The organism is Enterococcus sp. AZ128 (assembly GCF_051714485.1).
Lineage (GTDB): Bacteria > Bacillota > Bacilli > Lactobacillales > Enterococcaceae > Enterococcus_A.
This window is the reverse complement of the sequence record NZ_JBIORZ010000001.1, coordinates 1,511,153-1,568,823: the sequence shown is the minus strand read 5'-3', so window position 1 is coordinate 1,568,823 and position 57,671 is coordinate 1,511,153. Positions and strand designations below refer to the sequence as shown.

Genomic DNA, 57,671 nt, shown 5'->3' with positions numbered 1-57,671 from the left:
TCCCCTGAACAAATTGCGAATGATCGTCAAATAGTTTCATTCAAAACCATTTACAATTGGCTCTATGCCGGTATTCTTAATGTGTCTAAACAGTGTCTGAGACATAAAGGCAGAAGACAAGAAAAACAAGAAGAGGCACGAGGCAAAATGACTGTAGGGCATACCATTGATGAACGCCCAGCTTCTGTGTCAACTCGAGAAGAATTTGGACATTGGGAGTTGGACACAGTTGTTTCTAGCAGAGGGGAAAGTAAAGCCTGCGAAGCAACGTTTATTGAACGGAAAACACGCTTTTATTGGGCGATCTCAATGAGGGATCGTACCGCGAAGTCAATGGCACAAGCGATTAAAGCTTTTGTGCAAGACCTAGGGAGTCACAAGGCATTTTTAAGCTTTACGGTCGACCGTGGGAAAGAGTTTTCTTGCTGGAAAGAAATTGAGAAAGATTTAGACGTACCTATGTATTTTTGTGATCCATACTCCCCATGGCAACGCGGATCTAACGAAAATGGGAATGGTTTATTTAGAGAATTCTTCCCTAAGGGAACTGATTTTTCAAAGGTAACCCCTACGGAGAAACAGGAAGCATTACGCAAGATAAATATGCGTCCTAAAAAAACATTGAACTGGAAAAATTGTTGGGAAGTCTTTCAAGAAGAAATGTTGCAATTAATTTGACAATTCAGCAAATGAAAAAAATATTTGGCATGAGATTACAGAACACAAAGCGGTATATAATATGAATGAGCTTGCTCAAATTGACGTGCCTTATCCAGAAGCTGATGCAAAAAAATTTATTTGTCCATGATGACAAAAAGAGGGCTTATTATCTTATCACAGTTAAGGGGGATAAGAGAGCTGATCTAAAAGAGTTTAGAAAAAATAACAATACACGCCCGTTATCTTTTGCATCAGAAAATGATTTGATGGAAGTAATGCAACTAATTCCTGGAGCAGTGACACCTTTTGGAATTTTAAATGATACCGAATGTAAAGTGCAATTTATTATTGACGAAGCATTTTCGCAAGAGCCAGAGCTAATTGGTGTTCATCCAAATGACAATACAGCAACAGTTTGGTTAAAAACAAACAATCTGATTACTATCATCAAAGAACATGGCAATCAAGTTAAAATTACAAAAGTGTAGTGAAACAGGTAAAATAAACTATGGCTACAAGTCAGTATGATTTAATATCGGATGCTTGTTTCTTTACTCAAGGAATGAAAATAAGAAGAGGTAACTTGTCTACAGTTTAAGTCAGCGTGAATTCGCTAACTTTTTTCTTAAAAATGATCATCGTTATTCACGATCTCATATTTGATTCCATCTGGATCGTTAAAAAAGAGGGCATAATAGTTCGGTCCATGCTGCGGAAATATTTGTGGTTCATCTAAAATTTCAGCACTAAGCTCAAGTACCCTTTGATAGATCCGATCGACTTCATTTCTAGAAGAAGCTCGGAAGGCGATATGATGGACCGCTCCTGGTTTTCTTCGATGAATTGTTTCCTCTTGATACTCTTTGAGGGAGGAACAGATACCAAAGTCATAAGATTTATCGAGATATTCGATGACAGTCATATCCAATTCTTCTAAATAAACCTTGATTTTTTTATTTAAATCAAAGCCTAAGGCCTCCATCAACCCATTGTAAAATGTTTCAACTGTACCAACATCTCTCACCGTAACTTGTAAATGATCCACTTTCATAGGTAGTACCATCATTAAGGCTCCCTTCAAAAAGGCTATAGTTTCCAATAAGTCTTACCATCAACTGTTCGACCTAATATTCCATATTCTATGAGATAGCGTCTAATCGTGACATAATCATCGAACATCATCGAAATGATCTCATTGATTTCTTTTTCCGTATATTGCTTGTCTGAAGTAAAATTCTCCGCGAGTTTTTGAATAAGAATAATTCGCTTTTTTTCTTTTTTTGGAATTTGATTTACTTTTCCATTGTCATCGAGAAAAGTTTTAAAAACTTTCTCTCTTTCCTTTTCTGTGGACACAAAACGTTCATCAGAATCAATGATGGAGTTCGCTATAAAATCTCCCTGTTCTTTTTCTTCAATGGATTCCAGCAAAGCTAACAATATTTTTGCCTGCCGTTTCTTTTCCTTAAATTTGAAGCGATGATTCCTTACGGCAGAAGTCGTAATGTTCAGCTGTTCAGCTATTTCCTGATCATCAATCCCTTTATTAAATAGAGTCAGAAACTTTTTCTGTGTATCGCTTAGACCCGTTTGATTTTTATCAAGAGATAGCAATGCGTCAAAAGGTCCGTGGTGTTCGTGTTTTATATGATAAATCATCGCTCCTTCAGCGCGGGCTAACTGGCTGTTGGTTTCATTGATCGGATAGACAAAGCGATCATCAAAGGTCTGATCACAATACAAGCATTGAAAAAGGAACGCTCCTTCTTTTGAATAGCCTTTTTTTATTTCATTGACGGTTAATTCACTCTTCATAAGATCTCCTCCTAATTAAATGCTAACATATTATATTTTTGTTTGCAAATTAGATTGCGATGTGTGTTTAGGTTTTGTTGGGATAAGTGCTTGACCTTCACGTAACGTCAACGATTATGATAAGAGTAAGGAGGTCATCATAATGAATGAGTTTAACGTAAAGGTAATTGATTCGCTGTCCTATTATGAAGCGCATCTGCTGGATCAAAAAGATGAAAATACCTTTCGCTATGAGATCATGCAACCATTTGAGGAAATGTGGCGATATCTAAGTGTACCGCTTATGCCAAAAACTCCCGGAGGCTATGATGTGTTAATGGCATCAGAGATGATGGGAATCTGGACCCCGCGAAAAAGCAGCGAGCTGATTGAAACTAAGGTAGAACCTTTAAAAGACACGAATATTTTCGGGGAATGTCGTCAAGTTATAGAGGAAAGTGCACAGCTTTTCACTGACATTGGCTATCAAATACCGGTCGAAGAGTTTAATGTAAATATCTTGCTTGGTGATCCGGAAAACAGTGTCTTGATGGCAAGTGAAGGGTATAGCGGATTTGGCGGGATACCTGGGTATATTCTATTAATCGTTGTACCAAATGAGTTCAATCGCACGCGTTTAAAATCTGCTTTGGCCCATGAGTTTAATCATAATATTCGTTTTACGTATGAGCCTTTTAATCATGGAGATGTAAGTGTCGAAGATTATTTAGTGATCGAAGGCTTAGCGGAAGTTTTTGCCGAAACACTTTATGGCATCGAACATCGTGGTCCTTGGGTACAAGAATACGATCAGGAAGAGTTGGACCATACAATCGAGGTAATGAAGGATGGACGCGATGCTCGTGGCTTTGATCAGGTTTCTGCTTATATGTACGGGGATGAGGTCGCCCGTGAGCAAGGGTATCAACCCGTGGGACTCTCAAGAAACGCTGGCTACACGGTTGGCTATCAGCTTGTAAAGGATTATCTAAAAAATGCCGGAAAGACAATAGCTGAAGCGACTTTGACACCAAGTCGAATTCTTGTTCAGGAATCAAGAATTTTTGATTAAAAGCTAGAAGATTTAAATGGTAATCGTTTTTCTAAAAAGAGTATGCTATACTTTTAGTAATTGAATGACACTAGGGGTGCTTTTGAAGCTGAGATTATACCCATTGAACCTGAAACAGTTAGGACTGGCGCAGGGAATGTGTGATGTTTAGAATTTTGCACCCGACCGTTTTTTTGCGGTCGGGTTTTCTTCTGTCTGCGAGTTTTAAGCATCGAGCCTCCTTTTCATTCTTATGAGAATAAAGGAGGTTTTTTATGTTGTGATTCGGTGTTATTGAATGATTAGTATCAAGCAGGAGTATAAAAAATGAAGAACAAAGGAGAAAAAAAGAATGACTTTTACAACAATTGCCCGTCAAGAAGCAGCCTCTTTTTGGGAGGGTAGTTTTGAGCATCCGTTTATCACAACGTTGGCAGCTGGAAATCTAGACTCAGAAATTTTTCGTTATTACTTACTTCAGGATCGTTATTACCTTGAACACTTTTGCAAACTCTATAATCTAATCGCAGAACAAACAAATGATCGAAAGGTTCAAGAGCAATTACAAGAAAATGCGGAAAATCTTAGGCTAGGTGAAATGGCGATTCGCGAGGAGTTCTTTTCAGAATTAAAGATCTCTGATCGTGAGATTCTTAATACGCCGATTGCTCCCACAGCGTATCATTATGTTTCTCATATGTATCGACAGCTGATTGACGGCACGCCAAACACGGCCTTTGCGGGAATGCTGCCCTGTGCTTGGCTTTATCAAGAAATCGGTGTTCGTTTGATTGAGGCGGGCTCTCCCAATCCTTTGTATCAGCGCTGGATCGAAACGTATGCTGGTGAAGCCGCTGTGGAAGGTATTAAGAAGGAATGCGCGCTTTTAGATCGTTTATACCAAGAAAGTCCAAGACAAGAGCAGCAACAAATGATCGAATCCTTCGTGATCAGCAGTAAAATGGAATATGACTTTTGGGAAATGGCTGTTACTTTAGAAAAATGGTGATTTATATGAGATCGTTCGGAAGTGGACGGTCTTTTTTTGACCCTATAAGGAAAGTATAAAATTTTCACATGAATAAATCGCTATACAGTAGATTTATCCATGTCCGGCTTCACGGACTAGCTTTTCTACGCAAGCTACGCATACAGTTACTGCTAAATTCCATTAAACAGAACTAGCATATCGGCAATAAGCAAAAATATTTCGAAATTTGAGAAGCACCGAGGAGGTACCAATCAACATCAGTTCTCTTCGATCCCTGTGTTTCTTGGCAATTTAGAAATATTTTGGTCTTATTGCTGAGACACAGCGACTGCTTGCAGAGCTGATGTGGAACAGTACCTACCTGGTGCTCAAAAGCTGAGCGAGTTCGCGAAGCCTTTCTTAGGAAACAATTGACAACGGGTGTGGTTTATCTGTAAAATGCAAGTTAACACTTGCATTATTAGGAGGTATGTAAAATGATTTCGGGAGCTGAGTTGGTTGTTAAGGCATTAATCGATGAAAAGGTTGAGGTTTGTTTTGCTTATCCAGGAGGACAGGCGATTGATTTGTTTGACGCGCTTTATCAGAGAGAAGAGTTTCGTGTTATTTTACCGAGACATGAACAAGGATTGATTCATGCTGCAGATGGTTATGCGCGATCAACTAGAAAAGTGGGTGTTTGTATGGTCACTAGTGGACCGGGAGCGACAAATTTGGTAACAGGAATCGCTACTGCGGGTTACGATTCCTCGCCCTTAGTTTGTATAACGGGACAGGTTTCGACTCATCTGATTGGAAAGGACGCTTTTCAAGAAGTTGACATGGTGGGAATCTGTCGTTCAATTGCAAAATATGCTGTAACAGTCAGGAAACGAGAGAATTTAGGAAGGATTTTGAAAAAGGCATTTGTTATCGCGCAATCTGGTAAACCAGGAGTAGTGGTGGTTGATATTCCGAAAAATATTCAACAGGAGCTTGGTTCAGGAACCTATCCTACAGAAGTAACAATACGTGGTGGTCAGAAAAAACAAACTGTATCAGTAGAAAAATTGGAGACGGTCGCTGAACTGCTCAAGGAAGCTAAAAAACCTGTCTTACTGCTTGGAGGCGGCGTTCATCGTGGAAAAGCGTATAAAGAAATAGCGGACTTTATTGAAAACTACAATCTGCCAGTTATTAGTACGATCATGGGAAAAGGGGCTTTGCCTAGTAATCATCCAAATTATATTGGTAACGTAGGAATTCACGGTAGTTACGCGGCGAATCAGGCGCTTATAACCAGCGATGTTCTTTTCGCGTTGGGGACGCGCTTAAACGATCGCGTGACCGGAAATGCCAAAACATTTTGTCCTTCTACAAAGCTGATTCACCTAGATATTGATCCGGCAATCATTGATAAGAATGTTGACGCGCAAATTGGATTAGTAGGAGATATCAAAGAGCTATTGCCAAAAATCACTAGCTTTCTTCACTCGACCAGTTATGAAGCGTGGCTGCAAGAAATCAAGAAAAAGGACGAATCTCTGCCTGTTCACATGAAAGAAGCAGGGCTAACTCCAGAAAAGATCATTAACAAGATTAATGAATATTTCTCAAATACGATTGTAGTAACAGATGTTGGACAGAACCAGCTATGGACAACCCAATTTCTTGAAGTCACAAAAGAAAGACAACTGCTGACTTCAGGCGGATTAGGAACAATGGGCTTTGGTTTTCCTGCATCAATTGGCGCAAAATTAGGAAATCCGGAAAAGGATGTCCTAACAATTACTGGTGATGGCGGTTTTCAGATGAACCTTCAGGAACTTGCAACAGTCATGTTAGAAAAAATTCCGATTATTATTTGTATTTTCAACAATGGGAGTCTCGGCAATGTTCGTCAATGGCAAGAAATGTTTTATGACAAACGCTATTCTTACACGAAGTTGAAGAAAGACAGTCTGTCCTATGTACCAGACTTCATTGCTTTAGCTCGTAGCTATGGAGCAGACGGTGTGAGGATCACTAAAGAAGAGGAGCTTGATAACGCCTTTATCCGTGCCAGAGAAGTGAAGGATCAGCCGTTTATTTTGGAGTTTATGCTTAAGACAGAGCAAAAAGTTCTGCCGATCGTTGCACCAGGTCAAGGTTTAAGGGAGATGATCATTTATGAAGACAACTAAACAGAAATGGTTAAGCGTCTACGTTGAGAATGAAGTAGGAGTATTGGCGAGAGTCTCTGGATTATTCTCCGGAAAATTGTATAATTTAAATAGCTTGACGGTTGGAGAAACAGAGTCGAAAGATATTTCGCGGATGACCATCAGCCTATTTAGCGATGAGCGAACCTTTAAACAAGTAAAACATCAGTTAAGTAATATGATCGAAGTGATTCAGGTTATTGATTACACTGATAGCCCAATTCATGCTAAAGAGCTGATGTACGTTAAGCTTCCTTATCATGAAAATATCGAAAATGAGCTAGATAACTTGGCTCAGATGAACAGATTTACTATTATTGATCAATCGCTCGATCAAGTATTGATTGAGTGCGTCAATAATGACGATCAAAATAACCAATTGCTTGACGATCTCCAACAATCCATTTCTAAAGATATTGAAGTGATTCGGGGAGGAAGTGTGGCGATCGCAAGTCTAACGAAGGAGTAAAGAAAATCTGTATGAAGCATACTCGAAGCAATATCATGGCTGCTACAAAAAAATTGATCGTTGAAAAAGGCTATAGTGACATGACAACAAAAGATGTCGCGAAAGAAGCGCGAGTAAACGAAGTGACGCTGTTTCGACAATTTGGCAGTAAAAAAGACTTACTACTGGCAACATTAAGAGAGGCCGAATGGATTCCTTCTGTGAATAAAGATATCTATGATCAATTTCAATGGGATCTAGCCAGTGACCTTCGTTTGATAATGGAAACGTACCTCCAGCAAGTAACGCCAGAGATTGTCCGTTTCTCATTGGGGCTTAGAGCACAAGAAATCTATCAAGAAACAATGCCTTATATCGAGAAAATCCCGACAGCCTATATTCAGACATTGGCAGATTATTTGATCGAGATGAAGTCAAAGAAGCAAGTCGAAATCCATGATCCGAAAAGAAGCGCAGAGACTATTTTCTCCAGTATGATAGGTTTCGCCTTCTTGCACGCCTATTCTAGTAGTGACCAGTATGAAAGTGAAGCGGAAATCTTCATTTCTCATGCGATTGATCAATTTATCAATGGATTCACTTGAGTAAGAAAAAAAACGCTTGAATACGCTGGCCAAATGTTTGGACAGCCTGTATTCAGGCGTTTTTTATTCGCTGAATTGTCAAATTAATTGCAACATTTCTTCTTGAAAGACTTCCCAACAATTTTTCCAGTTCAATGTTTTTTTAGGACGCATATTTATCTTGCGTAATGCTTCCTGTTTCTCCGTAGGGGGTACCTTTGAAAAATCAGTTCCCTTAGGGAAGAATTCTCTAAATAAACCATTCCCATTTTCGTTAGATCCGCGTTGCCATGGGGAGTATGGATCACAAAAATACATAGGTACGTCTAAATCTTTCTCAATTTCTTTCCAGCAAGAAAACTCTTTCCCACGGTCGACCGTAAAGCTTAAAAATGCCTTGTGACTCCCTAGGTCTTGCACAAAAGCTTTAATCGCTTGTGCCATTGACTTCGCGGTACGATCCCTCATTGAGATCGCCCAATAAAAGCGTGTTTTCCGTTCAATAAACGTTGCTTCGCAGGCTTTGCTTTCCCCTCTGCTAGAAACAACTGTGTCCAACTCCCAATGTCCAAATTCTTCTCGAGTTGACACAGAAGCTGGGCGTTCATCAATGGTATGCCCTACAGTCATTTTGCCTCGTGCCTCTTCTTGTTTTTCTTGTCTTCTGCCTTTATGTCTCAGACACTGTTTAGACACATTAAGAATACCGGCATAGAGCCAATTGTAAATGGTTTTGAATGAAACTATTTGACGATCATTCGCAATTTGTTCAGGGGACCAGCTGTCTTCAAGATCACATTCAATCTGATAAGCGAATTCAGAAGTCCATTTGGACTTCGCACCACAGGCACTGCGCTTCATTTCCGCATCTAATTGCGCATTGTCGGCATTATAGATCAAATCTTCGGGTACTCGTTTCAACTCACGATCAATCGTTGTTCGGCTAACACCAATTCTGTCCGCTATTTCTTGAATACTCTTGGCATCATAAATCATCGTCTCTATACATTTTCGATTATCTCGTGTAAGCTTTTTGTGTGAACCCATCAAAATCACTCCTAGTAGTTTGTTATCCTAAACTCATTTTACTAGAAATTTTTGATGGGTTCTTTGTTGCGATTAATATTACAATTCAGCATTCCAAAGAAATTCCTTTCAAAAGTGCCTGGATTTTTTCTTTTAACCGTTTGGTTTTTCGTGGATTCTCACCGTTAGTAGTTAAAGCAATCCCAAAATCTTTCTCTTTGATTAATGCCATATTGAAGAAATTGCTATTATTTTGGTTGGTAGTATCATTTACGAGTTGTCGTGGGGTCGTCTCATTCAAAACAGCTTGGTTGACAGCTGGATTATTTGTACAAATAAAAATTACCTGAAAACCGGTCGTGTCGCCATATTGAAAAGAACGCTCACGCAACAAAACTGTTCCATTTCTCTTTGCTGTTTGTAAAGTGTCAGAAAAATTTGGTGCGATAACAGTTGGTTTTGCACCTGCTTCAATCAAACCACAAACTTTTCGAGTCGCTATTTTACCGCCCCCGATCACCAAGACCGATAGCTGCTGAATATCGATTAAGATTGGGTACATAGGTATATCTCCTTAATGTTTGATTTCTTATGGATTGTCGTTGTTCCGCTTGGTAAGATTCACTACAGCTTTTTTTTGCTCGAAGCGAAAATAAATGAAGTGTGAAAGAACACCAAAGAATACTGGGCCTAAAAGCAAGGTTGAAAAATTCAGGTAATTGCCTAATTTCAATGGTTCATAAATTTGAAAAGCAATCGCGACAAAAATACACACACAAACACTTATGGAAAGAAAATAATTTAGGTAATTATTCTTGATGATCAATGACTCTTGCTGGATAATTCTTTTTCTTAAAGAGAAAGGGAAACTAGCCGCGACGATAAAATAAGGAATTGCTCGTGAAACATTTGTCATATAGGTCAATTGGTTGAACAGATCGGATAAAAAAGTATTGCTAAATGAGAGCAGACCAATAAATATAGAGATAAGCAGTGCTTGAATCCAGAGTGCATTTTCAGGCATTTGATTCTTATTCAAGGCTGAGAATTTTGGCCAGAAGTCTTTAGGGGTACTCTTGATCAAACTTTTTAGTGGCCCATAACTTATTGAGCTAAGGAGACTCAAATAGGCCAAGGCCATGGTCAGGGCAGTGTAGCGAATAAAAATCTGAGTTAATAAATGTGTATGATTAATAGAAAGATTGAAACTAACAGCTAATGTTTTAGCTAATTGTTCCATGACACCATACATTAGATTTCCTAGATGGAGAGAAGTTGTCTCGCGCAAGCTAACAATGTTATTCGAACAACTCCAAATGATGATGCCACTAATATATAAAAATAACACTATGAAGGAGCTGATGATTACAGCTCGCGGAAATCTGCTGCGGCTCTTCTTGGTTTTGTCGGCTAAACTGGCAATCGTATCTAAGCCGCCAAACGCGGTGATAGAAAAAATAAAGAAGGGCAATTGTGACAGAAGGCGGCTCGATGATTCTTGAAAGAAGCTTGGCACAGTCAGACTATGATTGATATTTACTAAGACTTGCTCAGGATTTTTGAAAATCAAAATCAAATTACTAGATAAAGAAAGTATTAATAAACCGACCATAGCGTAACCGCTAATATGCAAAAATCTGAAAATAACTTGGAAGCCCCGCTTATTCATCCAAGTAATAAAAATGACTGCTACGATAGAAAATAACGCCAACCAAACTTGAGAAGAAACACCGAACCAATTCATTATCGCAGTTATATCTCTTCCAAAGAATATAATTGAGATCGGAATAAGAATTTTCATAAATAAGCTGATCATCCAAATAAAGTAGCTGCTATACCATAAAAAAACAGTTGTGAAGGCCGCTTTGGGTGAGAGTGACTCTTTTAACCAGTCATAGATTGCTCCTGAACGATGCGCGTATTTTTTGGTATATTGCGCCACGATCAGTGCATAGGGGATAAAATAAAAGAGCGCACTTATGAAAAACCAAATAAGTGATTGACTTCCCAACATAAAAAAAGCTGAGATCATACTAGAGAATGAATACACGGTGGTTGTAATGATCAAAATCAAATTTTGTGAAGATTGCTTTTTAGTCATTGTCCGCTCCTTAAAGTCTTTTCTTCATCTTATTTTCTTTTATATGCTGAATTGTCAAATTAATTGCAACATTTCTTCTTGAAAGACTTCCCAACAATTTTTCCAGTTCAATGTTTTTTTAGGACGCATATTTATCTTGCGTAATGCTTCCTGTTTCTCCGTAGGGGGTACCTTTGAAAAATCAGTTCCCTTAGGGAAGAATTCTCTAAATAAACCATTCCCATTTTCGTTAGATCCGCGTTGCCATGGGGAGTATGGATCACAAAAATACATAGGTACGTCTAAATCTTTCTCAATTTCTTTCCAGCAAGAAAACTCTTTCCCACGGTCGACCGTAAAGCTTAAAAATGCCTTGTGACTCCCTAGGTCTTGCACAAAAGCTTTAATCGCTTGTGCCATTGACTTCGCGGTACGATCCCTCATTGAGATCGCCCAATAAAAGCGTGTTTTCCGTTCAATAAACGTTGCTTCGCAGGCTTTGCTTTCCCCTCTGCTAGAAACAACTGTGTCCAACTCCCAATGTCCAAATTCTTCTCGAGTTGACACAGAAGCTGGGCGTTCATCAATGGTATGCCCTACAGTCATTTTGCCTCGTGCCTCTTCTTGTTTTTCTTGTCTTCTGCCTTTATGTCTCAGACACTGTTTAGACACATTAAGAATACCGGCATAGAGCCAATTGTAAATGGTTTTGAATGAAACTATTTGACGATCATTCGCAATTTGTTCAGGGGACCAGCTGTCTTCAAGATCACATTCAATCTGATAAGCGAATTCAGAAGTCCATTTGGACTTCGCACCACAGGCACTGCGCTTCATTTCCGCATCTAATTGCGCATTGTCGGCATTATAGATCAAATCTTCGGGTACTCGTTTCAACTCACGATCAATCGTTGTTCGGCTAACACCAATTCTGTCCGCTATTTCTTGAATACTCTTGGCATCATAAATCATCGTCTCTATACATTTTCGATTATCTCGTGTAAGCTTTTTGTGTGAACCCATCAAAATCACTCCTAGTAGTTTGTTATCCTAAACTCATTTTACTAGAAATTTTTGATGGGTTCTTTGTTGCGATTAATATTACAATTCAGCATATAAAAAGACAAGATGATTTTTGATTTAAATGAATTGCTTCATTAAAAAAAAGATCCATAAAAGCGAAAGGAAAGATTGATAAATCAATGATTTCAAAATCGAATACGAAATAATAACAATATCTTGCTTTGTTTTAGATTCGAAATAACAAAATTTGGCTGAAGTTTAGCGATTGAATGGTGTTTGCATGATTGCTAAATTAGAATTCAAGAAAACACGCTTGCTTGATTAGATGAATTTGAAAATACGTAGCTGCTCTTTTGTATAGGGCGAACAAGCAGCCAGCAAAGCAGAATTCTGTACGACCTCTTTATGTCTTTTTGTGAGAAGAAGCGAGAACATTGAATGAGTTCAGATTTCTTGGGTATTTTCCAAATCATTAAGTTGAAGTATCGATTTCTTGATCCCATTAAGCTGCTACATATTTCGACTATCATTTATTTAAATCGTCAATCAGATTTAAATATAGTAATATTTTGCTCTTACTTTTTTTAAATAGCACAAAGTGGCTGAGTTATTGAAAAAAGCCAAGATTGAAGAGGAACGTTTGCTATAATAAAGAAAATTGAATAATTAATAACTGATCAAGGGAATGAGGTGAAAATCCTCAACAGCCCCTTTCTACTGTATATGCGGATGAACTCTCACAAGCCACTTTTCGGGAAGGCGAGATAGTAAATAGATGCAAAGTCAGGATACCTTGCGCAGGAATTAAAAATAATTGGATTGGGAAGATTATTTTGCTAACTGTTTATTTGAAGTATTTGGACAAATAAGAAACGCGGCGAGACCATCCTTTCTGGACTCGTTGCGTTTATTTTTTTAGCGTATCAGTTCAACTTTTCGCAGGTTACTAAATCAGAAGGATATTAAGCAATAAGAATCAAATTAAAGCTCGAGAACTTTAGTTGAATGATATACGTCATTCGAATCAAACTAATTTTTCTTGAAAAATGAATACATTAAAACGAATAAGGAGTGAAACATGATGAAGTATTCAACAAAGAAATTGGCAACATTGGCAATCCTGCTGGCGCTATGTGTGATTGGTGCAAATATTAAGATTTTAGGTTCCATCGCATTAGATTCTTTTCCCGCGTTTATAGGAGCAATTATTCTTGGACCCGCCGCAGGAGCATTTTTAGGATTTTTCGGACATATGATTTCAGCATTATTGTCGGGTTTTCCTAATACTTTACCGATTCATCTGATTATTGCTGTATTGATGGCAGCCTGTATGTTCTATTATAGCTGGACACGCAAAAAACTGCAAAAAAACAAAATCGCAGCTTCACTAATCTCGATGTTGGTGGCTTACGTGATTAATGTGCCGTTGGATCTCCTATTGCTTTATCCATTGATGGGCCCGGTTGTTTTCGTGCTTTTCGTACCATTAACCTTAGCAACCGTTGTGAATTTATGTTTATCTGAAGTAGTGATTCTAGGGATCCCACAGAAATATAAGGGAGCAATCTTTCTAAAATAATCAAGAAGCGGAGTCGTTGTTATGTCAGTTAAGCATGGAGGAAATATTCAAGAAATCAGTGAACTATACCAGATTGAAAAGAAAGATTTAGTTGATTTTAGTGCCAATATCAATCCCTTAGGTATTCCAGAAGGAGTCAAAGAAACACTCACGAAATATCTTGCAGAGCTCGTTCATTACCCAGATATTCGATACCGCGCACTAATCCAGTCGATCGCTGATTTTCATGAGCTCCCAGGGGAATATGTCTATCCAGCCAATGGTGCTGCTGAAGCGATTTTTATGCTGGGAAGAACGCTTATGCTGGAAAGACTATTATTACTTGCCCCGACATTTATGGAATATGAGGCAGCGTTTAGTCAACAAAAAACAGAATTTTGTTATTTCAATTTAGAACAAAGAAATTTTCAATGGTCAATTTCAGAATTGATACAATCAGCAAGACAACAACGAGTCGATGGCATCTGTCTCTGCAATCCGAACAATCCAACCGGTCAAATGCTGAAACAATCTGAACTCGATGAATTAGCACTGTTTTGCCATAGAAATGGAATAGCGCTAATTGTAGACGAGGCATTCGTAGATTTTCCTAAAGAGGAGTATTCCCTTGTTCCTTCGATTAGTAATAATGAAAGCCTATTCATTTTTAGGTCATTAACAAAAATGTTTGCGATTCCAGGCTTACGTTTAGGCTATCTGCTAACAAGCAATCTCTCAATTTTATCCAAGATTGGGGAGAAGACCGTACCTTGGCATATCAATACTTTTGCTGATATTGCCGGGCAGCAAGCGCTAAAAGAGACTCAATTTATTGAAGATAGCCAGCGGTACATTGCAGAGGAACGACAATTTTTAGAAAAAGGCTTGGCTCTTTATAAAGAGCTGGAGATATTTCCTGGCCAAACGAATTTCATTTTCTTGCGGTATCAGGGGGCTGGCTGTTTGCAAGAAAGAATGATCAAAAAAAATATACTGATTCGAAACTGCAATAGTTTTCACGGGCTGACTCAGAAATACTATCGAATTGCCGTTAAGTCAAGAAGTGATAACAAAGCCTTGCTTGATGCATTGGAGGCGATTTTATGCGAGTAACGGCTTCTTGTACTGGTTCATGCGGAGAATTAATTCAAGGCTGGCTCGGTGATTCACAAAAATTAGTTAGTTATGGGATTGATCGCTTTTCTAAAGTGACGCTTCAAACGGGCGTTGCCTCCAAAGAAGTTAAACCCAAAGTTGAGGAGGCTATATATAGAACGCTAGATCATTTAGAACTTCCGATCGCAGAAAAAGAGAAGCTGTCATTGGTGGTTGACTCGGAATTACCAGTGGCTAAGGGGATGGCCAGCAGTACAGCAGATATTGCTGCGGCTTGCCAAGCAACGGCAGCATATTACGGAAGACAAATTTCCAGAGATGAAATCATCGATATTTGTTTGGCGATTGAACGGACGGATAGTATCCTTTTCCCAACACTTACATTATTCGAGCAGAAAAACGGGACCGTTAGAGAGGATAGCCGATGGGCTCCTCAGTTTTACGTGGTTGTTTTGGAGCCGGCAACAACATTAGAAACCGAGGCTTTTCATTCCGAGAAGAATGAACGCTTATTTTTTCAACAACGAGATCACTTTGCAGAAGTTTATCAGTGTTATATGAGTGCTGTGAAAGAGAAATCGTTGCTAAGGCTCGGAGCTGCAGCTACGCATAGTGCTATATTGAATCAGGAAATTTTATCTAAACCCTATTTTTCAGAATTAATGAAACTTAGACAGTACCATCAATGGTTAGGAGTTAACGTTGCACATAGTGGTTCAGTGGTTGGAATCATGGTTGAAAAATCAGAAAAAATTCCAACAGTGCTTGAGTCGATAAAAAATTCTAATGTGTCTCGTTGGTATTCTAAGGTGAGTGTTCATCAAAGCTGCTACCGAGGAGTACAACTGATAGAAACGAGGAAAATGAATGAAGAAGCTGATGATTGCCGCGGTTTCCAGCGGCTCAGGAAAGACAACGATAACGCTTGGTTTGATGACAATTTTACAAAATCGAGGGTATCGAATTCAACCTTATAAGGTCGGTCCAGATTATATTGATACGGAGTACCACACGCGCATTACAGGAAATCCTTCACGGAATTTGGACATGTTTCTAGTTCAGGATAATAAACGAATGGAAGCACTCTTTGAAAAAGAAGCGAGGAATGCGGACATTTGTGTAATTGAAGGGGTAATGGGGCTTTTTGACGGATTAGGAGTAGACAAGGATTTTTGCTCCAGTGCCGGAGTCGCTAAACAATTGGATTGTTCCGTTTTGCTGGTAGTCAATGGACAATCAGCTTCAACATCTGTGGCAGTGATGGTGAAAGGCTTCGTCGATTTTGATCCGAGACTAAACATTTGTGGCGTGATCATTAATAAAATTGCCTCTGAGACACATTATCAATTGATTAAAAAAGCTGTGGAGTTGTACACAGATGTTCCGATTTTTGGGTATTTGAAGCGGGAAAAGGGAGTGGAGCTACCTTCTAGACAGTTAGGTTTAGTGCCTGATAGAGAAATCAACGGTGTGACAGAAAAAATCCAGCAGGTAGCGGAATCCTTAGATCATACCCTTGATATTGATCAGTTATTAGATCAACTCCCGAATGAACAAGTCCGATACACACCGCCACACTATCCGCAGTTTCCAGATATCAAGGTTGCGTACGCTTTGGATGAGGCATTCCATTTTTATTATCAAGACAATCTTGATTTGTTGAGGGCGTATGGAGTGGAGCTGCTTACTTTTAGCCCGATGAAGGATAATTGCCTTCCGGAAGCAGATTTGTACTATTTTGGCGGTGGATACCCGGAGGAATTTGCACTGGAACTCTCTGCAAACCAATCAATGCGCGGTAGTATCAAGGAAAAGCACGAGCAAGGAGCATTTATGCTAGCTGAATGTGGCGGTTTAATGTACCTAGGTTCTGCCTTTCATAATGATGATAAGGATTATCCGATGATAGGAATTTTTGAAGGGGTCAGCAAAATGACTTCGGGTCTTCGGAAGTTCGGCTATTGTTATGGCAACCTTACTCAAGAGACTTTGATCGGAAAAAAAGGAACAACAGTAGTAGGGCACGAATTCCATCATTCGATTTTTCAAAGTAACGAACCAACTGTTTTGGAAATGCTAAAGAAACGCGATGGAGAAGTAGTGAAAAGATGGACTGGCGGCTATCAGAAAAAGAATACATTCGGCAGCTATCTTCACCTTCATTTTTATCAGAGTGAGGCTTTTCTTCAGAACCTGCTGGAGAAAGTGAGGAATGGCAGATGATCTACTGGATTATTGTTGCCTTCATTTTGGACTTACTAATTGGCGACCCGTATAACTGGCCGCATCCGATTAAGCTGATTGGCAACTTCATCACTTGGTTTCAGCAGAAATTCACACAGAAGAAAAGTGATCAAGAAAACTATCGTTGGGGAGTTCTATTATGGCTCATAACTGTTTTTGGATCAGGCTTGGCAACCTACTTCCTTTTGAGACTTAGCTTTCTACTTCATCCTTTTATCGGAATCGTTTGTTATATCTACCTGTCTTATACAACGTTAGCAACTAGAAGTTTATCTCTAGAAGGAAAAAAGGTTTATCAAAAGTTAGTTTACGACAGCCTTGCTAATGCCCGTAAGCAGGTTGCAATGATTGTTGGAAGGGATACCAATGAATTAACAAAAGAAGAAATTACTAAAGCGACGATTGAAACAATCGCTGAAAATACCAGTGATGGGGTGATTGCTCCGTTACTCTGTTTATTTTTTGGGGGACCTACTTTAGCCATGATGTATAAAGCTGTCAATACGTTGGATTCGATGGTGGGGTATGTGACACCAAAATATCGCGCAATCGGCTGGTTTTCAGCAAAAATGGATGATATTTGGAATTTTATTCCTGCTCGTTTGACTTGGCTCTATTTACTTGGAGCAACTAAAATACTGCGTCTGAATACTTCAAATGCCTGGAAAGTTGGCAAAACCGATTGTCGCAATCATAAAAGTCCCAACAGTGGCTATCCAGAAGCAGTCGTGGCAGGTGCGCTGGGGATACAACTTGGCGGCACACATCTCTATCACGGAGTTGAAATTTACAAACCGACGATCGGCGTCTCACTTCGTTCGGCAAAGCCAGAGGATATATTGACTGTTAATAAACTTTTATATGCAACAGCGATTCTGAGCCTGATTGTATTTAGTGTTATCGCAGGTATCATCAATAACTATTTTTTATGAGAAGGGGAAAAAGTGTGGACTATATTAGAAATCCTCAATTGATTGAAACAGAAAGCTTCAAAATCATTCAAGAAATTATTGATCAAGAATTTCCTGAGTATGTTTTTTCATCACCGAAAGAGGAAAAAATCAATAAGCGGGTGATTCATACGAGTGCTGATTTTGACTATTTGAAAAATCTAGTTTTTTCTAATGATGTTATTTCGGAGCTGGAAAAATTTTTTTTGGCAGGAAACGGAACAATTTTTACAGATACAACCATGGCACTCAGTGGGATCAATAAACGTTTCTTAGATAAATTAGGCATTCGTTATGAGTGTTATATTGCTGATCCAAAAGTGGCCGAGCAAGCAAAAATTAAGGGAATGACTCGTTCGATGGCAGGAATAGAACGAGCAGCAACAATTACTGGACCAAAATTATTTGTGATTGGAAACGCACCAACAGCAATTTATAAATTATTGGAATTATATAAACAAGGAGAATTGGATACTGTTGCCGTGATCGGCGCTCCTGTTGGTTTTGTCGGTGCGGCAGAATCGAAAGAAGCGTTGTTTGAAAGTGACGTTCCAGCAATTGTAGCCAGGGGTCGCAAAGGTGGCAGCAATGTTGCCGCAGCGATTATCAATGCCATGTTGTATCAATTGGTTGAAAGGGAAGACTGATGGAAGAATTTGTTTTCTATAATGGGAAAAAGTTGCGAAAAGGGTATACAACAGGTTCTTGTGCCACGGCCGCAGCCGCAGCTGCTACAGCGTTCCTTTTTGAAGAGGAAGCCTCAGAGGAGATTTGCATTGAATTGCCTCATAAAAGAAGTCTAACGATTCCAATTGATTCGATTGAAGCTACAGAAGATGGCTGCCAAGCTTTTGTTATAAAAGATGGCGGGGATGACGTGGATGCAACAGATGGTATGTTGATTGGTGTAAAGGTTGTAAAAATTGATGGAAATCAAATTCTGATCGATGGAGGAATCGGGATCGGTCGAGTAACAGAAGTAGGGTTACAAAATCCAGTTGGCCAGGCCGCAATTAATCCTGTTCCAAGAAAAATGATCGAAGAATCCGTTCGTAAAATCATCGGTCTGAATCAGGGAGTGAGGGTGACGGTTTTTGCACCCGAAGGAGAAGTAATCGCCAATCAAACAATGAATCGGCGTTTAGGCATAGTGGGAGGGATTTCCATTTTAGGAACAACGGGTATTGTCACACCGATGTCTGAGGAGGGGTGGAAGCAATCTATCTCGCTAGAACTAGAAATGAAAAAAAGTCAGGTATATTCCTCAGTCATTCTATGCCCAGGCAACTATGGGGAGGACTTTGTTCTAAACACAATGAAACTCAAAAGCGAGAATATCGTTTCGATGAGTAATTTTGTCGGCTACGTCTTAAAAGAAGTTCAGCGTTTAGAATTTGAAAGAGTTTTGATGGTTGGACATTTGGGCAAATTGATTAAAGTTTCTGCAGGGATTTTTTCTACTCACAGTAAAGATGCGGATGCACGAACAGAGATTTTGATCGCGAATCTAGCGCTACTAGGTATGCCTGTACCCCAGCTGAAGGAAATTGAGAAATGTTTAACAACTGAGGCTGCTGGAGACATCATTAGCAGCGCGGGATACGAGACGGTTTATCGAGTTCTGGCAGATAAGGTTAAGAAGCGCTCGGAGGATTTATTAAAATATCGGAAACACGAGCCAAGTATTGAAGTCGTTCTTTTTTCATCACAACGCGGATACTTAGCTTCCACCAAACCTTTGGAACAGCTGAAGGAGGAGTGGCGATGATCACTGTTGTAGGGATAGGACCGGGTGGAACGCAAGACTATTTGTTTGGAAAGGCCCAAGCAGCCATTGAAGCGGCCGATTTGATTATCGGAAGTGAACGACAATTAGAAATACTTCCAACTAACAAGAAGCGAAAGGCTCATCTACTTCCCCGTAAACTAGATGATCTGGCGGTATTTTTAAATGATCATCAAAAGGATGAGCTAGTAATTTTAGCTTCGGGTGATCCATTGACCTATGGTATTGGAAAATGGCTTCTTAAACGATTTCCGGCGGAAAATTTATTGATTTTACCAGGGATTAGTTCTCTTCATTATTTATTCAATCGAATAAACATACCGATGGAGGATTGTTTTATTACTAGCAGCCACGGAAAACTTCCAGACTTTTCCCTTGTTTTCAGGCTACCAAAGGTTGGTATGGTAACAGACAAAAAAATTGGTCCTTATCAATTGGCACAAGAAGCACTAAAACGAGGCAATGATGCGATTTTTTATATAGGTGAAAATCTCAGCTACTCTGATGAAAAAATAAGATGTTACAAAGCTTCTGAGGTTCCCGATGAAGACTATCAAATGAATGCAGTGGTGATTATCAATGAAGGATGATTGTTTTATTCGTGGTAATGTTCCTATGACAAAGGAAGAAGTACGAACTGTCAGTTTAGCAAAGCTGCAGTTAGATAAAGCAGATAAGTTTTTAGATGTTGGAACAGGGACAGGAAGTATTGCGATTGAAGCGGCGTTTCTGTATCCACACTTAGAAGTGACAACAATTGATTCAAATCAAACCGCTTTAGATGTTTTGAATCAAAATTTAACCAAGTTTCAGTTGAAGAACATACAGAGCATTCTCGGCAAAGCCCCAATTGAGTTGGAGGATAAATTTGATGCGATCTTTGTTGGTGGAACGGGTGGAAACATGTCTGAAATACTTGATTGGAGTTTCCAACGACTAAAACTTGGTGGTCGTTTAGTGTTGAATTTTATTTTATTAGAAAATGCTCTTAGTGCAATGGACTGGCTGGAAAATCATCATCATCTCTTCCAAACCATTCAAATGAACGTTAGTCAGTTTACGAAATTAGGTCAAGGGCATTATTTTAAACCGCAAAACCCAGTAATCATTATTGAGACGAGAAAAGAGGAATAAGTATATGGCGAAAGTGCATTTTGTCGGTGCAGGACCTGGTGATCCTGAACTGATTACATTTAAAGGTTATCAGTTATTAAAATCAGCAGACGTTGTTATTTATGCAGGATCACTTGTGAATCCTGAGCTGCTAAACTACTGTACAGAAGACTGCGAGATTTTTAATAGTGCCTCAATGGATCTAACCGAAATCATTGACGAAATGGAACGAGGTGTTCGGGAAAATAAAGAAGTTATTCGATTACAGACAGGTGATTTTTCTATTTATGGATCAATTCGTGAGCAAATTGAAGAATTAAAAAAACGCAATATCGATTTTACTTGTACACCTGGAGTCAGCTCCTTTTTGGGAGCGGCGTCTAGTTTGGGAGTTGAGTATACGGTTCCTGAAATCTCTCAAAGTGTGATTATTACTCGTATGGCTGGAAGAACACCAGTACCAGATAAGGAAAGCCTACGATCCTTTGCGCAACACCAAACATCAATGGTGATTTTTCTTTCTGTACAAGGAATAAAACAAGTAGTAGCAGAATTGTTAGCAGGAGGCTATCAACCGACAACCCCAGTAGCAGTTATTTATAAAGCTACTTGGCCTGAAGAAAAGAAAATTGTTAGTACATTAGAGAAAATCGCAGAACAAATTGAAGCGGCAGATATTACGAAAACGGCTTTAATCATGGTAGGAGAATTTTTGGGAGATGAATTTTATTATTCTAAATTGTATGATGCCTCCTTTAAACATGAATATCGCGATGTGAAGAGTGATGACTAAAGTAGCAATTCTAGCCTTGACTTCAGCTGGTATCCAGTTAGCTAAAGAGCTCCGAGAAAAATGGAATCAAGAAATACCTATCTTTGTATCAGAAGACAAATTGGAAGAAGAAGTGCGGCTTTTTCCTACAGGGAGATTCAGAACCGGTATTCAGGTATTATTCAAACAATATGATGCTCTTATTTGCATTATGGCTACTGGAATCGTAGTTCGCAGTATTGCAGAAGTATTGGAAGACAAACGAAAAGATCCTGCAATCGTTGTAATAGATGAAAAAGGCAGGCACACGATCAGTCTTTTATCGGGTCATATTGGCGGCGGCAATCAGTTAACGCTAGAGATTGCTGCAAAATTGAACAGCTGCCCGGTGATCACCACGGCAACTGATGTCCAAAACGTGACCGCACTTGATTTGCTGAGCAAAGAGATTAATGGCTGGTATGCAGATTTCAAAGAGACAACCAAGAAGGTTAATCGTCTCCTAGCAGAGCACCAAGCAGTCGGTTTGATCCAACGGGAAAATTGGGTGAGCGATCTTCGAGGGCTTTCTTTGCTTCAAGAAAGCGACTCCTTTGACAACTATGAAGTGGTGTTGCTTATTTCCGACCAACAAGATGAGTTGGATTCTGAAAAAATAATTCAAATTGTGCCAAGACGGTATGTATTAGGCATTGGGGCTAAAAAGGGTATTGATTTTTCAGTTATCAAGGAAGAATATCTTACTTTTTGTCAATCAGTAAATATCCATTTTCGAAGTATCAAGAAAGTTGCTAGTATTGATATTAAGGAACAAGAAGTTGGGATCTGCCAACTAGCCAAATGGTTAGAAGTTCCCTTTGAAACATATTCAACAGCAGAATTATTAACTGTTTCGGAGAAATACCCGCAGTCAGCATTTGTAAAAAAAGTTACAGGTGTAGGAAGTGTTTGTTTGGCAGCGGCTGACTTAGCAAGTAATGGAAAAGTGGTGACTGAGCGTTATGCCAATAGGGGAGTCACCTTTGCATTGGGAAAGGATGAAGACGACACATGTTATACGTTGTAGGATTAGGACCAGGTGAGAAGGAAAAGATGTCGCTTGAAGCCATCGAAATCATCAAAAAGGTGGAAGTAATTGTTGGTTACACGACCTATGTTCGCTTAATCAAAGAGCTAGTGGGCGAAAAAGAAATTGTCAGTACAGGAATGAAACAAGAAATTGATCGGTGTAAAAAAGCCATTGAATTGGCCAAAACAGGTAAGGATGTTGCCGTCATTTCTAGTGGCGATGCGGGTGTATATGGGATGGCAGGCTTGATTTTAGAACTGGTCAGCCAAATGGATGAAGAGCTTGCCGTCAAAGTGATTCCTGGAATCACCGCCAGTATTGCAGGCGCAGCCTTGTTAGGGGCTCCTTTAATGAATGACTTTTGCCACATTAGTTTAAGCGACTTAATGACACCGTGGACAATGATCGAAAAACGTCTTCACGCAGCCGCCAGCGCTGATTTTGTAATCTGTCTGTATAACCCGCGAAGCAAAGGCAGACCGAATCATTTAGCAAAGGCATTAGCAATTATTCAACAATATAAATCAAAAGAGACGATTATCGGTTTGGCTAAAGATGTGGGACGTAAAAATGAGCAGGCAATCCTGACTTCAATTGACGATATAGATGAGACTTTAGTGGATATGACGACTGTTGTATTAGTTGGAAATAAGGAAACCTATTTGTCAGAAGGTCGGATGATTACCCCTAGAGGCTATCAACTATGATTCTTTTACTTGGAGGAACCTCCGATAGTTTAAAAATTGCAGAGAAATTGAATGAAGCGGATTTGGCTTATTATTTATCTGTTGTTTCGGATTACGGAGAGAATCTGGCTGCAGCGGTATCAAAAAATGTGGTTAAGGGACGTCTAAGTACAATAGAAATGGTTGAATTCATTCAGAAACATCAAGTCACTCAATTAATTGACGCGACACATCCTTATGCGATCGAGGTTTCCAAAAACGCCATGACAGCTTGTACTCAGCTTGGAATCAACTATCTTCGATTTGAACGTCCTTCATTGATTACTGAAGAGATGATCGCAGTCAAATCAGTAGAAGCCGCTTGTGAGCAGGCTTTGAATTATTCAGGCAATATCTATTTGACGACTGGAAGTAAAACATTGGCAGAATATTTAAAGTATCTGCCTAAGGAACGAATTGTAGCCAGAGTATTGCCAACAGTTGAGGTATTAGAAGCAGTTGACAAGATGGAACTACCAACTGGTCAAATCGAAGCATTAAAAGGTCCTTTTTCAAAGGAGCTAAATCGTGAGCTTTTGATCCATAATCACGCTGGGGTAATGATTACTAAAGAAAGTGGTCATGCAGGTGGGTTTATAGAAAAGACTAACGCCTGTAAAGATCTGAATATTCCGTGCATTGTTATTCAGCGTGAACGATTAGACTACCCTAAAAAGTTTTCTTCTATTGAAAGACTGATTGATCAGGTAAAGAAAGGATGATCGTTCAACTTTGCTTGTTTGACATAGAAGGAAGAACAACCCATTAATGATAAAAAAAGGAGCGACGAGATGACTGGACAAATCGCCTTAATTGGTGCTGGACTTGGAGATCCAGAATTATTGACTGTCAAAGGATTGAGAAAAATCAAACAAGCGGATGTGATTGTGTATGATCGGTTGATTAATCCCGCGATACTCAATGCTTGCAAAGCGAACTGTGAGAAAATTTACGTGGGTAAAAGACCCGATTATCATCCTGTTCCACAAGAAAAAATTGAGGAGATCATGATCGAAAAGGCCCAACAAGGACTGGATGTCGTTCGGTTGAAAAGTGGAGATCCCTATGTTTTTGGTCGAGGAGGAGAAGAAGGTGCGACCTTGAAACAAGCGAATATCTCTTTTGAAGTCATTCCAGGAATCACTTCTTCAATCGGGGGATTAGCTTATGCTGGGATTCCAATTACTCATCGAGATTTGGCAGCAGATTTTCATGTTTATACTGGACATTTAAATAATTCAGAACGGGAAATCGATTGGTCGACAGCGGCCAAGGTTAATGGAACTTTAGTCTTTTTAATGGGAATGTCTGGGCTGAAGAGAATTACAGAACAACTCATTGTTCATGGGAAGGATAAGAATACTCCAGCAGCGATCATTCAATGGGCGAGTCGTAAACAGCAGAAAACAGTAGTTGGTACATTAGAAACAATTTATGAAAAAGCTTCTGCTGCTGAACTACAGCCGCCTAGTTTAATCGTAATCGGTGAGGTGGTTACACGAAGAAAGGATCTAAACTTCTTTGAAGAACGCCCATTATACTCAATCAGTATTGCAATTCCGTTTACAAAAAAGAAAAGAATGGCGAGTCGATTGACAGATCTAGGAGCGGAAATCATTGAACTACCACCTAGCAGCACTAAAATTTTTGATACGACTATCGATTTTTCTAAACCTCGACAGGTGATTTTCACTGATCCATTGAGTATTGAAACGTTTATTCGAGCAATGAAAACACAAGAGGTTGATTGGCGGAAACTAGCTGATTGGTGTTTTACTTCTGTTGGACATCACACTGGAGCGGTTCTGGAAAAAGCTGGAATACTTACAGATACGGATTATCCAGATTTAACGGAATGTCTAGAACATTTAGAAAAACATTCGAAAATCTTATTCTTAGGTGATTCGCTAACGATAACCAAACTAAACGATCGCGAATTATCAATTGAAAAACTAATCACTCACGAGGAGAAAATCACTGTTGAGATTCCTGAACTTTGGCAAAAGGCGGATCTTATGTATTTTCCAAACTCAAAAGCTGCTCGCCTATTTCTAAGTGCTTTAAGTGAGGAACAGCTGGCAACTGTCGCGACGAAGAAAGTGATTGTGATGGGGCAGAAGACAAAAGAAATCTTTGATGGCTATCAACTCTCTGTGGTTCAGACGACAGAGCCTAATTTTGAACAAGTCGTAGAGAAAATAAAGGAGGAGATGAAGCGATGAAACCTGCGTTAATTGCTGTCAGTTTTGGAACTAGTTATCCAGAGACACGAAGAAAAACAATTGAGGCTGTGGAAGAAAAATTAGCAGAGAAATATCCTGAATTAGATGTTTTTCGTGCTTTTACTTCCAATAAGGTGATTAAAAAGATTAAAGAGCAAGAAAATGTAACGATTTTGACGGTAGATCAACAGATGCAAAAGCTAATTGCTGATGGCTACAAAGAAATTTATGTTCAACCCCTTCATATTATTCCTGGGATTGAATATTCCAAGGCTTTGCATCAAGCAATGCGTTATAAGGATCAGCTAGAGCTCGTCAAAGTTGGCAAACCACTGCTCAGCAGTATTGAGGATTATCAAAAAGTTGTCGCTTGGCTAGAAACCTTGTCAGAGAATCTCAAGGATGATGAAGCGCTTGTTTTGATGGGACACGGTAGTCAACACTCTGCCTTTACAGTCTACGCTTGTCTGGACCATATGCTTCTAGAAAAACCGATCTTTATCTGTGCGGTAGAAAGCTATCCAGAAATCTCTTTATTGATTGAACGACTTAAAAAGAGCCGATATAAAAAAATCAAGCTGTATCCATTAATGTTGGTAGCTGGTGATCATGCAACAAATGATATGGCTTCTGCTGAAGAAGGATCGTGGAAATCCCAGCTGGAGCAAGCCGGTTTTACTGTTGAGGCATATCTTAAAGGAATGGGTGAGGTTCGGGAAATTCAACAACAATTTGCTGAACATACAGCAGCGATGATGGAAGGATCGACAAATGACTAAATTTTATGGAGTAGGTACTGGACCAGGAGCATCTGATTTATTGACGATTCGCGGAAAAGAAGTTTTGCAGATGGTTGATTGCTTGTATACGCCTGAACCTAAAAAGTCTGGGAAAAGCCTTGCTTTACAAATCGTCTCCCCCTATTTGAGGGATGACTTGACAATCAAACAACGTCACTTCCCTATGGTAAATGATTGGGAGGAAAAACGTCACGCTTGGGATAAGATTGCCGAGGAGATCATTGCAGATGTAAAGAATGGTTTGAATGTCGCGTTTATAACTTTAGGTGATCCAATGGTTTACAGCACATATAGCTATTTGTTAGAACGTATGACAGCGCAAATCGAAACAGAGACGGTTCCAGGCATTTCTTCTTTTTGCCAAATTTCGAATGAGTTGCAGATTCCTTTAGTTATTGACGAAGAGAGCTATGCTGTTTTACCAGCGACGGCAGATGAAGAAATTTTACGCGTCGCTTTAGAGAATGTTTCTACAGTGATTTTAATGAAGGTTTCGATTGCATTGCCCAAGATATTAAGACTTTTAACAAAATTAGAGCTATTAGAGCAAACAGTATTAGTCAGTGATTCTTCGATGGCATCAGAGAAAGTTATGATTGGATTAAATGAGTTGGATGAACAAGATTCCCTTTCCTATTTCAGTACCATGATTGTTTATAAAAATCGAATGTTGAAAGGAAGTTAAAAAGATGAAAGCAAAAACAGTAAAAAAAATTCTCTTTGTTGTGCTTCTTTTAATTCTGATCGTTCCTCAAAAGGCGCATGCGATGCACATTATGGAAGGTTTCTTGCCTCTTGGTTGGTGTTTGTTTTGGTATGCGGCATTTATCCCCTTCTTTCTCTATGGTTTATTCAGTATCAGAAAGGCCGTAGCTGATAACCCGCAAAATAAAGTATTGTTAGCTTTTAGCGGGGCATTCATTTTTATTTTATCAGCGTTGAAAATACCATCAGTTACTGGTTCTACTTCGCATCCGACTGGTGTTGGGATCGGAACAGCTCTTTTTGGACCAGGGGTAATCAGTGTTTTAGGAACCATTTGTTTATTATTCCAAGCCTTACTGTTAGCTCATGGTGGAATAACGACCTTAGGTGCAAATGCATTTTCTATGGCAGTCATTGGTCCATTTGTTGGTTATGGCGTTTATCAGCTTTTAAAAAAGCTCAATGTTTCAACATCCATTTGTTTATTCCTATGTGCATTTATTGCGGATTTAGCAACATACTTTACTACCTCTGTTCAGCTAGGTCTGGTTTTCCCCGATCCTTCATCGGGTATTTTCGGAGCAATTATGAAATTTGTCGGAGTCTTCATGGTGACACAGATTCCGATTGCCATTGCGGAAGGACTTTTAACCGTCGTTGCTTATAATCTTATTTCAGCGAATTTTCCTTTTCATGAAAGAAGGGTTTTGAACAATGGAAAAAAATAAATCAAAAACGGGTTTGAATATTATTTTGTTATTAGCGGTAGTAGCTTTGATGGTTGGTGCCTTATTGATCAATAAAAATGGGGAGTATGGTGGTTCAGATGGCGAGGTAGAAACTGTTATCACGGAAATTGATCCGAATTATGAACCTTGGTTTGATTCTTTACTAGAGCCTAAAAGTGGAGAGATTGAAAGCCTACTGTTTACTCTTCAGGGAAGTTTAGGTGTAGGAATCATCACCTATATTTTAGGCTACTACAAAGGAAAGAATAAAAATGCTGTTAATTGATAAGATCGCTTATGAAAACCGGCTGCTTGATCTCTCTCCGGGGATAAAAGGATGTTTATACCTTTTTCTATTGATCAGCTGTTTCCTATCGCCGCCAACGGTTCAAGTATTAATTAGCCTTATTATCGGAGGCACCACTATCTTTGTGACAAAAGTAAAAGCCAGCAGGTATTTCAAATGGCTACTGGTTCCGGCGCCTTTTCTATTGATCAGTATTTTGACTATCTTGTTCTCAGTCAGCTCACAATCAAAAGGGTTCATTTTTGAAATTCCAGTATTTAATCATTTTTTAGGCATCACGGAGGCTTCGCTTTATTTAGGAACGCGATTATTTTTTCGTTCGGCTAGTTGTGTGATTTGCACCTATTTTTTCATTCTGACTGTTCCTTTTCATCAAATTCTATTGATTATGAAAAAGGCTCACTTTCCAGCGTTATTGATTGAATTAACAATGTTAATGTATCGCTTTATTTTCATTTTTATTGATGAACTACTAATTATTAAACGTGCGCAGGATATGCGGTTTGGATTCAGGGGATTAATAAATAGTTATCAATCATTAGGAGTATTGATCAAGATCTTATTTTTCCAAACCTTTGATCGTTTCAACAAGATGATTCTTTCACTTGAAATGAAATTCTTTGATGGCGATTTTCCACTATGATTACTAAACGAAAGAAGGTGCCAGTATGTTTAAGGTAACAGATTTATGTATCAGTTACGAAAATCAAGCAGATGTCTTGCATCATCTTTTTTTGGATTTTAGCGATCATCGGGCGATTGGCGTATTAGGCGCGAATGGTTCAGGGAAATCAACCTTATTTGCAGCGATTGTAGGACTTTTACAACCAAGTCAAGGCGAGATCATTTATGATAATAAACCGTTAGATTATAAAAAGGCCGCGCTGTATCAGTATCGACAGGAAGTTGGCATTGTTTTTCAAGAGCCCGAGCATCAGATTTTTTATTCGATTGTGGAAGATGATGTCGCCTTCGCATTAAAAAATCTGGGGATTGAACCAGCTCAGATTCAAAAAAGAATGGATGAGGTGTTCTCCTTACTGAAGATTGAACATTTAAAAAAGAAGCCTGTTCAATACTTGAGTTATGGTCAAAAGAAAAAGGTTGCGATCGCCAGTGTCTTAATGCTCAAGACAAAATGGCTACTGTTAGATGAACCAACTGCTGGTTTAGATCCGGCGGGAAGACAACAGATGATCGAGATTATTTCCCTGCTAATACAGCAAGGAACCAAGATTATTCTTTCCAGTCATGACATGGATTTAATGTATGAGGTCTGCGAGTATCTGTATGTGCTCGATAAAGGAAAAATCATTAAAGAGGGGGAGGCTGATCAAGTCTTTATGGATGAAAATGTTCTTACGACCGCTGGGTTAGAGCAGCCTTGGTTAGTGAAGATTCACCAGCAATTAGGTTTTCCACTGGTAAAAAATCAGCAAGAATTTATGCAAATAAAAATGAGGGCGAGGTGAAGAACATGGGAAAAAGTTTGATGATTCAGGGAACTGCTTCAGATTCGGGTAAAAGTATTTTGGTAGCAGCTTTATGTCGTATTTTTCGACAAGACGGATTGAACGTAATGCCTTTTAAGTCACAAAACATGGCATTGAATTCGTATATCACGTTGGATGGCAAAGAAATGGGAAGAGCGCAAGTTTTCCAAGCAGAAGCTGCTGGAATCGAGCCAGACGCACGAATGAATCCTGTTTTATTAAAACCAACCTCTGATCGTAAGTCGCAAGTAATTTTTAATGGGAAAGTTCTTTGTGATATGGATGCAGTGGAATACCATGAATATAAACCGCAGCTGATAGAAAAAATATCAGATCTATATCAGGAGTTGCTAGAAGAGAATGACGTGATTGTACTTGAAGGAGCGGGCAGTCCGGCGGAAATCAATCTAAACAGCCGTGATATTGCAAATATGGGAATGGCAAAGATTGCTGACGCTCCGGTTCTTTTAGTAGCAGATATCGATAAAGGTGGCGTTTTTGCTTCGATTTATGGCACGATTCATTTATTGGAGCCTGAAGAGCGGGTTCGAATTAAGGGAATCATCATCAATAAATTCCGTGGAGATATCGCCTTATTAGATCCAGGGTTAAAAATGATTGAAGACTTGACCGATGTTCCGGTGGTAGGGGTTATTCCATATGCACAGTTGAATATTGAAGATGAAGATAGTGTAGCTTTATCAAAGGTGAGTCGAATGTATAATACCCAAAAAGATTTAGACATTGCTGTGATTGGACTATCTAAAATGTCTAATTTTACAGATTTTAAGAGTTTGGAAAGCGAACCAGATGTATCGGTTCGGTATGTTTTTCCAAATGATCAACTGGGCAGTCCGGATATTCTCATTTTACCGGGTAGTAAAAATACTTTAGAAGACTGTCTCTACTTGAAGCAATCTGGATTAGCAAAAGAAATTGAACGGGTAAGAAACGAAGGGAAAATGATTTTTGGAATCTGTGGCGGCTTTCAATTACTTGGGAAAAAACTACATGATCCGCATCACGTAGAGTCAACTCATGGTAGTCTTGAAGGATTGGGTCTATTGGATACAGAAACTTATTTTGAAGCAGAAAAAACCACAACGAGAGTGGAAGCAATAATTGGCGAAGAGACAATAAGCGGCTACGAAATTCACATGGGCAGATCAGAAAATCACGAGCAGCAGTACTTTGCTCAGATTATTTCTGCCAATGGAAAAGCCCTTTTGAAGGAAGATGGCGCTGTTAGTTCAGATAAAAAGGTTATTGGAACGTATCTACATGGTGTTTTTGATAACAGTGCTTGGAGACGCCAACTGTTAAATCAAGTTCGAATAGAAAAAGGACTGACTCCGATTGACCAAATTGCACTGCCGTATCATGAGTATAAAAATCAGCAGTATGATAAGCTGGCTAATTTGGTTCGTGAAAATGTTGATTTGGAGAAAATTTATCAAATTATGAATCATGAGGAGGTAAGTGTATGAACATCTATACGCGCTATGGGGATCAAGGATTCACCAGATTGGTCGGGGGAGGAAGAGCGAAAAAAAATACGCCCCGTGTCCAAGCGTATGGATCAATTGATACATTAAACGCTCAGGTTGGACTTACTGTGGCAACTTTAGTTCAGAAAGACTCATTGTATGAAGAATTGGTGCAGATTCAACAGTGGATTTTTGATTGCGGCAGTGATTTTGCCACACCTGAAGAGAAACGTCCCTATAAGGTTCAACCGCAGTTCATTACTTGGTTGGAAGAAAAAATTGATTTTTATTGGCAGGAATCACCCAAAATTGATCGATTTGTATTACCAGGAGGGACGGTTACGGCTGCAAATTTACATCTTTGCCGCTGTTTTACTAGGGAAGCGGAACGAAATGCGGTAGCGCTCATAGAATACAATGAAGCAATTAATGAAGAGGCGTTAAAATTTTTAAATCGACTATCTGACTACTTTTTTGCTTTAGCTCGTTGGGTCAATGGGCAAGCTGAGCAACCAGAAATTTTATATGAGAACAGTGCGCCTGTTTTTAACAGGAAGAAATGATCCAGAAAAAAAGAGCTCATCGAGTGAAAGAAGGAAGAAAATGAAGAAGCTGAGAGTTGGCACACGAGGCAGTAAATTAGCCACGACACAAACAAAACAGACATTAGCTGTTTTTCAAGAGCATTTTCCAGAGATAGAAGTAGAATTGGTGAAAATCAAAACCAAAGGAGACCATTTAGCTACGCATAACTTGCAGGCGATCGGTGGTCAGGGCTGCTTTGTAAGAGAGTTAGAATATCAGCTTCGTGAAGGAAATATTGATTTTGCCATACATAGCCTAAAGGACATCCCGACTACGATTCACGAAGAATTAGCCTTGGCCTGTGTTATGAAACGGCACTCACCTACAGATGCTCTGATTATTCGAGAAGCTGGAAAAACATTAGAAACGTTACCCCAAAATGCTATTATTGGGACTAGCAGCCTTCGTAGAAAAGCCCATCTGCTACATGTGCGGCCAGACTTTGATATTCAACCGATTCGAGGAAACATCGATACACGGATACGTAAAATGAATGAAGGTCAATACGATGCGATTGTTTTAGCGCTAGCAGGCTTGGAACGTTTAGGTCTGGATCAAACGGTTTATTATCAGGAGTTGGCACCAGAGGTCATGCTTCCAGCGATCGGTCAGGGGGCGATTGCTTTGGAATGCCGCAAAGATAATATCGAAATTCTTCAAATGCTTAAAAAAATGGAACATTCAGAAACAGCGATAGCAGTGGCGGCAGAGCGTGCTTTTCTAAACAGTATGGATGGCAGTTGTACGTTTCCTGTTGGAGCCTACTGTCTGCCAAAAAGCGGTTCTTATGAATTGACAGGAATGATCGGTAGTGAAAATGGGAAAATTATTCTAAAAGAAACGCTGCAAGGGGAGGATCCAGTGATTTTAGGAAAGGATGTTGCCGCTAATTTGATTAAACAGGGTGCGATTACGTTGATTGAGGAGTGTAAGAACGATCAAAAAGAAACTTTTATACACTAGAGAAGCACACATGCCAGATGATATTCAGCAAGCCTTTGCAGCCAAAGGCGTGGAGGTTGTTGTTATCCCAATGAATCGCACAGTTTTTCAACCATATCAAAGCTTGGAATGCGAATATGACTGGATCTTTTTCACTAGTGTCAATGCCGTGAAATATTTTGATTTTTCGCAATTGAATCAGCAAGCCAAAATATTGGCTATTGGTAATCAAACGACCAAAACTTTGCAAGAGTTGGGATATTCTGTCGACTTTCAACCTAAAGAGGGCTTTTCTGAGGGATTAGTAGAGGAATGGCTTGGCTTGGTAGGGACGAAGCAGCGTGTTTTTTGGCCGCACTCGTTTCAAGCTCGGCGTGTGATATACAATGGCTTGACTCGACATGGACATGTTGTTTTAGAGCAGGTCATTTACAAAAATGAATTTTTCCCAGAGGATCAAGAACGGTTGCGAGAATTGATAATGAATGAAACGATTGACTATGTGTTGTTTGCAAGTCCATCAGCTTGGAATTCTTTTAGTAGAGCGCTTAGAAAATTTAAGCAGCTGCCCGAAAATTTTTGGTCACAGTTAACGATCGCCGCAATCGGGCCAGTTACAGCTAGAGTGATAGAAAAAGAACAGCATGTGGCTATCCAACCGGATATTTATGATATGCCGCATTTATATGAACGTTTATTGATAAAAATTGACCAAGAGGATGTTGGTTCTCTGTGACGCTAAGGTCATTTTTGGGTTTAATTTTCGGAAAAGATAACTTAGGTGATTAGCAGAAAATTTCGAAAAAATTAGTTTTACTTTAAAAGAATAAGGAGTGATAGGGCTGTGAGTTTGACAAAGGAATACCGAGACCTTTCCATTTTGCCCGTTTCGAAGGAAAAATGGTTGGTTATCGCCTGTGATTCTAGTGCGGGTATCGGTAAGAAGGAACACGATGCCGTTGAAATTGATCCAGCGATAACGGCCGCTTTTTGTTTACGTGTTCCCCTAATGGAATTATTGTGCTATGAAGCAGAACCTATTGCGGTGATTGATTTGATTGGTAATGAGTATGCGCCTACTGGAGAGCGAATGTTAAGAGGGATAAAAGATGAATTAGCTAAAGCAGGGCTTTCCGCTATCCCACTTAACGGCAGCACAGAGGAAAATATGCCTACTCAAACTACTAGTGTTGGAATCACAGTTGTCGCCGAAACAACGGCTGGAAAAGAGAATTTCCAAATGCAGGAAGCCTGTAGCCTCATACAATTAGGTCAACCCTATGTTGGCGAACAGGTTGTGAAAAATCGACAAAAAATATTTTCTTATCCTTTTGTAAAAGCCTTAAGAGCAGAGTCGGGAGTTATCGATATGTTGCCCGTTGGTTCAAAGGGCATTCGCTATGAAGCAGAATTAATGACGAAGGACTCTGAGTTCCAGGTTCATTTTTCAGAAGTGGAAAATTTAGACTGCTCAGCGGGTCCGGCAACGGTGATTCTATTGGCAGTTAAATCAGAACAAGAAGCGGATATTTTGGCTCGTTATACGGAGTTGAAAAAAATCGGTGAATTTAAAAAGAGGTGACAAGCTTTGGGAGAAATTACATTAGTCACTGGCGGAGCACGCAGTGGCAAATCAGCCTTTGCAGAAAGCTTATTGGATACAGAGGCAGAAATCGATTATATCGCAACGAATTGCTCGGCCCAAGATTCTGAAATGGCCAGCCGAGTAGCCCTTCACCAAAAACGACGCCCTAAAAATTGGCAAACCACTGAAACGTACTTGGTTGTCGCTGATGTGATCGAACAAGCTCAAGTGTCAGCACACTTATTGGATTGTGCGACTATGCTGTCGACTAATTATTTTTTTGATTTAATGAAAGAACGATTTGGGGAAGACTTCACGATAATCGATGAAGAAATCATGAAGCTGACTCAAAAAGAGCAAGCGGAGATTGAAGCTGAAATTCTTGATGAATGGCAAAAAATTCTTATGGCTGCAAGGAAAAGCCAGGCGGATCTGGTTGTCGTGACAAATGAGGTGGGACTAGGAATCGTTCCCGAAAATGCTTTTTCCCGTTGGTTCAGGGATGTCTTAGGTCATGTAAACCAATCTCTAGGAAAGGAAGCGGATGCGGTGTTTTTAGTGATTGCCGGTATCCCTATGAAGATAAAATGATTGATAGTTTAATTTTGTATTTTCAATTTTTTACTCGAATACCGATTCCTATTGCAGTCGATGAGCCTGAAGAAAAAATGCGTTCAGGGGTCCGTTTTTTTTCATTATTTGGATTAATGATTGGATTTTTAGAAGCTATCGTCTATTGGCCGTTACAGTATCTATTCAGTCCTAGCATCGCTTGGATTTTTGTATTGTTCTTTGATGTAATGTTAACGGGTGGCTTTCATCTAGATGCATTATCTGATATGGCTGATGGTCTGTTTTCTTCCCGCGATAAAGATCGCATGCTGGAAATTATGAAGGATAGCCGAGTAGGTAGTAATGGCGTGTTAGCAATCGTCTTTTATTATCTACTTTTGGTTTTTAGTTTTTTAGTATTGCTTCCTGAACTCAGTATCCGACTTCAAGCAACGGTTATTTTATTGTTGAATCTTGTAGGGAAGAATGGGATCAGTTTGTTGTTTTATCAAATGCAGTATGCTGGAAGTAATGCTCAGGGGTTGGGCACTACCTTTTTAAATGTAAAGAAGCAAAATGTCTTATTTTGTCAGTTGTTTTCTTTTTTAGTATTTCTGCTCTTTTTAGGCAGGGTAGGAATTGCATGTTATATCGCCAATATTTTGGTTGCTTGGCTTTATCGTAAATTGGTCATGACTAAGGTTGGTGGGTTTAATGGTGATACCTTAGGTGCTTGCTCTCCAATCTCTCAAATGGTGTTTCTATTGACTCTAATTCTAATGCGAGGTTTTTTATGAAGATCGTTTTGATTCGACATGGAGAAACAGAATACAATCGAAAACATTTATTTTATGGAAAGACAGATGTACCGTTGAACGAAGCTGGGATTCAACAGGCGTATTTGCTGAATGAAAAATTGGCGGGAATGAGTCTTGAGGTACCAATCTATACAAGCAGTTTGAAACGAACAATCGAAACAGCAGAATTGATCTTTCCAAGCCAAAAGAAAATTACCTTGAAAGAGTTCGATGAAAAAGATTTTGGTTTGTGGGAAGGGTTGGATGCGAATCAAATTAATGAAAAATTTCCAGAGGAATGGCAAAAGTGGTTATCGTCTCCTTTTGAGATGACACCGACAAATGCGGAAAATTTTTCAGATTTCCAGCAACGTGTTTTAGGATGCTTGGAAAAGATGCTTCAAAAAAAGCAAGACTTTGTAATTGTAGGACATCTTGGTGTGCTGAGAGTCATTTTGAAAAACTGGTTTCCAGAATACGAATTCTGGGAAATCGCCCTAGAGCAAGGGAACTATACGCTGGTGGAGGTTGGGGACTTGATTACGAAGGTAATTGAGTGGAATAAGTAGCTGTTATTCTTATATATCGACTAATGAATTTTGTTAACTGCAAAATGTCTCAAATAAAGACGTAACGATTAACCGTGTAGCATTTAACGGTTTTTTTGTTTTTTTTAATATTCTAATCATTAATATTAGGAATAAAAAGAGTTTATAAAAAAATCGTAAAAAGTTTATGCAAATGATGGAGATGAATAGTTTTGGTATAAACTGGATGGGTAGTTTAGAGGACTTTAGGTTTTTTGATCAATCGGCAGGCTCGATAATTTAAGTGCTTGCCTTTCTATTTTAAAGTGAGGATTTCGAATGAATGCTTTTAAGCGCGTGATCTTAATTATTTTAGGGATACTGTTAGTTTTTGAATGTTACCTAATTTTTTCATTTTTACAAGGCTATGAATCGACAAAAAATGTTCAGTCGAAGCAAACGATTCCTTTCAACGGAGAAGAAGCTCCCGATCAGAATGATTTGAACATTTTGATTATTGGGACTGATTCTCGGGGAGAAGATCGTGGTCGATCAGACTCTCTGATGATTGCTCATTACGATCAAAAAAGAAAACAACCAAAGTTAATCTCAATTATGCGCGATAGCTATGTTGACATTCCTGGTCATGGGAAGGACAAGATCAATGCGGCGTATTCGTACGGCGGAATTGAACTGGTGCGTAAAACGCTTAAAGAGAACTTTAATCTTCCAATTGAATATTATGTCACGATAAATTTCGATCATTTTAAAGAAGCTACTGATAGCCTGTTTCCCAAGGGTGTGACCATTGATGCGGAGAAGAATCTAGATTTGGATCAAGTATTTATTAAAGCGGGCAAACAGAAAATGGACGGAAATACCTTGTTACAGTATTCTCGATTCCGTGAAGACGAGGAAGGAGATTTTGGGCGAATCCGCCGACAGCAACAAGTGCTCTCGGCCATCTCACAACAAGTCACCACCGTTACTTCATTAAGTAAATTGCCAAAAACAACTGGAAAGCTATTGGGATATGTCGATACAAATCTATCTGAAAGTACAATTTTGAGAGTAGGAAAAGATTTTGCTTTAGGTGATACGGAAAAAATTGAATCACTTGCTGTACCGATCGATAAAACGTGGGAATTCAACAATGATACGCCAAGTGGCAGTGTTTTAGCGTTAGATACCGCAGCAAATGCAAAAGCAATTCAAACGTTTTTAACAGAATAGTCGAATAAAACCTGAAATTTTTTAAGCCAACGGATACTCGCTGGCTTTTTGTATTTTGTCGAAAAGGAACGGGCATCAAATTTTTAGACAAATCGGTCAATTTGTTTATTAACAGATTTGCATGGTATTAGCTATAATCCTTGTCGAGGGGATGAAATAAATAATGGAGAAACTAGCTTTATTTGTATTATGTAGTGGATTCGCTACAAGCTTGTTTGGGTTTAACACAGAAGCCTTTGCAAGTGCAGATAGTCCAAAATCCGCGTTGTCGGAAACGATCAATAGTCCAGCTGCTTCTGACGATTCAGCAAACAGACAGGCAGAAATAGAGACTGTTTTGAAATTGGCGCAGCAACAATTTGAAGTGCATCAAAAACAGATCGTCCAAGATGTTGCTAAGGTCCAAAAGCGTTCTCAGAAACACCATGAGGCTATTCATAATGATTTCACAACGATTAAAGGGCAACTAGATCAGTCCCACAACAATTTTCAAAATCATTTTAATGAGGTAAATGGTCGTATTCAAGAGGATTACGACAAAGTTGAAAATCAATGGTTACTGACCCAAAAAAATTAGATCAAGCACGAGCTGATTTTAATCGAAGGATCGCAGAGGTTGAAAAATTGCAGGAACAATTGCATGCCGATCGTACAACAATTGATCAAAGTGTTTCAAAGGCTAAAAGCAATGCACAGGCATTAAGTGGTCAACTAGCTGAAGGAACAGAAAACACACAAGCAGCTGTTTCAGCTGTTGAAAATCGCACGGGCGATATCGAAGGCAGCATCAATCGAATTAAGGCAGTTCTTGATTCAGCCGGTGACGACCTTTCGGCGAACGGAACAAAGGTTGAACAAACGCCCGTCAAAATGTCTGTACCAACAGAAAATGCTGCTGACTCTCAACAAAAAAAGACAATACCACAGGCAACGGAATACCCTAAAACAAATGATCAGGCCAATAATTTTCTTTCATTAATCGGCTTTGGAATTATTGGAAGTATCATTTTTTTCTACACGCGAAAAAATCTGTAAATAAAATAAAAAATCAAGACTTGATGACCTGAAATAAATTACGCAGGATCATCTAGTCTTTTTTTTGTTTAATTATTACATTAGGAATGCTGGATAAAAGCAAGTGTTTGTTTCTAACAAAGAGATGTATGATAGAATACGTCTGTTACTACTACTTAGAAAGAGGAACGAGATGACAAAATCTACTTCAGCCTACATTCACATCCCGTTTTGTGAACATATTTGTTACTACTGCGACTTCAACAAAGTCTTTCTTGAAGGACAGCCTGTTGATGAATATATCGAAGCGTTGTTGAAAGAGGCACGCTTAGCTTTAAGACAAAACCCAGTCGAGAAAATGGAAACACTCTATGTCGGAGGTGGTACACCTACGTCGTTGAATGCTACTCAGTTAGATCGTTTATTAAGCGGGTTGCGAGAAATTCTTCCTTATAGTGATGGGGAATTTACAGTTGAGGCGAATCCTGGCGATTTAACTGCGGATAAATTAGAAGTAATGAAAAACTTCGGGGTCAATCGCCTTTCAATGGGTGTTCAAACATTTGATGACCGATTGCTAAAAAAGATTGGACGCAAGCATACCGCACAGGATGTATATGACACGATTCGATTATTAGAAGAAAAAGATTTTCGCAACGTGACAATTGATTTGATTTATGCGCTGCCTGGTCAGAGCTTGGAAAGCTTTCGGGATACTGTGACGCGAGCTTTAGCATTAGATTTGCCCCATTACGCGTTGTATTCATTGATTTTAGAAAATCAAACGATGTTTATGAATTGGGTTAGAAGAGGAAAAATGCATCTTCCAGAACAAGATCTGGAAGCCCAGATGTACGCAGAAACAATTGAAGCAATGGAACAAGCGGGACGAAAGCAATACGAAATCAGTAATTTTGCAAAACCTGGTTTTGAAAGCCAGCACAATCTAGTTTACTGGAATAATCAAAATTACTTTGGTCTTGGAGCAGGAGCTAGCGGGTATCTTGGAAACCGACGCTATAAAAATCGTGGACCAATCCAACATTACTTAAAGTCACTGAAAAATGATCAGCTTCCTGTATTGGAGGAAGAGGTTTTAACTCAACAAGCACAGATCGAAGAGGAGATGTTTCTAGGCTTAAGAAAAATTTTAGGTGTTGATAAAGCCATTTTCGAAAGTCGTTTTGGTCTAAGTTTGACGGATGTGTATGGTGATGTGATAGAAAAATTGAAATTGCAAAAGTTGATAACAGAAACAAATTCAAGGGTTTATTTGACTGAGGAGGGTTTGTTTCGAGGGAATGATGTTTTTGAAGAATTTTTATTAAGCAATGGCAATTAGCACTCTCTAACCGAGAGTGCTAATTTTTTATAATTTTCCCTTGACTTATATAGAAGTTGTTGGTATATTAATAATCGAGTTAGCACTTAAAAAGAAAGAGTGCTAACTAAAGGATGAGAAGAATGTTAACAGAGAGGCAAAAACTGATTCTCAGCTTGATCATCCAAGACTTTACCAATACGGGGCAACCGGTTGGTTCAAAAAGTTTAATGGAAGAAGGCGTAAAAGCAAGTTCTGCGACTATCCGCAATGATATGAAAGCTTTAGAAGAGTCGGGGCTATTAGAGAAAACTCATTCTTCATCTGGAAGAATTCCGTCGGCTTTAGGCTATCGATATTATGTGGATTATCTGTTGACGCCATCAAAGGTGAGTAATCAAGAAGTAGATCAGATCCGCAGGTCGTTAAAGAAGGATATCCATGAAATAGATGATATCATTCAACAATCGGCAAAAATACTTTCACAAGTTACTAGCTATACGGCGTTTTCACTAGGTCCTGAAATGAAAGATCGGACATTGACCGGTTTTCGAATCGTACCACTAAATGACCGGCAAATCTTGGCGATTATTGTTACAGATAAGGGAAATGTCGAGAGCCAAGTTTTTCGCATACCTGAAAATGTAGACAGTCAAGACTTGGAAAAAATGGTTCGAATCATCAATGACCGTTTAGTTGGGCAACCGTTGATGAGTGTCTACCAAAAATTGAGAACTGAAATCCCAATGATCTTACATCGTTATTTTCAAACAACCGAAGGTATCAGCAACTTGTTTGATGTTATTTTAAATGATGCTTTTGAAGATAAAGTCTTTGTAAGTGGACGAATGAATATTTTGAATTTTAATCCTGATCAAGACTTTAATCATGTCAAATCGATGTATTCATTGATGCAAAATTCCGATGAACTAACACAATTGTTGTTGCCGTCGGATAACAACATTCATGTTCGAATCGGAACCGAAATGGGAAATGATTTGTTTGATCACTTGAGTATGATTCAGGCAAATTATGAAATTCAAGGTCATGGCCGGGGAACAATTGCGTTATTGGGACCGACATCAATGCCTTATTCAAAGATTTTTGGATTATTGGAAGTTTTCCGATACGAGTTGACAAGTGCATTGGACGATTATTATCGTTCTTTGGATTTATATCATTAGAAACGATTCCTAAAAAGAAAGGAAGAATGTATAGTGGCAAAAGAAAAGAAACAAAAAGTTGAAGAAGAGTTAGAAGATGCTGAAGCAACTGAAAATGATTCGACTGAAAAAGAAGCGGAAGACATTGATATCCCAGAAGTCTCTGAAGTTGAAGAATTAACGAACAAATTCAGCGAGATGGAAGATAAATTTTTGCGAGCTCGCGCTGAGATCGCAAATATGTCTAATCGCAATAAGAATGAACGAGAACAACTCGTTCGCTATCGTTCGCAAGATCTTGGCAAGAAACTATTGCCGGCGATCGATAATCTAGAAAGAGCTCTGGCAACTGAGGTTTCAGATGATCAAGGTGTCGGCCTGAAAAAGGGTGTGGAAATGGTGCTTGAAAGTTTAACTGTTGCTTTAAAAGAAGAAGGGATTACTGAAATTGAAGCTGAAGGTAAAACCTTTGATCCAAATCTTCATCAAGCAGTTCAAACAGTACCAGCCGAGAATGATGTAAAACCTGAGACAATTGTTAATGTCTTACAAAAAGGGTATCAGCTACATGATCGTGTTTTGCGTCCAGCAATGGTGATCGTAGCTCAATAAAATATATAAACTACTAAACTAAACATATAACGAAAAGGAGATTTTCAACTATGAGTAAAATTATTGGTATTGACTTAGGTACAACAAACTCAGCAGTCGCTGTCTTAGAAGGCGGAGAAGCTAAAATCATCACTAACCCAGAAGGAAATCGTACAACGCCTTCAGTTGTTTCATTCAAAAATGGTGAGATCCAAGTCGGTGAAGTAGCAAAACGTCAAGCTGTGACAAATCCGCATACGATTTCATCTATTAAACGTCATATGGGTGAAGCTGGCTATAAAGTAGAAGCAGATGGCAAATCTTATACACCACAAGAAATTTCTGCGATGGTATTACAATATATTAAGGGATTTGCAGAAGACTATTTAGGTGAAAAGGTTGAGAAAGCAGTTATCACAGTTCCTGCTTACTTCAATGACTCACAACGTCAAGCAACAAAAGATGCTGGTAAAATTGCTGGTTTAGAAGTTGAGCGTATTGTCAATGAACCAACTGCAGCAGCTTTGGCATATGGTTTAGATAAAACAGATAAAGACGAAAAAATCTTAGTATTTGACCTTGGTGGTGGTACTTTCGACGTTTCAATCCTTGAATTAGGAGATGGCGTGTTTGACGTATTATCTACTGCTGGTGACAATAGTCTTGGTGGGGATGACTTTGATAACAAGATCATTGACTACTTAGTTGCTGACTTCAAGAAAGAAAACGGCATTGATTTATCTAAAGATAAAATGGCTATGCAACGTCTAAAAGATGCCGCTGAAAAAGCGAAAAAAGATTTATCTGGTGTCAGCTCAACGCAAATCAGCTTGCCATTTATTACAGCTGGTGATGCGGGGCCATTGCACTTAGAAACGACACTTTCTCGTGCTAAATTCGATGAAATCACTGCCGACTTAGTAGAACGCACTAAAGCACCAGTACGCCAAGCGTTAAAAGATGCTGGTTTATCTCAATCAGAGGTTGATGAAGTTATCTTGGTTGGGGGTTCAACTCGTATTCCTGCAGTTGTTGAGGCGGTACGTAAAGAAACCGGAAAAGAACCAAACAAATCAGTAAACCCAGACGAAGTTGTAGCTATGGGTGCTGCAATTCAAGGTGGCGTTATCACTGGTGATGTGAAGGACGTTGTTTTACTAGACGTAACTCCATTATCATTAGGTATCGAAACAATGGGCGGCGTGTTCACTAAATTGATCGACCGCAATACGACGATCCCAACAAGCAAATCACAAGTATTCTCAACAGCTGCTGACAACCAACCTGCTGTAGACATCCATGTCTTGCAAGGTGAACGTCCAATGGCTGCTGACAACAAAACGTTAGGTCGTTTCCAATTAACTGATATTCCTGCTGCACCACGGGGAATCCCTCAAATCGAAGTATCATTTGATATCGACAAAAACGGTATTGTAAATGTATCTGCGAAAGATTTAGGAACACAAAAAGAACAAAAAATCACGATCAAATCTTCATCTGGTTTATCAGACGACGAAATCGAACGTATGGTGAAAGATGCCGAAGCAAATGCTGATGCAGATAAAGCTCGTAAAGAAGAAGTGGATCTACGTAATGACGTTGATGCTTTGCTATTCTCTGTTGATAAAACATTGAAAGAATTAGAAGGTAAAGTTGACGCTGATGAAGTGAAGAAAGCGGAAGATGCGCGCGACGAATTGAAAGCGGCAGTTGAAGCGAATGATATTGAAGATATGAAAGTGAAACGCGATGCGTTGAACGAAATCGTACAAAACTTAACGGTTAAACTTTACGAACAAGCAGCTCAACAACAAGCAGAGGCTGATCCAAACGCAGCTCAAGGCGGCGCGGATGATGTCGTAGATGCTGATTTTGAAGAAGTTAACGATGACGACAAATAATTGATTCGTTGATAAAGGCCAAAGTCATCGCTTTGGCCTTTTTTCTTTCAAGGTTGGTGATTCCTTTAGAAAAAAATCCAAGAAAAGTATCGTATCGATTTTGAGTGTGATACAATACTAACGATTCTATGAAATTATGGAGGGAAGCCAATGGCTACAAAACGGGATTATTACGAAGTCCTTGGGGTGCAAAAAGGCGCTTCGGATGATGAAATAAAAAAGGCATACCGCAAGCTTTCCAAGCAGTATCACCCTGATATTAATAAAGAAGCTGACGCTGAGGAAAAGTTTAAGGAAATTTCTGAAGCTTATGAAATTTTGAGTGATCCACAGAAACGTGCGGCTTACGACCAATATGGGCACGCAGGAACTGATCCAAATTTTGGAGCAGGCGGAGCAGGTGGTTTCGGAGGTGCTGGTGGCTTTGGCGGAGCAGGCGGATTTGGGTTTGAAGATATTTTTGAATCTTTTTTTGGCGGCGGAGGTTCACGCCAGGCGGATCCTAAAGCACCAAGGCAAGGCGCTGATTTACAATACTCGATCAATTTGGAGTTTGAGGAAGCCATTTTTGGTGTGGAAAAAGATATCAAGTACAACCGTGAGGAAACCTGTCATACTTGTAACGGGAACGGTGCGAAGCCAGGTACAGAACCAGAAGTTTGTCATAAATGTCATGGTTCAGGTTCGATCAATGTGGAACATCAGACACCGCTGGGACGTGTGATGAGTCGACAAACATGTGATGTTTGTCATGGGACTGGGAAAGAAATTAAAGAACCTTGTCCGACCTGTCATGGTTCAGGGCATGAAAAACGGCCTCATACAGTCAAGGTAAAAGTTCCTGCTGGTGTTGAAGATGGACAACAAATGCGTTTAGCAGATCAAGGGGAAGCCGGAATAAATGGCGGACCTTATGGTGATTTATATGTTGTCTTTAAAGTGAAACAAAGCGACATCTTTGACCGTGATGGTGGGGAAATTTATTACACATTATCTTTGAGTTTTGTGCAAGCAGCTTTAGGGGATGAAATTAATGTGCCGACTGTTCATGGAGATGTTAAACTGAAAATCCCCGCTGGAACACAAACGGGTGCTAAGTTCCGACTTCGTGGCAAGGGAGCACCAAGACTTCGTGGTAATACGAATGGTGATCAACAAGTAACAGTTAAGGTTATTACACCTAAAAACTTGAACGATAAGCAACGAGATGCTTTGCGAGCATTTGCAGAGGCTGGCGGACAAACTGTTAGTGAACAAAAAGAAGAAGGTTTCTTTGGTAAGGTGAAGGATGCCTTTGGCGGTAAGAAATAAAAATTGGAGGTCCAATCAATTCTCTATTGATTGGACCTCTTTTTTCTTTTACTATTATGTAAGAAGAGAATAAGTGTTGAAGGAGGTTCTCATGGATAAATTGGATAAATTATTTGATCGGATGACCAGAGACATGATGCATTATTTTATTGCTGGAGGGCTGGCTGAACCAGATGGCCTTATTCGCACGGTAGAATTCTTTTTAAGTTTTGTTGATAAAGGTAAACTTAGTGACAGATTAATGGATGAAGCGACTGTTAAGGATGCTCTGATTCATCATATGCCTAAACATATGCCGCTGTTTATTGACGAAAGTTTTTACGCCTATCAAATTTTGTTGGATCTTTACAGTGCTTTGTATCATGAGAAGATAATTACTGAAGAACAATGTAAAGATATGCAATATTTCATTTATCTTAATAAGACAACCTTTTTAACTCGTATGAGTAATCCGAACTATTGGTCAAAAACTAAGTTATCAATCATGGATGAGTGGCGCGAAGGGAATTTTGAGGTAGAAGATCCGTATAATGTTGAACATTACGATCTTGAAGAACCGCCGAAAAAAAATATTCCTGATAACATCTTGAATTTTCCTAAACAACATAAGGCTGAGGTCTCCAGTTATGTTATTCGTGTAGATTTAAAAGGTTTCCGGCCGCCTATTTGGCGTAGACTTCAAATTCCTTCAGGAACTTCCTATGAACGCCTTCATCGGATTCTGCAAGCAGCTTTTAGTTGGGAGAACAGCCATCTTCATGGTTTCTTCGTTGACCGTACGAAGATGATTGGTCCTAATGAATTAGAGATGTCGCAATTTGCAGAAGAGCATCGTTTGATTGATGAAGATTTTCAAGAGGGGACAAAAATCGAATATATCTATGATTTTGGTTGCGATTGGGATCATCAAATTATTGTTGAAAAAGTTGTTTTAGATGATTCTGAACGACTGAATCATGCAAGGTGCGTGAAAGCAAAAAATGACACTCCCGCCGAAGATTCACGGGGAGAAGGTTTATGGGTATCGTTTGATTTAGCTTCGATAAACGAGCGATTGGAACAAGAATAATATGCGGTTAGTAAGAGACACTTTGGTAAGAGTCTAGGATAAATTTTCCTAGGCTCTTATTTTTTTAATACTTAGGATGAACGTCAAAGTGTGAAAGCGATCGACTATGTAGATTTTTTAAAGATAATCCAAGGCTTACTTTTTTTGTGAATAAGATGTTAGAAGGCAGTCCGTCGAGTAATTTTTTATAGTTCAATTGGTGTCCAATAATCTGATTTTTTTTTCTTAGTTCGCAGCGGCAATCGTGGTCTTGTGAAAGTCCTAAGTTAAGCATTAATGTTTGTGCAGATTTTAATTCTTCTTGAGAAACGTTATCGCTCAATTTCGTATCGATAATAATCCCGTCTGGTTCTATTGTCACCGACTGTAGTTGTTTTGCCTGTGGATTTAATAAACAGGCTTGCTTTTGTTTGGAAATTGTTAGCTGCCCAATTAAAGTTGTCGGTATTTGAATTAGTGAAAGACCATCACGGTAAGTTGCTGCTACATACCCACTCAACTGACAAAGAGCCTCATTTCCCAAACCAATAATTCCATCTGTTTGAGTCATATTTTGATTATTTAAGAATTCGTAAACCAGATTTGCTGTATTGGTTGAATAAATAATGTCGCTTAAAATCAAAGTCTGCACTTCGAAACCGAAAATTGACAGGTATTGGAGTGTTTGCGCGCCATAAGTTCCAAAAGCTTCATTATCACTAATCAGAACAATTTTTTTATTTGTCCAGAGAGAAGCTGTATAACTGCCGATTGCGGAAATACCATCTACTTTAATTAAATTTTTCGGTACAGATTTCATATCGATTCCTCCAATGTTTTATTGATATTCATTTAGCATCACTACAGAAAAAAAGCTCATTATAGATTTTGAAAATCTACAATGAGCTTCATAAAATGAAAATAAAAAGCCACAATAGATTTTCATCTACGTGGCAACAAGTCAGCTTTAAAAGCTTTAGCCATCATAGATACAAACTTAAGTGTCTGTATCCATGAAACGCGAATACAAACTTATCTAAAATAGCTAAAGTAAAAATTATTCAGTTGTGCAGAGATCAAATGATTCATAATAAACGCTCCAAACTGATTTTGATTTATATTGTGGTTCATTCTAGCCGGAATTTTTGGACTTGTCAATACAAAAAAAGCAACTTCAGAATCGAAGTTGCTAATCCCTAAAGATGAAACGATGGAGACCACGATACTTTTTCTCATCCTGAACAGGTGCGTTATCGGTAATTAATAAGGCGATCATGACATAACCGATCCAACTATCACGTGAATATAAAACATACTCTGGAAGCCATTCGTTCGCGTATTTATCCTTATATTCCTTTAACCCGCCAAAAGAATAGAAGCGTGAACCAAAATTATAGACTAAATATGCGATTCGTTCTTGAGTAAAACTTTTGCGTGAAGTCCCGACATTCGCTAAAGGTGCCATACCTAGATCAAAATATTCTATTCCCATCTCATCACGCATATATTGGAATAGATTGATGAAAAGAAAATCCATTGTTCCGCTTGGGGCTTTCTCAGGACTGTGCCGCATTAAATCGATTGTCCCGATATTATTAGTATAGGTCGGCATAAAGTTTGCGAAGGCGACAATTTCTTGTTCACTGTTCTTTATAACAGCAATTGGTGCACGCTGTAGATAATCTTCCGAGAAAAAACCAAGAGAGAAACCTTTTTCTTTGCGTCCATTTAGCCATTCGTCAGAAATAACTCTCAAGTTTGCTATTGTGTCTGAAGAGAAGGGTGGTTTGATGACGTCAAAATGGTACCCTTCCTTTAGAACTTTGTTGAAGCTCGATCGTTGTCCTTTCATCTTTTTTCCGCTCAATGTAAAGTCAGGAAGATGGACATGAGCACGTTCTCCAAACTTGATAAAATCGTAACCGAACTCATGAAGAATCATAACCATTTCTTCGCTATTTTCGTAAAATACTGGTAAATAGTTATACCGATCTACTTCATTAATCAAAGCTTCTGTAGCAGCCTCAAAATCACTTCTTTTTCCTGAAGGGTCCCCCATTATCAAAATCTTGTTGTTGAAAGTAGAGAGTTGAAAGAAGACTGTATCTTTTTCACCATCATTATAGTAAAAAACTTTCTTATCATTGAGAAAAACTAATTGACTATCAGGGTTACCGCCGTAAGTCTCTAAAATATGCCGTATTCGGTTTTCGTCTAACGAATCTCCAACTTGGATTCGTTTGTTTTTTAAGAAACGAATCAATAATAGAATAATGAAGGATACAAGTAAAATCGCAATAAAACCAACAAACCAAACGCGTTCGCTAGGAAACAAGAAAAACTCAGGCAAATGATGACGGTGATGGATTTTAGGACTGTTGTACACCCCGATAATAATATACAAAATTGTTAGTCCGCCCATAATGATTCCGTCAATCGTAATCCATTCTGCAGAATAAACGAGTTGCTCTCTGAACAATTCATTTTTAGAAAAAATAACAAAAAGTAATAGCAGAGCTAGGACAAATCCAGTTGAAATTCGAAAACCAGCTACCAGTGAATACAGAAAAGTTAACGTTACAATTAAGATCGTAGGAACATAGGCTCGTTTAACCCGCGCAGAAATCCCTCGACCCGAAACGATCAATAGGAAGCCTAATAAGATCGCCGGAAAGACAACAATTACCCGAGAGTGAATCGGATTTAATCGTTGTAAAAACGGTAAACGTATGAAGGCCTCCGGGATAGTTGCAGATAAAACCAACATAATACCGGTAAAGTAAAGCAGAAATGCCTCTAGTTTATGGGCTAATTCTTTTAGCAAGCTGACTGGGATTCCTTTGTAACGCGTATTGACCGTTGTGCCAATATTTTTAAAAAATAAAATCAATCCAATAGCAAATGGGACAAGGTAATAAAAAAGTCGGAACAATAAAAGCCAAGCAACTACAGTTTCTCTAGGTGTACCTAGTGCAGATAAGCCAAAGATCATCATCAAGTCAAAACTACCAAGTTCACCAGGGATCATCGAAGCAATCCCAATTACTGTTGCAGCAATAAACAGTGGTACGACGTCACGGATGTTGATGTTTATCCCCATTAAAAAACCTGTAGAAATAAAGCTGATCAACACACCAGTCCATTCAAGAAAAGAGGTTCCGATTAGTTCTAAACGATGCGATCCTTTTAGATCACCGAGATATTCGCCTTTGCCGAAAAGACTTACACAAAATACGACTGGGAAATATAAACCACCACCAATTAACCAAATCCAGTATTGACGTAAGTACTGATTATGGTCATCAAACATCACTAGAAAAAAGGAAATCAAAGCATAAATAGATAAACCAGACATAGTGAAGACCAGAATTTTCGATAAAGCTTGGACAACCTTTTTTCCAGAAGAGTGTTTTCCATAGAATTCAGAACGCAACCCTGCGCTAACAAAACCACCAAAACCAGCGATGTTATTCAAGGTGTTTACTAACCAGCTAGTTTCAAAAATGTATAACTTTTTTGGTTTCTGTTCTAAAATGCTATTTAAAGTAAAGTCATACCCGATCATTGGTGTTACAGAAACCAAGCCAATCAAAGCCATCAGTAAAATATTCCAAATACTGATTTCATTGAAAATCATAGAAAGTTGTTCAAAAGAAATTGTTTTTGCAATATTAGACAATTCAAATATAACAATGATAATGACTGAAATTAAAAACACCATTCTGAATTTATTTAAGTGAGTTTTTAACCATTCAAGTAATTTTTCCACCAAATCATTCCTCCCCAATTAGAAATTGTAATATTTCTTGATTGAAGCGTTTTGGATTTCTTCGCGCAAACATATGTCCTTGTCCTGTGACGATTGCAAAACTTGCGTTTGGAATCGAACGGGCGATATACATCGAGTGCTGAGTTTTGATAGAATCGTGTTTTCCTACGATAACTAAAGTCGGCGCTTGAATATGATTTAGATCATCAGTTGATAAGCCGATATCTCTAAAGAGTAAACGTAAGATTGGTAAGAAATTTCGCATTCCAGTATCTATAAATGCGCCGATCCAGACGATGGCGTACTGTATGTAGCTTAAGAGATGCGGAATAGTTCTTACACCGCTAGGCACTGTATTTCCAGCGTTCAAGATTAGATGATCCACTTTGTCAGGGTAAAATCGTGCGAATACCATCCCTAGATTGGCCCCATCGCTAAAGCCTAAAAGGTCGGCGTGATCAATTTCTTCTTGCCTCATAATTTCAGCAAGGTCCTCCGCCATTAATTGAAAGCTCGTCTCTTTTTGCATATTGGTCGAACGACCATGCCCGCGACTATCAATAACATAAACGTTGAAATGCTTACTGAAACTGTTTAATTGTTTTGAAAAGTATCTCCCGCTCCCGCCATTGCCATGAAGCAAGAAGAGTGCCGGACCTTCTCCATATTTTTCGTAATAAATTTCAGACCCATCACTCATTCGAGCAATTTTTTTTTCATTTTTCACAACATCACCTACCAAACACAAGTATACCGATTTTTTTGAGTATTGCACATTAATTTAATTTTATAACGAAATGAAATCTTTAGAATGATTAATTAAATATAAAGCTGTTAAATTATGCTTTCAATAGTTCAGAGGGTTCTTGTAGTATGGATAAAGAAAAAAGAAGATAGATGGGCAGATTTTATGTTGAAAATAATTGGGAAATTTCTAAAAATGATTATCACACTTGCAATCCTATTGACGCTTATAGTGGGTGGGATTTTTGCAATTCGAACATACAAAAATACAAAAATAGTAAATAGTTATCGAAGCGACGTACAGACTTTGGCTGACCAAGCGGGTGTCGGAGATTTTACTGATGTTATTTTAGGAATTATGTACACTGAATCAAAAGGAAAAGGTACAGATTTGATGCAAAGTTCTGAAAGTGCCTATGGCAGCCGCGGGAAAATTAACAGTCAACAAGAGAGTATTGAAAATGGAATTAAGCACTTTGCGGAGAGCTACAACCAGGCTAAGGCTGCTGGTTGTGATCTAGGGACCGCGATTCAGGCCTATAATTTTGGGACAAAATATATTCAATTTGTACGTGATCGAGGCGGGAAGAATAGTGTAGAGCTTGCAGAAGAATACTCACGTGATGTTTTATCACCAGGGTACGGAAATGATCAGCAATCTACTTATCGATACATGCAAATGCAGTCAGTGTTATACAATGGCGGCTATTTGTATCAAAATGGTGGGAACATGTTTTATGCTGAAATTGTTGAAATGAATAAACGCTTCATCTCATTGTTCCAAAGGTTTCAAAATAGTTGAAATAATGAGCAGAAAGCTTGTAATAATAAAGAAGTATGCTAAAATGATAGACGTATAAGTTTGTCAAAAAAATCGCGCTGATTGAAAGATAGGTTGGGGCGGTTTTTTACAGCTGTTATCATATTTTTGGGAATTGGGGTGAGGTTTTTGGTGCAAAGAATTCCCCAACAAGTTATTGATGAGGTTCGTGAAAAAACAAATATTGTTGAAGTTATCGGACAATATGTTCAGTTAAAAAAATCCGGAAAAAATTATTTAGGGTTGTGTCCATTTCACGAAGAGAAGACACCATCATTTTCAGTTGCTGAAGATAAGCAGATTTTTCATTGTTTTGGGTGTGGCAAGGGCGGTAATGTTTATACTTTTTTACAGGAATTAGAAGGAATTAGTTTTCCAGAAGCGGTAAAAAAGGTTGCCGATATAGAGCAAATCCCATTAGATATCGAAATCTCTAATGAACCTGTCAGTCAAACATCAACAGGACAGCAGCAGTTGATTGCATTACATGAGCGAACACGTGACTTGTATCATCATTTATTGATGAACACTAAGGCAGGGGAAGCGGCTTTAACTTATCTCCATGAACGTGGACTGAGTGATGAGCTAATCAATGAGTTTAAGATCGGATTCGCTCCTAGCCAAAGAGATTTTTTGGTTCAAATTGCACATAAAGACAAAGTAAGTTCTGATTTAATGGAGCGGAGCGGGTTATTTATTCGCCGTGATGATGGTAGCTTTAGTGATCGTTTCTACCATCGAGTAATGTTTCCTTTGAACGATTTCCGAGGGAAGCCAATTGGTTTTTCTGGACGACTATTAAAAACGCAAGACTTTCCTGGTGACGATCAACCAAAGTATCTAAATTCGCCAGAAACTGAATTGTTTAATAAACGGCAAGTTTTGTTTAATTTTGATAAAGCACGTAATGAGATACGCAAGCAAGGTGAAGCAATTCTTTTTGAAGGCTTCATGGATGTAATAGCTGCTTGGCAAGCCGGTATTAAAATTGGACTAGCTTCAATGGGAACTAGCTTGACTGAACAACAAATTGCTGCGATTGAGCGTATAACAGGACAGGTTGTGATAGCTTACGATGGGGATGATCCTGGTCAAGCGGCTACAGATCGTGCGCTCATAATTTTAGATGCCCACAGTCGATTAAACTTGGCAACTGTCACTGTGCCTGAAAAGTTGGATCCAGATGAATATCTGCGTAAATATGGTGTAACTGAGTTGCAAAATTTATTACAGCATGGTCGTCAAACGCCATTTGCATTTAAGATGCTGTATCGAAAAAAGGGCTTGAACTTGGAAAACGAGTCTGATCGCTTGAGTTACTTGGAAGTTGTGATGCAAGATTTGGCGAAAGTCCAGTCACCTGTAGAACAGGACTTGTACCTAGGTCAACTAGCGAATGAGTTTCACTTAACTCGTGAAAGTTTAAAGCAGCAGTTGCAAATGGTTCGTCAAGCGCTTAGAACCGAACGGCGGCAACAGCAAGCACCAGTTTCTCCAGCACCTATTCAATCAGTTAAAAAAGTATTAACAAAAGAAGAAAAGGCTGAACAAATGCTATTGTATCGAAGTATGAATGAGAATTCGATCCGCGAACAACTAGTTCAAATGGATTTTCAATTTATTCACGATCAGTATCAAGAATTGCTTCTTTACCTAGATAGTTATATGATGGTTCATGGAAATTTTGTTTTGGCGGACTTCCTGAACTATTTAAAAGAGAATGAGATGAAGCAGTTAGTCATCGACATCTCTATGATATCCATGTCAGAGGATAGTAATGAACGAGAAATCTATGATTTAATGCGGGTGATTTCCCAATCTGGTATTGCTGAAGAAATAAAACAACGACAAAAAGAGCAGCTTGAGGCCAGAAAAAGTGGTAACCAGCAACGGGAATTAGAATTGACCGTTCAGATTATTGAATTGACGAAACGCTTGAAACAAGCCTAGAAGTGAAAGGGGCATTTATTTTATGGCAGATGTAAAAAACAAAAAAGAGTATGAAAAAGCTGTGGCAGCCTTAATTAAGGAAAAAAAACCAATGGGACAGGTGGTTTACGATGAGTTAACCAATCGTTTAGCAACTCCTTATGAACTAGGTGCAGAAGCAATGGATGAGTTAATCCAAAAGGTTGAGGATGCTGGAGTCAGTGTTGTTGATGAAAATGGTGATCCATCTAAAGCTAGTTTGAAACGAAATGAAGCAACTGCAAAAGCCGCACAAAAGGAAGATCTATCGGCCCCGACTGGCGTTAAAATTAACGATCCAGTTCGTATGTATTTAAAGGAAATTGGACGCGTTTCATTGTTGACCGCTGAAGAAGAAGTAGAACTTGCTTTGCTGATTGAACAAGGTGATCAAGAGGCGAAACAACGTCTTGCTGAGGCGAACTTGCGATTAGTTGTAAGTATTGCAAAACGTTATGTTGGACGGGGGATGCAATTTCTAGATTTGATTCAAGAAGGAAACATGGGCTTAATGAAGGCAGTTGAAAAATTTGATTACCGTAAAGGATTCAAATTCTCAACTTATGCGACTTGGTGGATTCGTCAAGCAATTACTCGTGCGATCGCTGACCAAGCACGTACGATCCGTATCCCAGTTCATATGGTAGAAACAATCAATAAATTGATTCGTGTACAACGTCAATTGTTGCAGGATTTAGGGCGTGAACCAACACCAGAAGAAATTGGTGCAGAAATGGACTTGCCGACAGAGAAAGTTCGTGAAATTCTAAAAATCGCTCAAGAACCTGTTTCGTTGGAAACTCCGATTGGTGAAGAGGATGATTCACATTTGGGGGACTTTATCGAGGATCAAGAGGCGACAAGCCCTGCTGAACATGCGGCTTCAGAAATGTTGAAGGAACAATTGGAAGATGTATTGGATACATTGACTGACCGCGAAGAGAATGTGCTACGTTTGCGTTTCGGTTTAGATGATGGCAGGACCCGCACTTTGGAAGAAGTCGGACGTGTTTTTGGTGTTACTCGAGAACGAATTCGTCAAATTGAAGCGAAAGCTTTGCGTAAACTACGTCATCCATCACGTTCAAAACAATTGAAAGACTTTTTAGAATAAACCTATCAAACTCCTCGAGAATTTTCTCGAGGAGTTTTTTGCCAGTTATGTATCACATATGGTCAGTTAAAATTTTGAAAAACTATAAATTGGGCAGTCCAAAAGTCAAATAGATTTTATTATTTTTGATTAATTCACTAGAAAATTGCTTGGAACATCCCTAAACATATGATAGATTAAAGAATATGATTGAAAAAAAGGAGCCGATTTCATTGCAAAAATGCCCTAACTGTGGTTTTGAACCAGTCGAAGGATGCACGACTTGTCCGAAGTGTGGCTTTTCACTACAGTTAAATGATCAAGAAGATATTAATGATAAAAATGATACGATAGAGTGGTCAGAACTAGCCGATATGCCTATTGAATCTGTGCAAAAAATGTTTAAGGATAACGAGGATAAGATGAAAGAAGAAAACTCAAAGAGTAAAACTGAAGAAACTCCTGAAATGAATCCGATTTTGGCACAGTATATTCGTGAGCATAAAGATGATCAGGACGAGTCAGAAAAGAATGAATCTAAAGATGCAAAAGAAGCGGACTCTATCGATATTGAAGAGAACGATGAAACAAAAAGTAATGTATCTGTTAAGGATGAGGAACATAGCTCCAATGCTATTGCAACTAAAACAGAAGTTGGTTCTGAAGAACTTGTAGATGAAACAGCGTCTGAAGCAGTTAATGAAGATGCTAGTGAGTCTGGCATTCCCACTGAAGAAGAACACTTATCTGATACTCTGGATGCCGCTGTTGATTCTGTAAATGTGGTAGAGCACACTGAAGACTTTAAAGAAGAAAATACCTCCTCGGAGAGTCAAGATTCTCAAGAAAGTCCTACTAAAAAAAATCGTAAAAAAATTTATATTACCTTAGCAGCAATTGCTGTTTTAGGAGCGGGTGGTGGTTATTATTATCATCACGAAAAGGAAGTTGAAGCACAGCGTATTGCAACAGTGAAAAAAGAAAACAAAGAGCTTGATTCAATTGAAGAGAGCATAGCAAGTTATTATACTGATGATAAAAAGACGTATCTTGCTAGTGATAAAGTGGCTCTGAATACTAGTAAAATTGCTGAGGAATTGTCGCGATATAAAGATAACAAACGTTACGATGAGTTAAAAAAGGATTATGATGAACTGGTAGATAAACAAAAAGCTGAACAATCTGTTAATCAATTATTTACAAAAGAGGCAATTAATGGAGATAAACTTGCAGACACTCCTGTTTTAAAAACTGCCGAAGCCATCAATTTGTCAATTGACACTGGAGATAAAAAATTTGATGAATTAATGAATCAAGCGATCGATAAGGCAAAAGATCAATTTACAAAAATTGAAACAGCTAAAAAAGCGGCCGATAGCTTGTTGAAGGATGGTAATGTGATTGATACAGTAAATCGTGACCAATACAATTCGGCTAACAATGCTGTCAAAGAAGTAGCAAATCAAACGCTAGTTCAAACACAAAAAGATCAATTAAGTAAAGTCGATCAGGTGTTAAAGGACAAAGAGAAAAAAGCAGCTGAGGAAAAAGCAGCGGCAGAAAAGGCGGCTCAAGAAAAAGAAGCGCAGGAAAGAGCCGCTCAAGAAGCACAAAATAAGACATCCTCAGCTAATGATCAGACAGGAGACACGAGTGGAGACGCTTATGCCTGGGCTCCGGGAGTTAAGGAGAAAGTCATTCAAACTTGTATTTCTCGCGGCTATATTGTAGAAGGCGGTTATAGCTTAGAGCCGGTTAAAGTTGAAAATGGTGAAGGATTCTACAATTTGTACGCTACTTCAAATCAGGCCTCATTGACAAAGGGATATTCAAATTCAGACTTGCCAATGTACTTAGTAACAATCAACTGTAAAACTGGTTGGTTCAAAGGTGATGGGCCGAATTAAATCAGGAAATAGAGGCTGGGGAGATATTTTCTTCCCAGCTTTACTAATGAAATATGACAATATTAAGAGGAGTAATAATGATGAATGAGCTATTAGGACAAGTTTTTATCGGATTAATCATCGATGAGAATGAAAAAATGTACTTGGTACAGAAGAATGGTGTAACATTTCGTTTGTTGAAGGATGAAGATGAAACACATCAGATCGGCGAAACTGTTGAAGGATTTGGATACGTGAATCAAAAGAAAGAAGCTATTTTTACAACCAAAGTTCCTCAGGTTCGAATCGGACATTATGCTTTTGGCGAGGTAACAGACGTCCGTCGCGATTTAGGAGTATTCGTGAATATCGGATTGGCTGACAAGGATATAGTAGTTTCGCTGGATGAAATGCCTAGCATGAAAGAATTATGGCCTAAAAAAGGCGATCAATTAATGATTAGTTTACGTATTGATGAAAAAGATCGTATGTGGGGCGTTCTAGCTGATGAAGCTATCTTTCATTCGTTGAGTCGTTCTGGAAATGCAGAAATGCAAAATGAAAACAAAAAAGGAACGATATATCGGTTGAAAGTTGCTGGCTCTTATCTAATTACTGAAGACTTTTATATTGGTTTCGTTCATCCATCTGAGCGCTATCAAGAACCTCGATTGGGTGAAATAGTGGAAGCTCGTGTTATTGGGGTTCGTCCTGATGGTGTATTAAACATGTCTTTAAAACCGCGCAATTATGAAATGATTAATGATGATGCAGCAATGATTTTGACGATGTTGGAAAGAAATGCAGACCACAAATTACCGTATTGGGACAAATCTGCACCAGACGAAATTAAAGAAGCTTTTGGTATCAGTAAAGGACAATTCAAGCGTGCAATTGGTCATCTGTTAAAAGAAAAGTTGATCGTTCAAACTGATGGCGAAATTCGTTTAAAGGTCTAATTGAGAATGTCCTTGCATAAATAAAGGCGATAAACTATAATAATTCTAAGAAAAGCAATGCAATTCTACTCGCTTGTTTGTAATTATTCTAAAATAAAAGGAGGAGGGTTCTTTTGAACGCGATCCTAGCCTTACAAAAAACAAAAAAACAATTACACGATTCTGGATTCAAGTTGACTCCACAGCGTGAAGCAACCGTTCTCGTTTTATTGGAAAATGAAAAAGACCATTTATCGGCCGAAGAAATTTACTTTTTAGTCAAAAAGAAAAGTCCTGAGATTGGTTTAGCAACTGTTTACCGTACATTAGAAATTCTTACAGAGTTGCATATTGTAAACAAAATCAGTTTTGACGATGGGTTGGCGCGTTACGATTTACGCAAAGAAGGTGCAGAGCATTTTCATCATCATTTACTGTGTCTTGAGTGCGGCAATATCGAGGAAATAGAGGAAGACCTTTTAGGTGATGTGGAACGAGTAGTAGAATCTCGTTACCAATTTTTAGTCAAAGATCATCGTTTGACTTTTCATGGCATCTGTCAAACTTGTCAGGAAAAAAAGGACGCATAGACTTTTAGCTAAAAACGGATTAAACTATAATTAAATTATATAGTCCCTTGCAAAGATACGTGCTATCATTCCAAGGGACTTTTTGTTATGATAAGGCGAAAGTGGTGAAGAAATGGATGAACAAATAACGGAATATTTGCATTATTTATCGATCGAACGTGGGCTTTCTGAAAATACACGGATTAGTTACCAAAGAGACTTACAACAATATTTGTCTTTTCTGGCTGAACAAGGCATAACTGAATGGCAGGCAGTTGATCGCTATATTGTTGTGGCTTTCTTAACGAATTTGACTGAAGCCGGCAAAGCATCTACTACGATTACGCGAATGATTTCTAGCTTACGTCGCTTTCATCAATTTTTACGACAAGAGCGTTATAC

General features: G+C 38.8%; 60 protein-coding genes and 2 riboswitches (2 of these 62 running past the window's edge). Of the genes, 51 read left to right on the top strand and 9 right to left on the bottom strand.

The genetic code is table 11. The annotated features are described in order from the left end of the window. Positions 1–678, top strand: the 3' portion of a protein-coding gene (locus tag IGI38_RS07690) for an IS30 family transposase (RefSeq protein WP_438728510.1). Its footprint begins 270 nt before the window's first position; the window shows 678 of its 948 coding nt (coding positions 271–948); the start codon falls outside the window, past its left edge; its stop codon occupies positions 676–678. Between the two features lie 104 nt (positions 679–782). Further along, a complete protein-coding gene (locus tag IGI38_RS07685) occupies positions 783–1,148 on the top strand; it encodes a YbaK/EbsC family protein (RefSeq protein ID WP_438728508.1) in 366 nt (121 codons plus the stop codon). 137 nt (positions 1,149–1,285) lie between these two features. Here the strand turns inward: IGI38_RS07685 and IGI38_RS07680 are convergent, their stop codons facing one another. After that, a complete protein-coding gene (locus IGI38_RS07680) occupies positions 1,286–1,723 on the bottom strand; it encodes a VOC family protein (protein ID WP_438728506.1) in 438 nt (145 codons plus the stop codon). 23 nt (positions 1,724–1,746) lie between these two features. After that, entirely contained in the window at positions 1,747–2,475 is a 729-nt protein-coding gene (locus IGI38_RS07675; RefSeq protein ID WP_438728504.1) for a DUF2087 domain-containing protein, read from the bottom strand. 142 nt (positions 2,476–2,617) lie between these two features. Between IGI38_RS07675 and IGI38_RS07670 the strand changes: the two genes are divergently transcribed. From IGI38_RS07670 to IGI38_RS07650, 5 genes are all read left to right on the top strand, one after another. Further along, entirely contained in the window at positions 2,618–3,526 is a 909-nt protein-coding gene (locus IGI38_RS07670) for a DUF2268 domain-containing protein (protein ID WP_438728502.1), read from the top strand. Positions 3,527–3,588: 62 nt separating this feature from the next. Then, positions 3,589–3,680: riboswitch (TPP riboswitch) on the top strand. A 177-nt stretch (positions 3,681–3,857) separates the two neighbouring features. Continuing rightward, positions 3,858–4,514: a thiaminase II gene (gene tenA, locus IGI38_RS07665; protein WP_438728500.1), complete on the top strand. Its 657-nt coding sequence runs from the start codon at positions 3,858–3,860 to the stop codon at positions 4,512–4,514. A 458-nt stretch (positions 4,515–4,972) separates the two neighbouring features. Beyond that, complete coding sequence (ilvB, locus tag IGI38_RS07660; RefSeq protein WP_438728498.1) at positions 4,973–6,658, top strand: biosynthetic-type acetolactate synthase large subunit; 1,686 nt, start codon at positions 4,973–4,975, stop codon at positions 6,656–6,658. Then, entirely contained in the window at positions 6,645–7,145 is a 501-nt protein-coding gene (gene ilvN / locus IGI38_RS07655) for an acetolactate synthase small subunit (protein ID WP_438728496.1), read from the top strand. Before ilvB ends, ilvN begins: the two co-directional genes overlap by 14 nt. Before the next feature lie 11 nt (positions 7,146–7,156). Then, positions 7,157–7,729 carry a TetR/AcrR family transcriptional regulator gene (locus IGI38_RS07650; protein WP_438728494.1) on the top strand — a complete coding sequence of 191 codons (573 nt, stop codon included), beginning with the start codon at positions 7,157–7,159 and terminating at the stop codon, positions 7,727–7,729. A gap of 78 nt (positions 7,730–7,807) precedes the next feature. Here the strand turns inward: IGI38_RS07650 and IGI38_RS07645 are convergent, their stop codons facing one another. The 4 genes from IGI38_RS07645 to IGI38_RS07630 all read right to left on the bottom strand — a co-directional run bounded on the left by IGI38_RS07645 (position 7,808) and on the right by IGI38_RS07630 (position 11,837). Continuing rightward, complete coding sequence (locus IGI38_RS07645) at positions 7,808–8,755, bottom strand: IS30 family transposase (RefSeq protein ID WP_438725454.1); 948 nt, start codon at positions 8,753–8,755, stop codon at positions 7,808–7,810. Between the two features lie 85 nt (positions 8,756–8,840). After that, positions 8,841–9,296: a precorrin-2 dehydrogenase/sirohydrochlorin ferrochelatase family protein gene (locus IGI38_RS07640; RefSeq protein WP_438728492.1), complete on the bottom strand. Its 456-nt coding sequence runs from the start codon at positions 9,294–9,296 to the stop codon at positions 8,841–8,843. Positions 9,297–9,323: 27 nt separating this feature from the next. Then, positions 9,324–10,835, bottom strand: coding sequence for an amino acid permease (locus IGI38_RS07635; protein ID WP_438728490.1), 1,512 nt, complete (start codon positions 10,833–10,835; stop codon positions 9,324–9,326). Positions 10,836–10,889: 54 nt separating this feature from the next. Continuing rightward, complete coding sequence (locus tag IGI38_RS07630) at positions 10,890–11,837, bottom strand: IS30 family transposase (protein ID WP_438725454.1); 948 nt, start codon at positions 11,835–11,837, stop codon at positions 10,890–10,892. Between the two features lie 680 nt (positions 11,838–12,517). After that, positions 12,518–12,631, top strand: a riboswitch (cobalamin riboswitch). Positions 12,632–12,915: 284 nt separating this feature from the next. On the opposite strand from IGI38_RS07630, the gene IGI38_RS07625 reads away from it, so the two are divergent. From IGI38_RS07625 to IGI38_RS07445, 37 genes are all read left to right on the top strand, one after another. Continuing rightward, on the top strand, positions 12,916–13,416 hold the full coding sequence (locus tag IGI38_RS07625; RefSeq protein ID WP_438728488.1) for an ECF transporter S component: 501 nt from the start codon (positions 12,916–12,918) through the stop codon (positions 13,414–13,416). A gap of 21 nt (positions 13,417–13,437) precedes the next feature. Next, positions 13,438–14,508, top strand: coding sequence for a threonine-phosphate decarboxylase CobD (gene cobD, locus IGI38_RS07620; protein ID WP_438728486.1), 1,071 nt, complete (start codon positions 13,438–13,440; stop codon positions 14,506–14,508). Beyond that, complete coding sequence (locus IGI38_RS07615) at positions 14,499–15,488, top strand: GHMP family kinase ATP-binding protein (RefSeq protein WP_438728484.1); 990 nt, start codon at positions 14,499–14,501, stop codon at positions 15,486–15,488. The genes cobD and IGI38_RS07615 overlap by 10 nt, the downstream gene beginning before the upstream one ends. After that, positions 15,379–16,734, top strand: coding sequence for a cobyrinate a,c-diamide synthase (locus tag IGI38_RS07610; protein WP_438728482.1), 1,356 nt, complete (start codon positions 15,379–15,381; stop codon positions 16,732–16,734). Before IGI38_RS07615 ends, IGI38_RS07610 begins: the two co-directional genes overlap by 110 nt. Beyond that, on the top strand, positions 16,731–17,687 hold the full coding sequence (gene cbiB / locus IGI38_RS07605) for an adenosylcobinamide-phosphate synthase CbiB (RefSeq protein ID WP_438728480.1): 957 nt from the start codon (positions 16,731–16,733) through the stop codon (positions 17,685–17,687). The genes IGI38_RS07610 and cbiB overlap by 4 nt, the downstream gene beginning before the upstream one ends. Before the next feature lie 14 nt (positions 17,688–17,701). Beyond that, positions 17,702–18,352, top strand: a complete 651-nt coding sequence (locus IGI38_RS07600) for a cobalt-precorrin-8 methylmutase (protein ID WP_438728478.1) — start codon at positions 17,702–17,704, stop codon at positions 18,350–18,352. After that, positions 18,352–19,473: a cobalt-precorrin-5B (C(1))-methyltransferase CbiD gene (cbiD, locus tag IGI38_RS07595; protein WP_438728476.1), complete on the top strand. Its 1,122-nt coding sequence runs from the start codon at positions 18,352–18,354 to the stop codon at positions 19,471–19,473. The genes IGI38_RS07600 and cbiD overlap by 1 nt, the downstream gene beginning before the upstream one ends. Next, on the top strand, positions 19,470–20,081 hold the full coding sequence (locus tag IGI38_RS07590; protein WP_438728474.1) for a cobalt-precorrin-7 (C(5))-methyltransferase: 612 nt from the start codon (positions 19,470–19,472) through the stop codon (positions 20,079–20,081). Before cbiD ends, IGI38_RS07590 begins: the two co-directional genes overlap by 4 nt. Next, entirely contained in the window at positions 20,071–20,625 is a 555-nt protein-coding gene (locus tag IGI38_RS07585; RefSeq protein WP_438728472.1) for a decarboxylating cobalt-precorrin-6B (C(15))-methyltransferase, read from the top strand. The genes IGI38_RS07590 and IGI38_RS07585 overlap by 11 nt, the downstream gene beginning before the upstream one ends. Before the next feature lie 4 nt (positions 20,626–20,629). Continuing rightward, positions 20,630–21,397, top strand: a complete 768-nt coding sequence (locus IGI38_RS07580; RefSeq protein ID WP_438728470.1) for a cobalt-precorrin-4 methyltransferase — start codon at positions 20,630–20,632, stop codon at positions 21,395–21,397. Continuing rightward, entirely contained in the window at positions 21,390–22,442 is a 1,053-nt protein-coding gene (locus IGI38_RS07575) for a cobalt-precorrin 5A hydrolase (protein WP_438728467.1), read from the top strand. Before IGI38_RS07580 ends, IGI38_RS07575 begins: the two co-directional genes overlap by 8 nt. Continuing rightward, positions 22,427–23,152 (top strand): precorrin-3B C(17)-methyltransferase, encoded by a 726-nt coding sequence (gene cobJ, locus IGI38_RS07570; protein ID WP_438728465.1) that lies wholly within the window; start codon positions 22,427–22,429, stop codon positions 23,150–23,152. The genes IGI38_RS07575 and cobJ overlap by 16 nt, the downstream gene beginning before the upstream one ends. Continuing rightward, the gene (gene cobK, locus IGI38_RS07565) at positions 23,149–23,892 is read left to right on the top strand and encodes a precorrin-6A reductase (protein WP_438728462.1); all 744 of its coding nucleotides are present in this window, start codon (positions 23,149–23,151) and stop codon (positions 23,890–23,892) included. The genes cobJ and cobK overlap by 4 nt, the downstream gene beginning before the upstream one ends. A 69-nt stretch (positions 23,893–23,961) precedes the next feature. Next, positions 23,962–25,392 carry a uroporphyrinogen-III C-methyltransferase gene (gene cobA, locus IGI38_RS07560; RefSeq protein WP_438728460.1) on the top strand — a complete coding sequence of 477 codons (1,431 nt, stop codon included), beginning with the start codon at positions 23,962–23,964 and terminating at the stop codon, positions 25,390–25,392. Beyond that, a complete protein-coding gene (locus IGI38_RS07555) occupies positions 25,389–26,171 on the top strand; it encodes a sirohydrochlorin cobaltochelatase (protein ID WP_438728458.1) in 783 nt (260 codons plus the stop codon). Before cobA ends, IGI38_RS07555 begins: the two co-directional genes overlap by 4 nt. Next, entirely contained in the window at positions 26,164–26,877 is a 714-nt protein-coding gene (locus IGI38_RS07550; RefSeq protein WP_438728456.1) for a cobalt-factor II C(20)-methyltransferase, read from the top strand. Before IGI38_RS07555 ends, IGI38_RS07550 begins: the two co-directional genes overlap by 8 nt. Before the next feature lie 4 nt (positions 26,878–26,881). Further along, complete coding sequence (locus tag IGI38_RS07545) at positions 26,882–27,625, top strand: energy-coupling factor ABC transporter permease (protein ID WP_438728453.1); 744 nt, start codon at positions 26,882–26,884, stop codon at positions 27,623–27,625. Beyond that, positions 27,612–27,911, top strand: coding sequence for an energy-coupling factor ABC transporter substrate-binding protein (locus IGI38_RS07540; RefSeq protein ID WP_438728451.1), 300 nt, complete (start codon positions 27,612–27,614; stop codon positions 27,909–27,911). Before IGI38_RS07545 ends, IGI38_RS07540 begins: the two co-directional genes overlap by 14 nt. Next, positions 27,898–28,575: a cobalt ECF transporter T component CbiQ gene (gene cbiQ / locus IGI38_RS07535; RefSeq protein WP_438728449.1), complete on the top strand. Its 678-nt coding sequence runs from the start codon at positions 27,898–27,900 to the stop codon at positions 28,573–28,575. Before IGI38_RS07540 ends, cbiQ begins: the two co-directional genes overlap by 14 nt. 25 nt (positions 28,576–28,600) lie before the next feature. After that, positions 28,601–29,404, top strand: coding sequence for an ATP-binding cassette domain-containing protein (locus IGI38_RS07530; protein WP_438728447.1), 804 nt, complete (start codon positions 28,601–28,603; stop codon positions 29,402–29,404). A gap of 5 nt (positions 29,405–29,409) precedes the next feature. After that, the gene (locus IGI38_RS07525; RefSeq protein ID WP_438728444.1) at positions 29,410–30,912 is read left to right on the top strand and encodes a cobyric acid synthase; all 1,503 of its coding nucleotides are present in this window, start codon (positions 29,410–29,412) and stop codon (positions 30,910–30,912) included. Beyond that, positions 30,909–31,475 (top strand): cob(I)yrinic acid a,c-diamide adenosyltransferase, encoded by a 567-nt coding sequence (locus IGI38_RS07520; RefSeq protein ID WP_438728441.1) that lies wholly within the window; start codon positions 30,909–30,911, stop codon positions 31,473–31,475. Before IGI38_RS07525 ends, IGI38_RS07520 begins: the two co-directional genes overlap by 4 nt. Positions 31,476–31,515: 40 nt before the next feature. Then, positions 31,516–32,460 (top strand): hydroxymethylbilane synthase, encoded by a 945-nt coding sequence (hemC, locus tag IGI38_RS07515; RefSeq protein WP_438728438.1) that lies wholly within the window; start codon positions 31,516–31,518, stop codon positions 32,458–32,460. 10 nt (positions 32,461–32,470) lie between these two features. Further along, the gene (locus tag IGI38_RS07510; RefSeq protein ID WP_438728436.1) at positions 32,471–33,175 is read left to right on the top strand and encodes a uroporphyrinogen-III synthase; all 705 of its coding nucleotides are present in this window, start codon (positions 32,471–32,473) and stop codon (positions 33,173–33,175) included. Between the two features lie 108 nt (positions 33,176–33,283). Next, positions 33,284–34,021: a hypothetical protein gene (locus IGI38_RS07505; protein ID WP_438728434.1), complete on the top strand. Its 738-nt coding sequence runs from the start codon at positions 33,284–33,286 to the stop codon at positions 34,019–34,021. A 6-nt stretch (positions 34,022–34,027) separates the two neighbouring features. Then, a complete protein-coding gene (gene cobU / locus IGI38_RS07500; protein WP_438728432.1) occupies positions 34,028–34,615 on the top strand; it encodes a bifunctional adenosylcobinamide kinase/adenosylcobinamide-phosphate guanylyltransferase in 588 nt (195 codons plus the stop codon). Further along, positions 34,612–35,373 carry an adenosylcobinamide-GDP ribazoletransferase gene (gene cobS, locus IGI38_RS07495; protein ID WP_438728428.1) on the top strand — a complete coding sequence of 254 codons (762 nt, stop codon included), beginning with the start codon at positions 34,612–34,614 and terminating at the stop codon, positions 35,371–35,373. The genes cobU and cobS overlap by 4 nt, the downstream gene beginning before the upstream one ends. After that, positions 35,370–35,942, top strand: a complete 573-nt coding sequence (locus IGI38_RS07490; RefSeq protein WP_438728426.1) for a histidine phosphatase family protein — start codon at positions 35,370–35,372, stop codon at positions 35,940–35,942. Before cobS ends, IGI38_RS07490 begins: the two co-directional genes overlap by 4 nt. A 297-nt stretch (positions 35,943–36,239) precedes the next feature. Then, positions 36,240–37,133: an LCP family protein gene (locus IGI38_RS07485; protein ID WP_438728424.1), complete on the top strand. Its 894-nt coding sequence runs from the start codon at positions 36,240–36,242 to the stop codon at positions 37,131–37,133. A gap of 163 nt (positions 37,134–37,296) precedes the next feature. Then, entirely contained in the window at positions 37,297–37,710 is a 414-nt protein-coding gene (locus IGI38_RS07480; protein WP_438728422.1) for a hypothetical protein, read from the top strand. Then, positions 37,686–38,168, top strand: coding sequence for an LPXTG cell wall anchor domain-containing protein (locus tag IGI38_RS07475; protein ID WP_438728419.1), 483 nt, complete (start codon positions 37,686–37,688; stop codon positions 38,166–38,168). The genes IGI38_RS07480 and IGI38_RS07475 overlap by 25 nt, the downstream gene beginning before the upstream one ends. Positions 38,169–38,340: 172 nt before the next feature. After that, a complete protein-coding gene (gene hemW / locus IGI38_RS07470; RefSeq protein WP_438728417.1) occupies positions 38,341–39,489 on the top strand; it encodes a radical SAM family heme chaperone HemW in 1,149 nt (382 codons plus the stop codon). A 122-nt stretch (positions 39,490–39,611) separates the two neighbouring features. Further along, positions 39,612–40,652, top strand: a complete 1,041-nt coding sequence (hrcA, locus tag IGI38_RS07465) for a heat-inducible transcriptional repressor HrcA (RefSeq protein ID WP_438728415.1) — start codon at positions 39,612–39,614, stop codon at positions 40,650–40,652. Between the two features lie 30 nt (positions 40,653–40,682). Continuing rightward, positions 40,683–41,243: a nucleotide exchange factor GrpE gene (grpE, locus tag IGI38_RS07460; RefSeq protein ID WP_438730358.1), complete on the top strand. Its 561-nt coding sequence runs from the start codon at positions 40,683–40,685 to the stop codon at positions 41,241–41,243. Between the two features lie 50 nt (positions 41,244–41,293). Beyond that, on the top strand, positions 41,294–43,123 hold the full coding sequence (gene dnaK, locus IGI38_RS07455) for a molecular chaperone DnaK (protein WP_438728413.1): 1,830 nt from the start codon (positions 41,294–41,296) through the stop codon (positions 43,121–43,123). Between the two features lie 150 nt (positions 43,124–43,273). Then, entirely contained in the window at positions 43,274–44,434 is a 1,161-nt protein-coding gene (gene dnaJ, locus IGI38_RS07450) for a molecular chaperone DnaJ (RefSeq protein WP_438728411.1), read from the top strand. Between the two features lie 91 nt (positions 44,435–44,525). Then, positions 44,526–45,503: a plasmid pRiA4b ORF-3 family protein gene (locus IGI38_RS07445; RefSeq protein WP_438728409.1), complete on the top strand. Its 978-nt coding sequence runs from the start codon at positions 44,526–44,528 to the stop codon at positions 45,501–45,503. A gap of 64 nt (positions 45,504–45,567) precedes the next feature. On the opposite strand, the gene IGI38_RS07440 is transcribed toward IGI38_RS07445, so the two are convergent. The 3 genes from IGI38_RS07440 to IGI38_RS07430 all read right to left on the bottom strand — a co-directional run bounded on the left by IGI38_RS07440 (position 45,568) and on the right by IGI38_RS07430 (position 49,978). Then, entirely contained in the window at positions 45,568–46,302 is a 735-nt protein-coding gene (locus IGI38_RS07440; protein ID WP_438728407.1) for a hypothetical protein, read from the bottom strand. 369 nt (positions 46,303–46,671) lie between these two features. Then, positions 46,672–49,251 (bottom strand): bifunctional lysylphosphatidylglycerol flippase/synthetase MprF, encoded by a 2,580-nt coding sequence (mprF, locus tag IGI38_RS07435; RefSeq protein WP_438728405.1) that lies wholly within the window; start codon positions 49,249–49,251, stop codon positions 46,672–46,674. Positions 49,252–49,255: 4 nt separating this feature from the next. Next, a complete protein-coding gene (locus IGI38_RS07430; RefSeq protein ID WP_438728403.1) occupies positions 49,256–49,978 on the bottom strand; it encodes an alpha/beta fold hydrolase in 723 nt (240 codons plus the stop codon). 183 nt (positions 49,979–50,161) lie between these two features. On the opposite strand from IGI38_RS07430, the gene IGI38_RS07425 reads away from it, so the two are divergent. The 7 genes from IGI38_RS07425 to xerD form a co-directional block, all read left to right on the top strand. Further along, complete coding sequence (locus IGI38_RS07425) at positions 50,162–50,797, top strand: lysozyme family protein (RefSeq protein ID WP_438728401.1); 636 nt, start codon at positions 50,162–50,164, stop codon at positions 50,795–50,797. Positions 50,798–50,944: 147 nt separating this feature from the next. Next, on the top strand, positions 50,945–52,765 hold the full coding sequence (gene dnaG / locus IGI38_RS07420) for a DNA primase (protein WP_438728399.1): 1,821 nt from the start codon (positions 50,945–50,947) through the stop codon (positions 52,763–52,765). Positions 52,766–52,787: 22 nt separating this feature from the next. Further along, positions 52,788–53,897, top strand: coding sequence for an RNA polymerase sigma factor RpoD (rpoD, locus tag IGI38_RS07415; protein ID WP_438728397.1), 1,110 nt, complete (start codon positions 52,788–52,790; stop codon positions 53,895–53,897). A gap of 212 nt (positions 53,898–54,109) precedes the next feature. Continuing rightward, entirely contained in the window at positions 54,110–55,783 is a 1,674-nt protein-coding gene (locus tag IGI38_RS07410) for a cell division site-positioning protein MapZ family protein (protein WP_438728394.1), read from the top strand. Positions 55,784–55,863: 80 nt separating this feature from the next. Further along, positions 55,864–56,721 (top strand): CvfB family protein, encoded by an 858-nt coding sequence (locus tag IGI38_RS07405; protein ID WP_438728392.1) that lies wholly within the window; start codon positions 55,864–55,866, stop codon positions 56,719–56,721. A gap of 113 nt (positions 56,722–56,834) precedes the next feature. Further along, complete coding sequence (gene fur, locus IGI38_RS07400) at positions 56,835–57,290, top strand: ferric iron uptake transcriptional regulator (RefSeq protein ID WP_438728390.1); 456 nt, start codon at positions 56,835–56,837, stop codon at positions 57,288–57,290. A gap of 112 nt (positions 57,291–57,402) precedes the next feature. Next, positions 57,403–57,671: the beginning of a site-specific tyrosine recombinase XerD gene (xerD, locus tag IGI38_RS07395; protein WP_438728387.1), read on the top strand. It continues 622 nt past the right edge of the window; only the first 269 of its 891 coding nucleotides appear in the window; its start codon is at positions 57,403–57,405; the stop codon falls past the right edge of the window.

Bases quoted from the DNA above. Each gene is read 5' to 3' on its own strand.
- IGI38_RS07685 (WP_438728508.1), top strand. From the start codon at position 783: ATGCAAAAAAATTTATTTGTCCATGATGACAAAAAGAGGGCTTATTAT.
- IGI38_RS07680 (WP_438728506.1), bottom strand. From the start codon at position 1,723: ATGGTACTACCTATGAAAGTGGATCATTTACAAGTTACGGTGAGAGAT.
- IGI38_RS07675 (WP_438728504.1), bottom strand. From the start codon at position 2,475: ATGAAGAGTGAATTAACCGTCAATGAAATAAAAAAAGGCTATTCAAAA.
- IGI38_RS07670 (WP_438728502.1), top strand. From the start codon at position 2,618: ATGAATGAGTTTAACGTAAAGGTAATTGATTCGCTGTCCTATTATGAA.
- tenA (WP_438728500.1), top strand. From the start codon at position 3,858: ATGACTTTTACAACAATTGCCCGTCAAGAAGCAGCCTCTTTTTGGGAG.
- ilvB (WP_438728498.1), top strand. From the start codon at position 4,973: ATGATTTCGGGAGCTGAGTTGGTTGTTAAGGCATTAATCGATGAAAAG.
- ilvN (WP_438728496.1), top strand. From the start codon at position 6,645: ATGAAGACAACTAAACAGAAATGGTTAAGCGTCTACGTTGAGAATGAA.
- IGI38_RS07650 (WP_438728494.1), top strand. From the start codon at position 7,157: ATGAAGCATACTCGAAGCAATATCATGGCTGCTACAAAAAAATTGATC.
- IGI38_RS07645 (WP_438725454.1), bottom strand. From the start codon at position 8,755: ATGGGTTCACACAAAAAGCTTACACGAGATAATCGAAAATGTATAGAG.
- IGI38_RS07640 (WP_438728492.1), bottom strand. From the start codon at position 9,296: ATGTACCCAATCTTAATCGATATTCAGCAGCTATCGGTCTTGGTGATC.
- IGI38_RS07635 (WP_438728490.1), bottom strand. From the start codon at position 10,835: ATGACTAAAAAGCAATCTTCACAAAATTTGATTTTGATCATTACAACC.
- IGI38_RS07630 (WP_438725454.1), bottom strand. From the start codon at position 11,837: ATGGGTTCACACAAAAAGCTTACACGAGATAATCGAAAATGTATAGAG.
- IGI38_RS07625 (WP_438728488.1), top strand. From the start codon at position 12,916: ATGATGAAGTATTCAACAAAGAAATTGGCAACATTGGCAATCCTGCTG.
- cobD (WP_438728486.1), top strand. From the start codon at position 13,438: ATGTCAGTTAAGCATGGAGGAAATATTCAAGAAATCAGTGAACTATAC.
- IGI38_RS07615 (WP_438728484.1), top strand. From the start codon at position 14,499: ATGCGAGTAACGGCTTCTTGTACTGGTTCATGCGGAGAATTAATTCAA.
- IGI38_RS07610 (WP_438728482.1), top strand. From the start codon at position 15,379: ATGAAGAAGCTGATGATTGCCGCGGTTTCCAGCGGCTCAGGAAAGACA.
- cbiB (WP_438728480.1), top strand. From the start codon at position 16,731: ATGATCTACTGGATTATTGTTGCCTTCATTTTGGACTTACTAATTGGC.
- cbiD (WP_438728476.1), top strand. From the start codon at position 18,352: ATGGAAGAATTTGTTTTCTATAATGGGAAAAAGTTGCGAAAAGGGTAT.
- IGI38_RS07590 (WP_438728474.1), top strand. From the start codon at position 19,470: ATGATCACTGTTGTAGGGATAGGACCGGGTGGAACGCAAGACTATTTG.
- IGI38_RS07585 (WP_438728472.1), top strand. From the start codon at position 20,071: ATGAAGGATGATTGTTTTATTCGTGGTAATGTTCCTATGACAAAGGAA.
- IGI38_RS07580 (WP_438728470.1), top strand. From the start codon at position 20,630: ATGGCGAAAGTGCATTTTGTCGGTGCAGGACCTGGTGATCCTGAACTG.
- IGI38_RS07575 (WP_438728467.1), top strand. From the start codon at position 21,390: ATGACTAAAGTAGCAATTCTAGCCTTGACTTCAGCTGGTATCCAGTTA.
- cobJ (WP_438728465.1), top strand. From the start codon at position 22,427: ATGTTATACGTTGTAGGATTAGGACCAGGTGAGAAGGAAAAGATGTCG.
- cobK (WP_438728462.1), top strand. From the start codon at position 23,149: ATGATTCTTTTACTTGGAGGAACCTCCGATAGTTTAAAAATTGCAGAG.
- cobA (WP_438728460.1), top strand. From the start codon at position 23,962: ATGACTGGACAAATCGCCTTAATTGGTGCTGGACTTGGAGATCCAGAA.
- IGI38_RS07555 (WP_438728458.1), top strand. From the start codon at position 25,389: ATGAAACCTGCGTTAATTGCTGTCAGTTTTGGAACTAGTTATCCAGAG.
- IGI38_RS07550 (WP_438728456.1), top strand. From the start codon at position 26,164: ATGACTAAATTTTATGGAGTAGGTACTGGACCAGGAGCATCTGATTTA.
- IGI38_RS07545 (WP_438728453.1), top strand. From the start codon at position 26,882: ATGAAAGCAAAAACAGTAAAAAAAATTCTCTTTGTTGTGCTTCTTTTA.
- IGI38_RS07540 (WP_438728451.1), top strand. From the start codon at position 27,612: ATGGAAAAAAATAAATCAAAAACGGGTTTGAATATTATTTTGTTATTA.
- cbiQ (WP_438728449.1), top strand. From the start codon at position 27,898: ATGCTGTTAATTGATAAGATCGCTTATGAAAACCGGCTGCTTGATCTC.
- IGI38_RS07530 (WP_438728447.1), top strand. From the start codon at position 28,601: ATGTTTAAGGTAACAGATTTATGTATCAGTTACGAAAATCAAGCAGAT.
- IGI38_RS07525 (WP_438728444.1), top strand. From the start codon at position 29,410: ATGGGAAAAAGTTTGATGATTCAGGGAACTGCTTCAGATTCGGGTAAA.
- IGI38_RS07520 (WP_438728441.1), top strand. From the start codon at position 30,909: ATGAACATCTATACGCGCTATGGGGATCAAGGATTCACCAGATTGGTC.
- hemC (WP_438728438.1), top strand. From the start codon at position 31,516: ATGAAGAAGCTGAGAGTTGGCACACGAGGCAGTAAATTAGCCACGACA.
- IGI38_RS07510 (WP_438728436.1), top strand. From the start codon at position 32,471: ATGCCAGATGATATTCAGCAAGCCTTTGCAGCCAAAGGCGTGGAGGTT.
- cobS (WP_438728428.1), top strand. From the start codon at position 34,612: ATGATTGATAGTTTAATTTTGTATTTTCAATTTTTTACTCGAATACCG.
- IGI38_RS07490 (WP_438728426.1), top strand. From the start codon at position 35,370: ATGAAGATCGTTTTGATTCGACATGGAGAAACAGAATACAATCGAAAA.
- IGI38_RS07485 (WP_438728424.1), top strand. From the start codon at position 36,240: ATGAATGCTTTTAAGCGCGTGATCTTAATTATTTTAGGGATACTGTTA.
- IGI38_RS07480 (WP_438728422.1), top strand. From the start codon at position 37,297: ATGGAGAAACTAGCTTTATTTGTATTATGTAGTGGATTCGCTACAAGC.
- IGI38_RS07475 (WP_438728419.1), top strand. From the start codon at position 37,686: ATGGTTACTGACCCAAAAAAATTAGATCAAGCACGAGCTGATTTTAAT.
- hemW (WP_438728417.1), top strand. From the start codon at position 38,341: ATGACAAAATCTACTTCAGCCTACATTCACATCCCGTTTTGTGAACAT.
- hrcA (WP_438728415.1), top strand. From the start codon at position 39,612: ATGTTAACAGAGAGGCAAAAACTGATTCTCAGCTTGATCATCCAAGAC.
- dnaK (WP_438728413.1), top strand. From the start codon at position 41,294: ATGAGTAAAATTATTGGTATTGACTTAGGTACAACAAACTCAGCAGTC.
- dnaJ (WP_438728411.1), top strand. From the start codon at position 43,274: ATGGCTACAAAACGGGATTATTACGAAGTCCTTGGGGTGCAAAAAGGC.
- IGI38_RS07445 (WP_438728409.1), top strand. From the start codon at position 44,526: ATGGATAAATTGGATAAATTATTTGATCGGATGACCAGAGACATGATG.
- IGI38_RS07440 (WP_438728407.1), bottom strand. From the start codon at position 46,302: ATGAAATCTGTACCGAAAAATTTAATTAAAGTAGATGGTATTTCCGCA.
- IGI38_RS07425 (WP_438728401.1), top strand. From the start codon at position 50,162: ATGTTGAAAATAATTGGGAAATTTCTAAAAATGATTATCACACTTGCA.
- rpoD (WP_438728397.1), top strand. From the start codon at position 52,788: ATGGCAGATGTAAAAAACAAAAAAGAGTATGAAAAAGCTGTGGCAGCC.
- IGI38_RS07405 (WP_438728392.1), top strand. From the start codon at position 55,864: ATGAATGAGCTATTAGGACAAGTTTTTATCGGATTAATCATCGATGAG.